General features: G+C 31.2%; 49 protein-coding genes, 1 other RNA gene and 2 pseudogenes (2 of these 52 cut by a window edge). 31 read left to right on the forward strand and 21 right to left on the reverse strand.

What is annotated here, in order from left to right; translation table 11 throughout:
* The 5 genes from KCTC32516_RS01170 to rlmB all read left to right on the forward strand — a co-directional run.
* Positions 1-700: the 3' portion of a SusC/RagA family TonB-linked outer membrane protein gene (locus KCTC32516_RS01170; protein ID WP_301401485.1), read on the forward strand. 2,462 nt of this gene lie to the left of the window's left edge; 700 of the gene's 3,162 nt are visible here — the last part of the coding sequence; its start codon lies off the left edge, out of view; the stop codon is at positions 698-700.
* Positions 701-712: 12 nt separating this feature from the next.
* Positions 713-2,152: a SusD/RagB family nutrient-binding outer membrane lipoprotein gene (locus KCTC32516_RS01175; RefSeq protein WP_301401487.1), complete on the forward strand. Its 1,440-nt coding sequence runs from the start codon at positions 713-715 to the stop codon at positions 2,150-2,152.
* Positions 2,153-2,364: 212 nt separating this feature from the next.
* The gene (locus KCTC32516_RS01180; protein WP_301401489.1) at positions 2,365-5,592 is read left to right on the forward strand and encodes a SusC/RagA family TonB-linked outer membrane protein; all 3,228 of its coding nucleotides are present in this window, start codon (positions 2,365-2,367) and stop codon (positions 5,590-5,592) included.
* Between the two features lie 11 nt (positions 5,593-5,603).
* Positions 5,604-7,118, forward strand: coding sequence for a RagB/SusD family nutrient uptake outer membrane protein (locus KCTC32516_RS01185; RefSeq protein WP_301401491.1), 1,515 nt, complete (start codon positions 5,604-5,606; stop codon positions 7,116-7,118).
* 81 nt (positions 7,119-7,199) lie between these two features.
* Positions 7,200-7,952: a 23S rRNA (guanosine(2251)-2'-O)-methyltransferase RlmB gene (gene rlmB, locus KCTC32516_RS01190; RefSeq protein WP_301401492.1), complete on the forward strand. Its 753-nt coding sequence runs from the start codon at positions 7,200-7,202 to the stop codon at positions 7,950-7,952.
* Positions 7,953-7,994: 42 nt separating this feature from the next.
* Here the strand turns inward: rlmB and KCTC32516_RS01195 are convergent, their stop codons facing one another.
* Positions 7,995-8,675 carry a rhomboid family intramembrane serine protease gene (locus KCTC32516_RS01195; RefSeq protein ID WP_301401494.1) on the reverse strand — a complete coding sequence of 227 codons (681 nt, stop codon included), beginning with the start codon at positions 8,673-8,675 and terminating at the stop codon, positions 7,995-7,997.
* A 76-nt stretch (positions 8,676-8,751) separates the two neighbouring features.
* Between KCTC32516_RS01195 and KCTC32516_RS01200 the strand changes: the two genes are divergently transcribed.
* Positions 8,752-10,026: a replication-associated recombination protein A gene (locus tag KCTC32516_RS01200; protein WP_301401496.1), complete on the forward strand. Its 1,275-nt coding sequence runs from the start codon at positions 8,752-8,754 to the stop codon at positions 10,024-10,026.
* On the opposite strand, the gene KCTC32516_RS01205 is transcribed toward KCTC32516_RS01200, so the two are convergent.
* The 4 genes from KCTC32516_RS01205 to KCTC32516_RS01220 are packed head-to-tail and all read right to left on the reverse strand — an operon-like array spanning position 10,023 to position 13,474.
* Entirely contained in the window at positions 10,023-10,793 is a 771-nt protein-coding gene (locus KCTC32516_RS01205) for a hypothetical protein (RefSeq protein WP_301401498.1), read from the reverse strand. The genes KCTC32516_RS01200 and KCTC32516_RS01205 overlap by 4 nt on opposite strands.
* A 1-nt stretch (position 10,794) precedes the next feature.
* Complete coding sequence (locus KCTC32516_RS01210; protein ID WP_301401499.1) at positions 10,795-12,198, reverse strand: DUF5723 family protein; 1,404 nt, start codon at positions 12,196-12,198, stop codon at positions 10,795-10,797.
* A gap of 2 nt (positions 12,199-12,200) precedes the next feature.
* Positions 12,201-12,755 (reverse strand): hypothetical protein, encoded by a 555-nt coding sequence (locus KCTC32516_RS01215; RefSeq protein ID WP_301401501.1) that lies wholly within the window; start codon positions 12,753-12,755, stop codon positions 12,201-12,203.
* A 35-nt stretch (positions 12,756-12,790) separates the two neighbouring features.
* Positions 12,791-13,474 carry a YjjG family noncanonical pyrimidine nucleotidase gene (locus KCTC32516_RS01220; protein ID WP_301401503.1) on the reverse strand — a complete coding sequence of 228 codons (684 nt, stop codon included), beginning with the start codon at positions 13,472-13,474 and terminating at the stop codon, positions 12,791-12,793.
* Positions 13,475-13,550: 76 nt separating this feature from the next.
* Here KCTC32516_RS01220 and KCTC32516_RS01225 point away from each other — a divergent pair, with 76 nt between their 5' ends.
* Both KCTC32516_RS01225 and KCTC32516_RS01230 read left to right on the forward strand, forming a co-directional pair.
* Positions 13,551-14,687: a glycosyltransferase family 4 protein gene (locus KCTC32516_RS01225; protein ID WP_301401505.1), complete on the forward strand. Its 1,137-nt coding sequence runs from the start codon at positions 13,551-13,553 to the stop codon at positions 14,685-14,687.
* Entirely contained in the window at positions 14,684-15,949 is a 1,266-nt protein-coding gene (locus KCTC32516_RS01230; RefSeq protein ID WP_301401506.1) for an MATE family efflux transporter, read from the forward strand. The genes KCTC32516_RS01225 and KCTC32516_RS01230 overlap by 4 nt, the downstream gene beginning before the upstream one ends.
* Here the strand turns inward: KCTC32516_RS01230 and KCTC32516_RS01235 are convergent.
* From KCTC32516_RS01235 to radC, 3 genes are read right to left on the reverse strand one after another with little or no spacing between them, the layout of a single operon-like run.
* Positions 15,919-16,788 carry a hypothetical protein gene (locus KCTC32516_RS01235; RefSeq protein ID WP_301401508.1) on the reverse strand — a complete coding sequence of 290 codons (870 nt, stop codon included), beginning with the start codon at positions 16,786-16,788 and terminating at the stop codon, positions 15,919-15,921. The genes KCTC32516_RS01230 and KCTC32516_RS01235 overlap by 31 nt on opposite strands.
* A gap of 1 nt (position 16,789) precedes the next feature.
* The gene (locus tag KCTC32516_RS01240) at positions 16,790-18,094 is read right to left on the reverse strand and encodes a polysaccharide deacetylase family protein (protein WP_301401510.1); all 1,305 of its coding nucleotides are present in this window, start codon (positions 18,092-18,094) and stop codon (positions 16,790-16,792) included.
* A 21-nt stretch (positions 18,095-18,115) separates the two neighbouring features.
* Positions 18,116-18,802, reverse strand: coding sequence for a RadC family protein (radC, locus tag KCTC32516_RS01245; protein WP_301401512.1), 687 nt, complete (start codon positions 18,800-18,802; stop codon positions 18,116-18,118).
* Between the two features lie 126 nt (positions 18,803-18,928).
* Here radC and trkA point away from each other — a divergent pair, with 126 nt between their 5' ends.
* From trkA to KCTC32516_RS01275, 6 genes are all read left to right on the forward strand, one after another.
* Positions 18,929-20,278 carry a Trk system potassium transporter TrkA gene (gene trkA / locus KCTC32516_RS01250; protein ID WP_301401514.1) on the forward strand — a complete coding sequence of 450 codons (1,350 nt, stop codon included), beginning with the start codon at positions 18,929-18,931 and terminating at the stop codon, positions 20,276-20,278.
* Positions 20,279-20,281: 3 nt separating this feature from the next.
* Positions 20,282-21,781 (forward strand): TrkH family potassium uptake protein, encoded by a 1,500-nt coding sequence (locus KCTC32516_RS01255; protein ID WP_301401516.1) that lies wholly within the window; start codon positions 20,282-20,284, stop codon positions 21,779-21,781.
* Positions 21,782-21,867: 86 nt separating this feature from the next.
* Complete coding sequence (locus KCTC32516_RS01260; protein WP_301401518.1) at positions 21,868-24,162, forward strand: T9SS type A sorting domain-containing protein; 2,295 nt, start codon at positions 21,868-21,870, stop codon at positions 24,160-24,162.
* Positions 24,163-24,181: 19 nt separating this feature from the next.
* Positions 24,182-24,358: a hypothetical protein gene (locus tag KCTC32516_RS01265; protein WP_301401519.1), complete on the forward strand. Its 177-nt coding sequence runs from the start codon at positions 24,182-24,184 to the stop codon at positions 24,356-24,358.
* A 78-nt stretch (positions 24,359-24,436) separates the two neighbouring features.
* Entirely contained in the window at positions 24,437-25,561 is a 1,125-nt protein-coding gene (locus KCTC32516_RS01270; protein WP_301401521.1) for a phosphoenolpyruvate carboxykinase (ATP), read from the forward strand.
* Positions 25,551-26,615, forward strand: a complete 1,065-nt coding sequence (locus KCTC32516_RS01275; protein ID WP_301401523.1) for a nucleotidyltransferase family protein — start codon at positions 25,551-25,553, stop codon at positions 26,613-26,615. The genes KCTC32516_RS01270 and KCTC32516_RS01275 overlap by 11 nt, the downstream gene beginning before the upstream one ends.
* Here KCTC32516_RS01275 and KCTC32516_RS01280 read toward each other — a convergent pair.
* Positions 26,612-27,964: a UDP-N-acetylmuramate--L-alanine ligase gene (locus KCTC32516_RS01280; RefSeq protein WP_301401524.1), complete on the reverse strand. Its 1,353-nt coding sequence runs from the start codon at positions 27,962-27,964 to the stop codon at positions 26,612-26,614. The genes KCTC32516_RS01275 and KCTC32516_RS01280 overlap by 4 nt on opposite strands.
* A gap of 133 nt (positions 27,965-28,097) precedes the next feature.
* On the opposite strand from KCTC32516_RS01280, the gene KCTC32516_RS01285 reads away from it, so the two are divergent.
* Positions 28,098-28,565 carry a hypothetical protein gene (locus tag KCTC32516_RS01285; protein ID WP_301401525.1) on the forward strand — a complete coding sequence of 156 codons (468 nt, stop codon included), beginning with the start codon at positions 28,098-28,100 and terminating at the stop codon, positions 28,563-28,565.
* A 76-nt stretch (positions 28,566-28,641) separates the two neighbouring features.
* On the opposite strand, the gene KCTC32516_RS01290 is transcribed toward KCTC32516_RS01285, so the two are convergent.
* On the reverse strand, positions 28,642-29,646 hold the full coding sequence (locus tag KCTC32516_RS01290; protein WP_301401526.1) for a M20/M25/M40 family metallo-hydrolase: 1,005 nt from the start codon (positions 29,644-29,646) through the stop codon (positions 28,642-28,644).
* Between the two features lie 76 nt (positions 29,647-29,722).
* Between KCTC32516_RS01290 and kdsA the strand changes: the two genes are divergently transcribed.
* Positions 29,723-30,541 carry a 3-deoxy-8-phosphooctulonate synthase gene (gene kdsA, locus KCTC32516_RS01295; RefSeq protein ID WP_301401528.1) on the forward strand — a complete coding sequence of 273 codons (819 nt, stop codon included), beginning with the start codon at positions 29,723-29,725 and terminating at the stop codon, positions 30,539-30,541.
* 192 nt (positions 30,542-30,733) lie between these two features.
* Entirely contained in the window at positions 30,734-31,318 is a 585-nt protein-coding gene (locus KCTC32516_RS01300; protein WP_301401529.1) for a hypothetical protein, read from the forward strand.
* Between the two features lie 24 nt (positions 31,319-31,342).
* Here KCTC32516_RS01300 and KCTC32516_RS01305 read toward each other — a convergent pair whose 3' ends face one another.
* Together KCTC32516_RS01305 and KCTC32516_RS01310 are read right to left on the reverse strand one after the other, a co-directional pair.
* Positions 31,343-31,564 carry a DUF3820 family protein gene (locus KCTC32516_RS01305; protein WP_301401531.1) on the reverse strand — a complete coding sequence of 74 codons (222 nt, stop codon included), beginning with the start codon at positions 31,562-31,564 and terminating at the stop codon, positions 31,343-31,345.
* A 58-nt stretch (positions 31,565-31,622) separates the two neighbouring features.
* Complete coding sequence (locus KCTC32516_RS01310) at positions 31,623-32,828, reverse strand: NAD(P)-dependent oxidoreductase (RefSeq protein ID WP_301401533.1); 1,206 nt, start codon at positions 32,826-32,828, stop codon at positions 31,623-31,625.
* Between the two features lie 189 nt (positions 32,829-33,017).
* Between KCTC32516_RS01310 and ssrA the strand changes: the two genes are divergently transcribed.
* From ssrA to KCTC32516_RS01340, 6 genes are all read left to right on the forward strand, one after another.
* Positions 33,018-33,412, forward strand: a transfer-messenger RNA (tmRNA) gene (gene ssrA, locus KCTC32516_RS01315).
* A gap of 181 nt (positions 33,413-33,593) precedes the next feature.
* Complete coding sequence (locus KCTC32516_RS01320) at positions 33,594-33,842, forward strand: GIY-YIG nuclease family protein (protein WP_301401535.1); 249 nt, start codon at positions 33,594-33,596, stop codon at positions 33,840-33,842.
* A gap of 47 nt (positions 33,843-33,889) precedes the next feature.
* Positions 33,890-34,336: a peptide-methionine (R)-S-oxide reductase MsrB gene (msrB, locus tag KCTC32516_RS01325; protein ID WP_301401536.1), complete on the forward strand. Its 447-nt coding sequence runs from the start codon at positions 33,890-33,892 to the stop codon at positions 34,334-34,336.
* The gene (gene msrA, locus KCTC32516_RS01330; RefSeq protein WP_301401537.1) at positions 34,326-34,862 is read left to right on the forward strand and encodes a peptide-methionine (S)-S-oxide reductase MsrA; all 537 of its coding nucleotides are present in this window, start codon (positions 34,326-34,328) and stop codon (positions 34,860-34,862) included. Before msrB ends, msrA begins: the two co-directional genes overlap by 11 nt.
* Positions 34,863-35,028: 166 nt before the next feature.
* Positions 35,029-36,117: a glycosyltransferase gene (locus tag KCTC32516_RS01335; RefSeq protein WP_301401539.1), complete on the forward strand. Its 1,089-nt coding sequence runs from the start codon at positions 35,029-35,031 to the stop codon at positions 36,115-36,117.
* Positions 36,104-37,219 (forward strand): hypothetical protein, encoded by a 1,116-nt coding sequence (locus KCTC32516_RS01340; RefSeq protein ID WP_301401541.1) that lies wholly within the window; start codon positions 36,104-36,106, stop codon positions 37,217-37,219. Before KCTC32516_RS01335 ends, KCTC32516_RS01340 begins: the two co-directional genes overlap by 14 nt.
* On the opposite strand, the gene KCTC32516_RS01345 is transcribed toward KCTC32516_RS01340, so the two are convergent.
* Positions 37,212-37,898 carry a cell division ATP-binding protein FtsE gene (locus tag KCTC32516_RS01345; RefSeq protein WP_301401543.1) on the reverse strand — a complete coding sequence of 229 codons (687 nt, stop codon included), beginning with the start codon at positions 37,896-37,898 and terminating at the stop codon, positions 37,212-37,214. The two genes, KCTC32516_RS01340 and KCTC32516_RS01345, sit on opposite strands and share 8 nt — an antisense overlap.
* A 183-nt stretch (positions 37,899-38,081) precedes the next feature.
* On the opposite strand from KCTC32516_RS01345, the gene KCTC32516_RS01350 reads away from it, so the two are divergent.
* The 6 genes and pseudogenes from KCTC32516_RS01350 to KCTC32516_RS01375 all read left to right on the forward strand — a co-directional run.
* Positions 38,082-41,114, forward strand: a complete 3,033-nt coding sequence (locus tag KCTC32516_RS01350; protein ID WP_301401545.1) for a tetratricopeptide repeat protein — start codon at positions 38,082-38,084, stop codon at positions 41,112-41,114.
* A 13-nt stretch (positions 41,115-41,127) separates the two neighbouring features.
* Positions 41,128-42,891, forward strand: a complete 1,764-nt coding sequence (locus KCTC32516_RS01355) for a TonB-dependent receptor (RefSeq protein ID WP_301401547.1) — start codon at positions 41,128-41,130, stop codon at positions 42,889-42,891.
* 108 nt (positions 42,892-42,999) lie between these two features.
* Positions 43,000-44,427 (forward strand): M20/M25/M40 family metallo-hydrolase, encoded by a 1,428-nt coding sequence (locus KCTC32516_RS01360; protein ID WP_301401549.1) that lies wholly within the window; start codon positions 43,000-43,002, stop codon positions 44,425-44,427.
* 11 nt (positions 44,428-44,438) lie between these two features.
* Positions 44,439-46,070: an amidohydrolase gene (locus KCTC32516_RS01365; protein ID WP_301401551.1), complete on the forward strand. Its 1,632-nt coding sequence runs from the start codon at positions 44,439-44,441 to the stop codon at positions 46,068-46,070.
* A 76-nt stretch (positions 46,071-46,146) separates the two neighbouring features.
* Positions 46,147-46,776 (forward strand): TonB-dependent receptor plug domain-containing protein, encoded by a 630-nt coding sequence (locus KCTC32516_RS01370; RefSeq protein ID WP_301401553.1) that lies wholly within the window; start codon positions 46,147-46,149, stop codon positions 46,774-46,776.
* 43 nt (positions 46,777-46,819) lie between these two features.
* A pseudogene (locus KCTC32516_RS01375) lies at positions 46,820-47,149 on the forward strand (amidohydrolase family protein); the annotation flags it as partial.
* 69 nt (positions 47,150-47,218) lie between these two features.
* Here KCTC32516_RS01375 and KCTC32516_RS01380 read toward each other — a convergent pair.
* The 8 genes from KCTC32516_RS01380 to KCTC32516_RS01415 all read right to left on the reverse strand — a co-directional run bounded on the left by KCTC32516_RS01380 (position 47,219) and on the right by KCTC32516_RS01415 (position 54,619).
* Positions 47,219-47,452: a CDGSH iron-sulfur domain-containing protein gene (locus KCTC32516_RS01380; RefSeq protein WP_301401554.1), complete on the reverse strand. Its 234-nt coding sequence runs from the start codon at positions 47,450-47,452 to the stop codon at positions 47,219-47,221.
* 59 nt (positions 47,453-47,511) lie between these two features.
* Positions 47,512-48,276 (reverse strand): tryptophan synthase subunit alpha, encoded by a 765-nt coding sequence (trpA, locus tag KCTC32516_RS01385; RefSeq protein ID WP_301401555.1) that lies wholly within the window; start codon positions 48,274-48,276, stop codon positions 47,512-47,514.
* 134 nt (positions 48,277-48,410) lie between these two features.
* Positions 48,411-49,595: a tryptophan synthase subunit beta gene (trpB, locus tag KCTC32516_RS01390; RefSeq protein WP_301401556.1), complete on the reverse strand. Its 1,185-nt coding sequence runs from the start codon at positions 49,593-49,595 to the stop codon at positions 48,411-48,413.
* The gene (locus KCTC32516_RS01395; protein ID WP_301401557.1) at positions 49,570-50,214 is read right to left on the reverse strand and encodes a phosphoribosylanthranilate isomerase; all 645 of its coding nucleotides are present in this window, start codon (positions 50,212-50,214) and stop codon (positions 49,570-49,572) included. The genes trpB and KCTC32516_RS01395 overlap by 26 nt, the downstream gene beginning before the upstream one ends.
* 94 nt (positions 50,215-50,308) lie before the next feature.
* Positions 50,309-51,097 carry an indole-3-glycerol phosphate synthase TrpC gene (gene trpC / locus KCTC32516_RS01400; RefSeq protein ID WP_301401558.1) on the reverse strand — a complete coding sequence of 263 codons (789 nt, stop codon included), beginning with the start codon at positions 51,095-51,097 and terminating at the stop codon, positions 50,309-50,311.
* Positions 51,098-51,244: 147 nt separating this feature from the next.
* Positions 51,245-52,237: an anthranilate phosphoribosyltransferase gene (gene trpD / locus KCTC32516_RS01405; RefSeq protein ID WP_301401559.1), complete on the reverse strand. Its 993-nt coding sequence runs from the start codon at positions 52,235-52,237 to the stop codon at positions 51,245-51,247.
* A gap of 90 nt (positions 52,238-52,327) precedes the next feature.
* Positions 52,328-52,906, reverse strand: a complete 579-nt coding sequence (locus tag KCTC32516_RS01410; protein WP_301401560.1) for an anthranilate synthase component II — start codon at positions 52,904-52,906, stop codon at positions 52,328-52,330.
* A 321-nt stretch (positions 52,907-53,227) separates the two neighbouring features.
* Entirely contained in the window at positions 53,228-54,619 is a 1,392-nt protein-coding gene (locus KCTC32516_RS01415; RefSeq protein ID WP_301401561.1) for an anthranilate synthase component I family protein, read from the reverse strand.
* A 469-nt stretch (positions 54,620-55,088) separates the two neighbouring features.
* Between KCTC32516_RS01415 and asnB the strand changes: the two are divergent.
* Together asnB and KCTC32516_RS01425 are read left to right on the forward strand one after the other, a co-directional pair.
* A pseudogene (asnB, locus tag KCTC32516_RS01420) lies at positions 55,089-56,752 on the forward strand (asparagine synthase B).
* A gap of 93 nt (positions 56,753-56,845) precedes the next feature.
* Positions 56,846-57,671: the beginning of a pyruvate carboxylase gene (locus tag KCTC32516_RS01425; protein ID WP_301401562.1), read on the forward strand. 2,627 nt of this gene lie beyond the right edge of the window; 826 of the gene's 3,453 nt are visible here — the first part of the coding sequence; its start codon is at positions 56,846-56,848; its stop codon lies off the right edge, out of view.

Genomic DNA, 57,671 nt, shown 5'->3' on the forward strand with positions numbered 1-57,671 from the left:
CTACGGAACCGGATTTGGACGTGGAGCTAACAATGAAATTATGTTTAGAAGTAGAGGAAGTGGAAGGTATTCATATTCTTTACAACCTAACAAATTTTTAGGTTCGTTATTGCCAGATTTCACAGGAGGTATTACAACGAACTTTGAATATAAAAACATGAGCTTAAGCTTAGGATTTGACTTTCAAAAAGGAGGTAAATATTACTCTAGAACAGAAAGATATATGGTTCACTCTGGTTTAGCTGATTATACAGCAGGGTTAAATGATAAAGGAAACCCTAAAAGAGACCCTATAGCTTCTGGTGGTGGTGTACACATTGTTGGTGTACTACAAACTGGTACAGACGCAAGTGGAAATCCTACTACAGACGGAACAGCAGTTGATACCTACGTAGAAGCTCAAGATATTTATGGTCTTGGTAACATTGGTAATGTTTATGAAAACAACTTACATGATGCTACGTATGCAAAATTAAGAACTATTAGATTTAACTATTCTTTAGACAAAGATTTTGTAACTAAATTTAATATTAAATCTGCTTCAATTGGAGCTTTTGCAAATAATGTATGGTTAATATACTCTGACCTTCCTTGGATTGATCCTTCAGAAATTGAAAAAAGATCTGGAATCAACTGGGCGGAAGCAGGTACACTACCAAGTACAAGATCTATAGGATTGAACTTAAAATTAACATTTTAAAAGATAAATAAAATGAAAAAAACAATTAAAAAAATAGCTGTCTTTATGTTTGCCGCTACTGTCATCAGTTCATGTAATACTGTTGATTTTGGAAATGTAAATGATAATCCTAATGGACCTACAGCTGCCATTACATCTCAATTGTTGTCATCAGCTCAAGTTTCTGTGTCAGCAGTTATTACAAATGTTGATGGTATAAATTATGTACAGCAAATTACAGAAGGTCAGTACCCTGGCCCTTCTAGATATACAACTTTAACTTTTAGTTATAATGGATGGTACACAGGACCTGTTCAAAATTTAAACAAAATTATTGAAGTAAATTTAGATGCAAAAACAGCACCCGCTGCTGCTTCTTTTGGTAACAATGATAACCAAATAGCAGTTGCCAAATTATTAAGAGCATATTTCTTACATTATATGACAGATACTTGGGGTGATTTACCCTGGACTGAGGCCTTTAAAGGTATTCAAGGTACACAACCTAAATTTGACAGTCAGAAATCATTATACACATATATGTTTGCAGAAATAAATGATGCTCTAGGTAGAATGAATGCTAATGCTGGACCTGCAGGAGATCTCATTTTTCAAGGAGACATGGCAAAATGGGCTACTTTTGGTAACACATTAAAAATGATCATGGCTTTAAGAATTTCAGATGCTGATGCAGTAATGGCAAAAAAGAATTTTGAAGAAGCTGTTGCCTCTGGAAAATTAATCTCTAGTAATGCTGAAAACATAAGATTTACTTATGGTTCTGATGAAACTAGTGATAATCCTTGGGAAGATAGATTTTTTAGTCGTGAAGATTATGTGATGTCTGAAACAATGATGGGCTTTTTAAATGCTAAAGCTGATCCTAGAAAATTCAAATACACAAAACCAGCGGCTAATGGAGCTGTTCTAGCTAATAATTTTGATGAGTATGCTGGAGCACCAAATGGTAAAGTAAATGGTAATACTAAAGATTTTGCTTTTATCACAAATACTGTAATTGGTGATAAAACATACAAAGTTGCTATTTATACTTATGCTCAAGTTGAATTTTCATTAGCTGAGGTTGCTGTTAGATTCCCAACTTGGAATATTGGTGGAGGAACAGCTGCATCTCACTTTAAATCTGGTATAGAAGCTTCTATGATGGATTGGGGTGTTTCTGCTCTTGATATGAATGCATATACGAGTGTAAACACAAGTGCTACTATGGCTGATATTGCTTATGAAAAGTATATGGCTTTATACTTAAACGGCCCTGAAGCTTGGGCTGAATGGAGAAGATTAGATGCACCAGCATTAACTCCTTCTATTTATGCAAATGACCAAAGAATTCCTGTAAGACATGCTTACAGTTCTTCAGTTGCCGATAACAACCCAACTAATTATGCTGCTGTTGTTGCATCTCAAGGACCTGATAATTTACACACTAAATTATGGTGGGATAAAAACTAAATTATAGAAATATAATTTAACTCATAAAAGTTAAAAGCTGTAAAGAGAAATCTCTTTACAGCTTTTTTTATATTAATAATCTAATTCATAAAATTACTAATTATATATATTTTCTCATTAATACTTAGAAAATCATAAAATAAATGTTAAAAAATTCGGTTTATTAAGAAAAAATTAAGATTTTTGTGACAATTAATTCAAATAATTATACAATGAAAACAAAGTTTAATGGAATTTTAACGCTGTTATTAGCGTTGGTGGTGCAAGTTTCTTTTGCACAGGAAAAAACTATTTCTGGGACAGTTTCTGACAAATCAGGAATATTACCAGGGGTTAGCGTTCTTATCAAAGGAACAAAAACCGGTACTGAAACTGATTTTGATGGTAAGTACTCTATTAAAGCTAAGACAGGAGATGTTCTTCGTTTTAGCTACTTAGGATACAAAACTGTTGAAAAAACTATTGGTTCTTCTAGTACTATTAATGTTACTATAAAAGAAGATGCAAATGTGCTAGATGAAGTCGTAGTCGTAGGTTATGGTACAACTACAAAAAAATCATTTACTGGTACTGCGAGTGTAGTTTCTACGGAAAACATCGATGCAAAATCTGTTTCCAACATAGCACAAGCCTTATCTGGTGAAGCTGCAGGAGTTTCTGTTAATAGAACTAATGGTAGACCAGGATCAGGTGCTACTATACGAATTAGAGGGTTTAGCTCGATTCAAGGTAACAGTTCACCATTATATGTAGTTGATGGAGTTCCTTTTACTGGAGATATAAACTCCATTAATCCAAATGATATAGCATCAACAACTATCTTAAAAGATGCCTCTGCTACAGCTATTTATGGTGCAAGAGGAGCTAATGGTGTAGTTGTGTTAACTACAAAAAAAGGTAAAGTTGGTAGAAATATTATTGAATTTGATTTTCAAACATCAATTAACAAACGAACATTACCTCGTTATAACCTTATAGATAACGAAGAAGAATACATGAGTTTAGTATACGATGGACTTAAGAATGCTGCTGAATTAAATGGGCAAGCAAATCCTTCTCAATACGCTTTAGATAACCTTTTCTCTGGTAGAGGTGTTGCTCCTTTATACAATATGTGGAATGTAGCTGACGGTAATGGACTTATTGATCCAAACACTGGTCTTGTAAAAAGTAATGTAACAAGAAAGTATACTCCAACAAATTGGGCGGATGCAGGATATGTAACTGGTATTAGAAAAGAGATGAATTTTAAAACATCTGGTGGTGATGACAAAACGAGACACTATTTCTCTTTGGGATACTTAACGGATGAGGGGTATATTCAAAAATCACAATATGATAGATATTCTACAAGGTTAAATGTAACAACAAAACCTACAGATAGAGTTAAAATTAATACAAATTTAGATTATTCTTACAGTGAGAATAATGATGCTACTGGTTATGGTGGTGGTAATGTAACATATATGTTAGACTACACTCCAACTATTTACCCTCTATATCTTAGAGATACTAATGGTAGTATAGTACTTAACCCAAATACAAATAAGCCATTTTATGATTTTGGTGATAACTCAGCTGGTAATGCAAGAGATTTTTCTGCTACCTATAATGGTGTTGGTGAATCTATATACAACGTAAATCGTAGTAAAAGACATTCTGTTAATGCAAATGTTAATTTTGTAGTTGACATTCTTGAAGGGTTAACTTTTGAAACTACATATGGGGTTAATCTTTACAGTAGCAATTTAGATCGGGTTAGAAACTCGATTCAAGGAAGCGCAGGTGTTGCATTAGGGGGTACTCTTTATAAGTCTAACTCAACTTATTTATCACAAAATTTTAACCAAATTTTTAGATATAAAACTAAGTTTGGTGAGGATCACAACTTTGATGTGCTATTAGCTCACGAATCTTTTGAAGATACAAATGAATATTTTGATCTTAATAAAAAGGGTATTGTTAACTTAAACCCAAATGCAGTAGGAGTTCCAGATAATTATTTGGACCAAAATGGGGTTTCATCTGGTTCAAAAACAGATACTTCATTAGAAAGTTATTTTACACAAGCTAACTATAGTTACGCAAGTAAATACTACCTAACAGGTACGTTACGTAGAGATGGTTCTTCAAGATTTTTTAAAAATAAATGGGGAACATTTTGGTCAGTAGGTGCTGGTTGGGTTCTTAGTGAAGAAGATTTCTTAGATTCATTAGATTTTATTGATTTCTTAAAGCTTAAAGCTAGTTATGGTGTTCTTGGTGATCAAGGAAATGCTGCTTTTGCTGGTCAACTTGGATTTGATATCCAAAACCTTCTTGGAAAACCTTCTTTAGTTCCAAGAGCAGTTGTTGATCCTAATATTACGTGGGAGTCAAGTAATCAATTTCAAACAGGTGTAGAGCTTGAGTTATTTAATGGTGCAATTGAAGCAAATTTAGATTTCTATATGAAAACCACTTCTAATCTATATGTAAACAAGAGATTGCCTCCTTCTACTGGTGATGCTATTATTTTGACCAACGATGGTGAATTAGTAAACAAAGGTTTTGAATTTGATGTGACTGGTAATATTGTAAGAAATGATGACTTTAAATTATCCCTAACAGTAAATGGTGAAATGTTTAATAACGAAATAACTCAAATGCCAATTGAAAACTCAACTGGTAAACCAAAGGTTATAAATATTGACGGTGACTATGCTCAATCAAAGGGTCATAGTATTTATGATTTTTATCTTAGACAATGGGCTGGAGTTAACCCAGCTAATGGTGACGGACAATGGATAGAAAACTGGGCTGATGCTAATAATGATGGTATATATAATGCTGGAGAAGGTATTTTAGATTTATTGCTTTATACAGCAGCAAATCCAAATTCAGTTATTAAAGAACGTATTACATCTACTTATGCTGACGCAACTAGAAAATATAATGGTAAATCTCTTATTCCTACTGTTAGAGGTGCTTTCAGACTTAGTACTACCTACAAAAGTTTTACTTTGAATACTCAATTTGGGTATAGTTTAGGAGGTTATGGTTATGACAATAACTATGCAGTACTTATGTCAAATGGTAAAGTTGGGTCTTCAAGCTATAATGTAGATATGAGAAATAGATGGATGAAACCTGGAGATATAACGAATGTACCTAGACTTTACTCAAACGAAAATGTTAGAGTTAATGCAGGTTCTACAAGATTTATAACAAGTACCGACTACTTATCTTTAAACAATATTAGATTAGGGTATGATATACCTTCAAAAGCATTAGCAAAAACTGGACTTTCTTCTGTTAATATATGGTTGTCTGGAGATAACTTATTTTTATTGAGTGCTAGAGATGGGTATAATCCTACTACTTCAGTAACAGGTCAGTCTGGCAGATATACATATAATCCAATATCTAATTACACATTAGGTGTTCGAGTTAAATTTTAAAACTTTTAATTATGAAAAAAATAAATTATATATTAAGTATTGTTATTGCAAGTATTATTCTTATTTCTTGTAGTAAAGAATATTTAGAAAAAAGACCTACAGGTTTCATCTCTAATGAAGATTTAGGGGCAACTGCTTTGATTAATCCTAGCATTGTTGAAGGAAATTTAAGAGGAATATACAACCAAATGGTGACAGCATATATTGGTGGTACAGGTAGTCAAGAGGATTTTGGTCATAAGTCTTTTGACTTGATGAGTGATTTACTTTCTAGTGATTTAGCTCAGATTGGTGCGAGATACAATAGATTTGTAGGCTTAGCAAATCTTGTATGGACAGATGATCAATCCATTAACATTCCAAATTATACTGCATGGAGATTTTACTACAGAATAATAAATAGTGCTAACTTAATTATACAAAGTAATGGTGGTAATGATGCAGTGCCTGCTTCTGATGCAGTAAAGGGTGTATTAGGTCAAGCAAAAACGATAAGAGCATTTGCCTATTTTTATTTAAGTCAGTATTATGCGATTAAATATGATCCAACAAAAGAAGTTTTACCACTATATATCCTCCCTGGTGAAGGAGGTAAGGCAAAATCAAAAATGAGTGTAATATATGATCAAATAATAAAAGATCTTACATCTGCAATCAGTTTTATGGATAACTATAATAGACCTAATAAAGCATCAATAAACAAAAATGTTGCTAAAGGATTTCTTGCATATGTATATGCATCAATGGGTCAAAGCGATAAAAATCTATTAGCAATGAATTTAGCTGAGGAAGTTATCACATCTGGTGAATTTACAATGATGAATAAGAATGAAGTTACTGGTGGTTTTAATCAACTAAGTACTCCAGGATGGATGTGGGGATTTGATCTTACAACAGCTAATGATTTAGGTTTAGTTTCATGGTGGGGATTTATGGATTACTACAGCTATTCTTACCAAGCTGTTGGTAATTACAGAGGAATTGATCAAGGTCTTTATGACAATATTAATGCTAACGATATAAGAAAAGATCAATTTGGTCAACCAACTTCTACTGGTTTTATTCCAGGAGCTTTTCCTTTAATCCCAGCGAGAAAATTTTATAATGGAAATTTACAACGATTTGGACAAAACCCAATGACAGATGATTATGTTTACATGAGAGTTACAGAAATGTACTTATTGTCTGCAGAAATGAATGCTGTTGAAGGTAACGATGCTGCCGCTAAGACTAGACTAAAACAAGTGTTGGCTAATCGATTTGATAATGCTTTAGATTATGCTTATGTAGATTTATTATCTGGTCAAGCTTTAATAGACGAAATTGTTTTTCAAACTAAAATTGAGTTTATTGGTGAAGGGAAAAGTTATTTATTGATGAAAAGAAGAAAACTAAGTAATACCAGAGGTGCTAATCACCTAAACAAAGCTGGTCAAACTTTTTCTTATGATGATCCAAGATTAACTTTCGCGATACCTCAAAGAGAACTTACAGATAATCCTATGATAACTGCAGGTAATAAATAACATTTTGAAATTATATTTATTATATAATATTAAAACCACCTCAATAGAGGTGGTTTTTTTATTTATAATTACATTTGCAGTATGGAAATAAAAACAGAAATAATTTTTGGAACTAGAGCTATTATAGAAGCTATTAATAGTGGCAACACCATTAGTAAAGTCTATTTACAAAAAGAATTAAAAGGAAGTTTATTTTCTGAATTAAATGGCTTGATAAAAGCAAATGGTATCTCTACAAGCAATGTTCCTGTAGAAAAACTAGATCGTTTATCAAAATATAACAATCATCAAGGAGCTGTTGCACAAATATCTCCCATTGATTTTTATGACTTAGAACAATTGATTGAAACGACATTAGAAAAGAATAAAACGCCTTTATTTTTATTATTAGATCAACTCTCTGATGTCCGGAATTTCGGAGCGATTATTAGAACTGCAGAATGTACAGGTGTTAACGGAATTATCATCCAAAAAGATGGAAGTGCTCCAGTAAATGCTGAAACCATAAAAACTTCTGCCGGCGCAGCGTTTAAAGTGCCAATTTGTAAAGTAGATCATATTAAAGATGCGTTGTTTATTTTACAGGCATCAGATATTAAAACAATTGCGGCTACCGAGAAAACAGATGCTTCTATTTTTGACATTAATTTTAATCAACCCATTGCAATTATTATGGGTTCTGAACACAGGGGTGTAAACCCTTCTATTTTAAAAATGGTAGATTATAAAGCTAAACTTCCTCTTTTAGGAGACATAGCATCTTTAAATGTTTCTGTTGCTTGTGGTGCTTTTTTATATGAAACGGTGAGACAGCGAATGGTGACTAGTAGTTAAGGATTAGTAGTTAGCGGCTAATTTAAAATTAAAAATCACTTTCTAAATACCTTCTTGATTCGGCTCCTCTTCTATTTCTTGTTTTGGTGGATTAAAATTACCATCATCATCAAAAAGCAAATCGAATTCTGTTACTTTAAACTTGTATTGTTCTTTAACAATTCCTTTTTGTTTAAACACAAAAGCAAAAACAAACCCTACTAAAAACCCTGATAAATGCCCTTCCCAAGAAACGCCATCTTTAATTGGAAAAACGTACCAAACCATACTTCCATACAAAAAGATGACAATTAAAGAAACTGCCACTAATTGAAATTGCTTTTTTATAATTCCTGAGAAAAAAATAAAACTAAAAAGTAAATATACAATTCCACTTGCACCAATATGATATGCTTCTCTAGCAATAACCCAAGTTAGTAAACCTGATAAAAACCCACCAAACAATACTACTTTTACATAAACAGATTTATAAAAGTAGATTAAAAACGATAATAAGACGAATAAAGGAATTGAATTGTTAAAAAGATGGTTTGTGTCGCTATGGATAAAAGGAGAAAGAAAAACCCCCTTTAAGCCGCCTAAACTTCTTGGTAAAATACCTGCTTTTGTAAAATTGAATGAAAACTGTATTTCGATCCAATAAACAAACCAGATTACAAAAATAAAAAGAGAAGGAACCACAAGTACTTCTTTTGTAAATTTAAATTGATTGCTTGTTTTCATCCCTATAAAATTAGCAAAAATTCAGCCATTTAAAATTTACTGAAAATCTGTCATAAAACTTTCTTATTTTTACCTTATGAATGAGCCATTAGCAGAACGTATAAGACCAAAAAATTTAGACGATTATATTAGTCAACAACATTTGGTCGGCAAAAACGGTATTCTTACAAATCACATCAAACAAGGAATTATTCCTTCTTTAATTTTATGGGGACCTCCAGGAATTGGAAAAACTACGCTTGCAAATATTATTGCTCAAGAATCTGACAGACCTTTTTACACATTAAGCGCCATTAGTTCTGGTGTTAAAGATGTTAGAGAAATTATTGAAAAAGCAAAAAATAGTGGCGGTTTATTTACCAGTAAAAATCCTATTTTATTTATTGATGAAATCCATCGTTTTAGCAAATCTCAACAAGATTCGTTGTTGGGGGCTGTAGAAAAAGGTTGGGTAACCTTAATTGGTGCAACTACAGAGAACCCAAGTTTTGAAGTGATTCCTGCCCTACTTTCTCGTTGTCAGGTGTATATTTTAAATTCGTTTGATAAAGAAGATTTAATTGCTTTACTAGATCGGGCGATGAAAAAAGATGAATTTATTTCTAAGCGAAAAATAGAACTACTAGAAACGGACGCTTTAATTCGTGTTTCGGGCGGCGATGCTCGGAAACTTTTAAATGTCTTCGAATTACTCGTCAATTCATCTGAAGATCCTGTGAAAATTACAGATACATTTGTTTTAGAAAAAGTTCAAAAAAATACTGTTCATTACGATAAAACGGGCGAACAACATTACGACATCATTTCTGCATTTATAAAATCGATTCGAGGAAGTGATCCAAATGCAGCGATCTACTGGTTAGCAAGAATGATTGAAGGTGGCGAAGATGTGAAGTTTATTGCTAGAAGATTACTTATTTTAGCTTCAGAAGATATTGGCAATGCCAATCCGACAGCTTTAATTTTAGCGAATAATACGTTTCAGGCTGTTTCTGTAATTGGACATCCAGAATCGAGAATCACTTTAAGTCAATGTGCCATTTATTTAGCAAATTCTGCAAAAAGTAATGCTTCTTATGAGGCCATTGGAAACGCACAAGAATTGGTTCGAAAAACGGGTGATTTATCTGTGCCTTTACCTTTAAGAAATGCGCCAACAAAATTGATGAAAGATTTAGATTATGGCAAAAATTATAAATATGCTCATAATTTTGAGAACAACTTTGCTAATCAAGAGTTTTTACCTAAAGAAATCAGTAGTACAAAACTGTACGAACCAGGAAATAATCCAAGAGAAAATGCTTTTAGGGAAGTTTTAAAAAATAGATGGAAAGACAAGTATAAATATTAAAACTTGATTTGATATTCTTTCTGAATTCGCTTTCCGTTTTCATAAAATTCTGCAATCCATATAGAATTCTTTTTGTATAAAATTCCGTTTTTATTTTCAATAATAAAAACAGTTTCTTGCTGCGTTTTTAAAACTTTAAAAATCACTTTAGGGACTGTATCTACTAGTTGAAATCCGTTAATAATAGCTTGCGCATACAAAACATTTTCTATTGTATTTTTGGAGTTTGTAACTTTATCAGCACTTGTTGTATTAGCAACAACCGTTTTAACAATAGCTGCTTTTTCTACTTTAGGAGTTTCTATAACTTTAACAACATTATTAGTAATTACAACCTCTGGTTTATAGGAATAATTTCTAATTATTGGATCTTTAAACGCATTACGTATTGCTTTATGAAACCCTTTTTTAAAATCTTTTTCTTTTGTTTTTCCTAAAGAACTTGTGTAAATTATTTTACCTATACAGTCTTTTAAAACCAAATTGACTTTAATTGTAAACATGCTAGAAGCATCATTAATAGAAGCAAATAACGATGAACATTTATTGACTTTTAAATCTTCTGGAAACGTCTCTGTACTTAAAAAAGCAGTATATCCATATTTATTAAACAAAAATTTGGTTAAAGAGCTTGTCTCGTATTGATCTGCTTTTTTAAAAAAATCAAATTTGTTTGCAACCACAACATATTTATAATTGTTTAACTTTTGTTGTCCAAAAAAGGAAAAACTGGTTATAAAAAATCCTAAAAAAAATATTTTCTTCATCTTAATCAAAAATTAAATTAAACCCAAACTGTAAAGAGGCGCTTTTAGCATTAGCTAAATCTGATAATTTTAATACATTATTTAACAAGCCATACATATGAAATTTACCTATTTGTGTAGAAACTCCTACTCCAACATTTGTAAACGAATAATCATCCGCAGTATATGTAAATTTAGCATTAATTTTTTCACCAATACTTTTTTCAAAAAATAGTGTTGCTGCAATTTGTGTACTTAATGGTCTTGTAATTGCATACAATTGTAAACCAACTGAATTGTTATAATATTCTTTATACGTTTCATCGTAACATTCTTTGTTAGATCTTGCTCTTCCATAACTATATCTAACCGCTCCATTAAATTTTATTGGTCTCCAAGAAATAAAAGAATTCGAATTGGATGTTCCTGGTATATTCTTTCTAAACTCGCTATCTATTTCCGCCAAATAATCTTTGTTAATTACCGACCAATAATCTTTATTAGCTTCATCAAAAAGCACTTTAACACCATTAAACTGGTGACTACCAACAAGTGATAAATTTTTTACATTTTTTGAATAACTAATAAAACCAATATCCAAAATACTTCCAGTAAATTCTATTTGTGGTGTATAATGATATGTAAAACCAACATCGATACCAACACCAATATTTTTACTTAAAAAAGTATTTCCAATTGCATCTTTTAAACCAATACTAATTTTATTATTTTCATCTAACATTCCAGATGAATTAAAATTAATATTTATGTTACTAAAATAATGTCTATAAATATTGTCAACACCTTCTACAGTAGTAAATGTTCCGGTATTATTTTGTGATGAAACATGTACACTTCCAGAATAAATTTTAAATCTTCCTCCAATATTTAATCTTTTATTTACTTTATAGGATAAACCTGCATGAATAACACCTAAAATATCACCTCTAAATCTTAATTGAGATAAATGAACCGTTTTATTTATATTTAATCCATTTCCATAGTATGCAAGATTTGCTAAATCGTTTGGGAAATACCCAATAAAATCCATTTCTTGATACAAACCAAAACTTAAATACATTTTCTCATTTAATCGATAACCGCCGTTTAAGATTTCTACAGTTGAGTTAAAATCAATAAAATCTCTTTCTGTTAGTTTTCCAATTAAGTCCCTAAATTTAGATGTAAAGCCTATGTTATCAGTTAAAAACAAATCTGAAATTTTTGCTTTTGAAGAACCTACACTAAATAACAATCCAGATAAAAATGGAATACCTGCATGAAATCTAAAATTAGTTTCTGCTCCAGGATTTACCATTAACGTGTTTGGCATTTCTGCAAAACCATACAACAATTGTTTGTTTTGGCTGTAACCTAAGCAACTAATTAAAACCCCTAAAACAATAAATAATTTTCTGAAATTCATATTTATATTTTAAGGAAAAAAGTTCCTGCGGTTTTAAATACTAATTTTTTTTCTATAGCAGGATTAATAGCTGCTCCATTATTATTTTGTGATAACTGTACAAAAACTCTAATTTTTGTTGAAGAAAGAAATTGTTGATTGCCAGAAACAACAATTGTTTCTTTATGTAAATATTTTAAATTATTAGCAGTAATATTAAACGTTTGTAAGGTATGTGTTACAACATTATTATCATCTAAAAACTGAAAATCTACTGTAAAATCTCGATCAAATTCATTAGTAATTTCGAACTCAATCTCTGCCTTTATTAGATTTTTTCTAACAAAAGAGCTATTTAAAGATAAAAAATCTGAAGTTTTATTTATTGGCGTAACTATTTCTAAAGAATTAATTCTATCAAAAAAAACAACTTGATTTAATGTAAAATATACCAACGAAGTTTTAAAAATAGGTTCGGCAGTTAAATCTCCTATTTGTTCAAAATCTACATGTTTGATACATGAAGAAAATAAAAAAATAAAGATTAAAAATACAGGAGTTTTTATAATATTCTTCATTTACTTAAGTGTTCAGTAGCAACAACGAATGAGGTTTAAAGATATTGTTTTATTTGTAAAAGATGAGAAACAGATGTGTATTTTTTTTCATCGAACTTAAGGTTTTCTGAATTAAAGTGAATGCTTGTAATCCCGCAATTTAATGCGCCCATAATATCTGCTTCTAAATTATCTCCAATCATTACACTATTATCTGCATTTGCATTTGCTTTAGCCAACGCAAATTCAAATACTTTCGGATTTGGTTTCTTTACTCCAACCGATTCTGATGTAATTATTTGATTAAAATATTTTTTAATTCCAGATTTTTCAAGTTTCAAATCCTGAACTTCATCAAATCCGTTTGTAATAATATGTAGCTTGTATTTTGGTTGCAAATAGTCTAACAATTCTATTGTGCCATCAAACAAATAATTGTTAGATGGCAATACATTTATGTATTCTTCAGATAATAAATGAATTAAATCATCGCTTACAACATAGTTTAATTGATCAAAAGTGTCTTTCAATCTACCATATCTTAACACTTCTTTACTCACTTTTTCTTCTCTATATTGTTTCCAATATTCAAAATTTATCGGTGAATACACCGCTAAAAACTCTTGCAATTCTAAATGAATATCATGCGCTTTAAAAAGCTGCTCGAATGTTAGATTAGAGTTTTTCTCAAAGTCCCATAATGTATGGTCTAAATCAAAAAAAATGTGTTTTATTTTCATTTGGCTAAAATATAAATATAAACCAAACCTTAAAACTCTTTTAAGTCTTTATATTTGTAATTAAAGTTTTTGTTTTTTGACTAAAAAATTACATATTCTATTTTTATGTAGTTGGTTTCCTTCAAAGGAATTTCCAACAAATGGAGATTTTATTGAAAAACATGCAAAAGCTGTTAGTTTAAAACACAGCGTTTCTGTTTTACATATTGTTACTAGTAAAAAAATTACAAAAACGATTATTGACAAGAATGTTGATGACAATTTAACTACGTATGTTGGCTATGTTAAACAAACCAAAAACCCAATTTTAAAAGCAATTCGATTTTACAAAACATACATTCAACTTTTAAAATTAATTGGTGATTTCGATCTTATTCACTTAAACATACTGTATCCGTTTGGATTGTTTGCTTTACATCAACAATTTACAAAGAGAAAACCTTTTCTCATTTCTGAACATTGGACCGGTTATTTGAATTCAAGAAAAAACAACATTTCTTTTTCTCAAAAAAAGCTTTCTAAATTGATAACAAAAAAAGCTTCTTTTGTGTGTCCAGTTAGTAATGAACTACAAAACGGAATGCAACATTTAGGATTAAAAGGAACTTATTTCCCTGTCGGAAATGTTGTTGACACAAACCTTTTCTTTCCATCTGATAAAAAAAATAAAACATTTACAATTATCCATGTTTCAGGATTGAATGATGCTCAAAAAAATAGTACCGACATGCTAAAAGTTGCCAAACTTTTAGAAAATGAGATAGCTAATTTCTGCTGGAAATTTATTGGCGGAACATCAGAAAATTACAAAAACTTAATTACTGATTTAAACTTTAAAACTGCTAAAATTGAATTTATCAATCATGTTTCACAAAAAGAGTTGGCCACACATTTACAAGAAGCAAACCTTTGTGTTTCGTTTAGCAATTACGAAACTTTTGGCATTGTAATGCCTGAAGCAATTGCGTGCGGAACGTTTCTAATTTCTACAAATACAGGAATTTTAAACGAATTAAAACCACAAGATTTCTTTTCGATAATTCCCGTAAAAGATAAAAATGCATTGACAACAGAAATTGTAAAACAGTATAAAAATCCAACAAAATTAAACACAGAAAAAATGCATTTGTTTGTACAAAACAGATTTAGCCAAGAAATTATTGCTGATGCATTTTCTAAATTATATTTTAAAACGCTAAATAAAAACTCTTGAGTTTATTAAAAAGTTACATACAAAATTTTGTTTCTAGAGCTGGTACTTACATTTTATCAGCCTCCATAATTTCTCGACTTTTATCTTTTATTGCATCTTGGATTGCGCTACAATTAATTCCGAATAAAGAACTAGGAATTGTGCTTTTTGCCTATAATATTATTCTATTTATCATTCCGATTGGCGGTTTTGGATTGCATCAAAGTTTATTAAGATACGGCGCATTATTAAAAACTGATGAAGAAAAAAATAGTTTGTTTCGTTATACTTTTTTTAAAGGAATTTGGGTAACGTTTATCTTAATTTTTATACTTCTTTTGGCTAGTTTTTTGATTGAGTTTAAATTTGAAAACACCAATTATTATCTCGCTTTTTTATCAATAACAATTATCCCAACGTATTTATTTGAATTGATAAAAATTCAGTTTAGATTACAACACAAAAACAAATTATTTGCATTTACAGAAATTATTTTCACAACTTTTTTAACGCTTTCTGTATTGATTTTAAGTTATTACTTTAAAGAAAAAGGCTATGCAATTGCCTTAGTTTTAACGCCTACTCTTTCGGGGTTGTTTTTTATAAATAAATTTAAATCAAGTCTGCTTTCCAAGAAAAAACTAACCATCATAAATCGTACATTTTGGAAGTATGGAATTTTTGCTAGTTTGTCTAATGTGGTAACTCAATTGTTGTTTGTCATCGATATTTTGCTAATTGGCTTTTTATTAAATGACGCAGAAATGGTAACCAATTACAAATATATTTCTTTAATTCCGTTGAGCTTATTATTTTTGCCAAGAGCGTTTATCAATGCAGATTTTGTTGCGTTTACAGAAAACATTTACGACAAAAAATACATTGTAAAATATAGCAAAAGCTACATGTTATTGTTCACTCTTTTAAGTAGTGGTTTTTGTCTTTTCTTCTGGTTGTTTGCTGATGTAATTTTAACGCTGTTTGATGCAAGTTTTACACAATTCAAAACATCCTTTTTAATTTTAATTGTTGGTGTTTCTGGAATCTTAATTTTTAGAGGATTGTTTGGTAATCTGCTCTCATCAATCGGCAAAGCACATATAAACTTTTACATTACATCTGCTGCGTTAATCATCAATGTTTTTAGCAATTATTATTTGATTCCTACATACGGAATTAAAGGTGCAGCAATCACTTCTGCTTCCTTAATGTGGGGTACAGGAATTGTTTCTGCAATTTTATTCTGGAAACTTTACAACAACCATTTTTTAAGTAAAAAATAAGTTTCTGATTTTGCTCCAAAACTTTTAAAGAATTTTGCAATTCCAGGAATTTGAGAGCCTTCAAAATCTAAAAACAATTCTGAATTTGAATGCTTTTTAATCACATCATTCAACAACAAACTAGCCACCTGTTTTTCTTTTCCTACTCTAGAAACAGCAGAAAACAAATAAATTATTCTTTTAGAATCCGAGGCAAAAACAGATCCGCCTATTAGTTTTTTATCGAGTTTTATTCCAAGTATTTTCACCTTGCTTTTACTTTTTAAAACCGCTACTAATTTCGTTAATTTTTCATATTCTTTTGCTGTAACTTCTTTAAAAGAATAATGTTGATTAGATAATTTTAATACTTCAGAAAAAGAAATTTCTTCGATTGCAAATTGCTCTTTTAAACCTTGCTGAATTGCATGTTTTCTTCCTTTAGAAAAACCTTTGTAAAGCGTTTTATACTCTTTATCTAAAGATAATATATAGTTCTTTTTTGTGCTGCTCTTTTCTTCAGAAAATTTATTTTCTGAATTCAGTTGTACTGTGATTTTCAAAAACTTTCTAGGAATCTTTTTTAAAAATTCTTCGATCGTGTTTTTAGAAGTTTCTTCCGCAGAAAAAACACCTAATTGCTGCGTAAAAAAGGGTTGTGAAATATATGAAATCAGATGTTTTTTCTGAAAAGGCAAAGGCATCACCGCATCATAATTATCTAAAACTAAAACACTCCAATTATCAGCAACTACATCTAAATACCAAGAATAGGCGTACACTCTACTTTGCAAAGAAGTAGCAATACAATTATTGTATTTTTCTTCATCAATTTGATTTCTTTTTACAAAATAAATCATCTTAATCGGTTGCAATTTTCAACATCGATTCGTACACTTTACTCCAGCCCTTCCATCTCAAATAATTACTTAAACTTTCGTTATGAAACAATGTTACAAACGTTCCGTTTACTGCTTTTACTTCGTTTTTTAGTTCTCTAATTTTTCCCAAAGATTGTCTTGGAGTTAACTCCATATAATCGTTTAAAGTTGTATCCATCAATGCAAAAGGGACAATCTTTAATGGCGTTTGAATTTCGAAATCTAAATCGTAAAAATAAAAAGGCGTACACGTACTTGCTCTAAAACCTACATGACCTGCATATCCCATAGAATAATCTTCTTTTATTTCTAAATCGATTAAATTCTGATATGTTTCTGGCAAACTAAAGCGCAAATAATGTTGCCTAGATTTTTCCATTGGCATATTTGTAATCGCCTCTAATCGTTCTTTTTCTTTCTTTAAAATAGTTTCATCTTTCATCGAAAAATAAGAAGGATGCAAACCAACTTTGGCATAATCTACCATTGTTTTTATCAGCAATTTAAATTTATTTTTTGAAGGAGAAACATTGGTGTCAAAAGTGGTGTAATCTGCAACTAAAAAAAAGAATATTGTAGGTGCTTTGTATTTCTTTTTTAAGGATAAAATTGCTTTAAAAGTATTGTAAGGGTCTTGTTTAATGTTTGTAATTACGGCAAATCTATCCCAAAAATTCCGGAGTTTGAAAGTGAAGAAATCTTTGATAAAAGCGCCTAAAGTTCTTACCAAACTTTTATTTTTATAAGCGTACGCATTATCAATATCTATGGTAGAAATGTATTGATATGTTCGCGTTTTATATTCATAATCAGGGAACTTTTCTTTTAGCTTTTCCAACAATTTATACGCCCAAACATCAACCAAAGGTTTTTCTAAAAAACGGTATTTAAATGCCAAACTTTGCTCTGCGGTAAAGCGTTCATGCACATCTCTAACATGTGGCAAATACTCTTCGTATCTACTTAGTAAATAGAAACTTGCAGAAAAAATATCAAACGGAATTACAGATTTTGATCCAGCGTTAAAAAAACACGGCGTGTCTTCCCAATGAAAAATAGTAATGTCTAAATCGTTTACGCCTTGCTCAAATAACAAATCATTACTCCTAATAAAAAACTCGTTTCCAAGCGGCGTTTTAGAATAGGTCATTTTTAAACCGTTAAAAGCGATAAACTCTTCAATTTTTGTTGTAAAATCAACTGGAATTTGCAATACACGCGTAAAAATATGTTTAAAAATATAGCGTAATCTTGGTGTTATTTTATGAGTATAAACGAGTATCAAATTTTGTGAATTAATTAAAAATTAAAGCTTTTGGTTGTCTGCAAAGCTAAAATAATCTTTTTGTGTGATAATTAAATGATCTAGTAACTTTATATCTAAAGTTTGTCCGGCTTCTTTAATTTTCTGAGTCAACAATTCGTCCGATTTACTGGGTGTTAATTTTCCTGAAGGATGATTGTGACACACAATAATACCAACCGTTGTTAATGCAACTGCTTTTTTAAACAACAATCTTACATCAACCATTGTTGCTGTAATTCCGCCTTTGCTTAATTGCTTTTTAGCAATTACTTTGTTTGAATTATTTAAATACAATACCCAAAATTCTTCGTGGTGTAATTCTCCAATAATTGGTTGCATTATTTGAAAAGCATCTGTACTACTTTTTATAATTGTTTTTTGTTCAACAGGTTCAAAATGTCTTCTTTTTCCTAACTCTAAAGCCGTAATTATACTTACTGCTTTTGCTTCTCCAATTCCTTTAAACGCTTTTAATTGTTCAAAAGTTAGAGCCGCCAACTCGTTGAGATTATTATTTACAGAGTTCAAAATTCTTTTACTCAGCTCAACAGCACTTTCTTTTTTTGTTCCAGAGCCAATTAAAATCGCAATCAATTCTGCATCGGTTAAAACAGTTTTTCCTTGTAGGATTAGCTTTTCTCTTGGTCGATCTTCTACCGCCCAAGATTTAATAGTTAATTTTTTCATTTTTAGCAATTTTAAGAATAAATATAAGGTTTATTTAGAAGATTAAAATTGATTAATAAATTCTTTTTTTTGTGGATGCGCTTAAAGAACAATACATTTGCAGACTATCATTCATTTTAAACTTTTATGAAAATTATAATAGCTGGCGCTGGGGATGTTGGTTTCCATTTAGCTAAATTATTGTCTTACGAAGCTCAAGACACTTATGTCGTTGACTTTGATGGAGATAAATTAGAATACATCAATAATCATTTAGATGTATTTACTAAAAAAGGAGATGCTACTTCTATCAATCTTTTAAAAGAAATAGGAATAGAATCTGCTGATTTATTATTAGCTGTAACCGAGTCTCAGAATACAAATTTCACAGTTTCAGTTATTGGAAAAGCTCTTGGTGTTAAAAAAACCATTGCTAGAATAGACAATCCAGAGTTTTTAAACAACACTGTTATCGACTTTAAAAAATTTGGTATCGACGTGATGATTTCACCGCAAGAATTAGCAGCAAATGAAATAAAAATGCTGTTAAATCAATCTTCATTTAACGATACGGTTGAGTTTGAAAAAGGATTGTTTAACATCATGGGAACTACTTTAGAATACAAATCTCCTATTTTAGATTTAACGGTTAAAGAAGCAAAAGAAAAATTTCCTTTGGTAGATTTTATTACCATTGCTATTAAACGAGAAGGAGCTTCTCAAACTATGATTCCTCGCGGAGATACTGTTTATAATATTAAAGATCAAGTCTATTTTTCTGTTCCCAAAAAAAGTATCGAAAAATTATACCAAATAATTGGCCAAAAACAAATAACTATTAAAAATGTTATGATTTTAGGCGGAAGTAGTATTGGTTTTAAAACAGCAAGAAATCTTTGTAAAGAAAGTTATAAAGTAAAAATAATTGAAAAAAATAAAGACAGAGCTTTAGACCTAGCAGATAAATTATCTAATGCATTGGTAATTAATGGAGATGGAAGAGATCTTGAGTTGCTAGAAGAAGAAAATATTAGAGAAATGGATGCTTTTATCGCTGTAACTGGCAATTCTGAAACCAATATAATGTCTTGTTTGGTTGCAAAATCTAAAGGTGTTAAAAAAACAATTGCTTTGGTTGAAAACATGGATTATATGAACATTTCTCAAACAATTGGGATTGATACATTAATCAACAAAAAATTATTAGCTGCAAGTAGTATTTTTAAACATATTAGAAAAGGTGAAGTACTTGCGCTTGCCAACTTACATAATATTGATGCAGAAATATTTGAGTTTGAAGTGCATGAAAACTCTAAAGTAACTCGCAAACCTATTAGCGAACTAAAATTTCCTAGAGAAGCAGTTTTTGGTGGAATTATTAGAGACGGAGAAGCATTGATGTCTTTTGGCGGATTTCAAATAAAAGCTGGCGATAAAGCAATTATTTTTTGTTTACCCGAAGCCGTTTCTATTGTAGAAGAATTATTTAAATCTTAATAAATGAATTCTTTAAACCTAAAAATTATTTACCGCTTTCTTGGCTTAACGGCTATTTTAAACGGAATTTTTATGTTTATTGCTGTGCCTTTTAGCATGTATCATCAAGAAGATGCAAAATACGGCATTTTAAATGCTGGAATTGTTACTGTTTTTTTAGGGTTGATATTGTACTTTTTCAACAAACCAACATCTACAAACATTCAAAAAAAAGAAGGGTATCTAATTGTAACTTTAGGTTGGCTTATCTTATCAATAACAGGAATGTTGCCTTATCTTTTTACGGGTGAAATCCCTAAAATTGCCGACGCTTTTTTTGAAACCTTATCTGGTTACTCTACTACAGGGTCCTCCATTCTATCAGACATAGAAAGTATGCCAAAAGGCATTTTATTTTGGCGAAGCGCAACACATTGGATTGGAGGAATGGGAATTATTGTGCTAACAATTGCCATTTTACCTTTACTAGGAATTGGCGGAATGCAATTGTTTATGGCAGAAGCTCCAGGACCATCAACAGACAAATTACATCCAAGAATTTCTGATACTGCAAAACGATTATGGCTCATTTATGTGTTGCTTACTTTTAGTGAGTTTTTCTTGTTAAAATTTGCGGGCATGACTTGGTTTGACGCCATTAATCATGCAATGGCAACAATGAGTACTGGTGGTTTTTCTACAAAAAACGCAAGTATCGCATATTATAATTCAATGCCATTAGTACAGTACATTATAATTCTTTTTATGTTTATTGCAGGAACAAATTTTGTACTTACTTATTTTGCTTTAAAAGGGAAAATTTATAAAATATTTCAAAGTGAAGAATTTAAATATTACTTTTTTGGAACAATAATTATTTCTACCATTATTGCGATCGTTGTCCTTTTTTATCAAGATCCAACACTTAAAACCACTATTGATCATCCAATGATTTACGGAAAAGTAGAAAGTGCAATAAGGCATTCTCTTTTTCAAGTAACTTCTGTAATTACCACAACCGGTTTTGTGAGTGCAGACTTTACCATGTGGAGTTTCTTTGCTACTGCAATTTTCTTTGCGCTTTTCTTTGTGGGCGGTTCTGCAGGATCTACAAGTGGTGGTGTAAAAGTTGTACGCCATATTATCATGCTAAAAAGTAGCTTTTTAGAATTTAAAAAAGCATTGCATCCAAATGCAATTATTCCTGTTAGATATGATGATAAACCTGTAAACCATACTATTGTATTTAATATTATTTCTTTCTTTATTATTTACATGCTTATTTTTATAGTTTCAACTGTAATCTTAACTTTTTTAGGATTAGATTTTACTTCTGCTCTTGGTGCTACTGGTTCTTCTTTAGGAAATATTGGACCAGCCTTTGGCTCTGTAAGTCCGGTAGATAATTATGCACATTTGTCTGATGCAGCAAAATGGTTTTGTGCTTTTTTAATGCTAATTGGACGTTTAGAACTGTTTACAGTTCTAATTTTATTTTCTCCTTTTTTCTGGAGAAAAAACTAACCTAAAAACACTTATAAATAAATTTCATTTGGAATATTAGAAAATAATTTCTTAACTTTAGCTTGTAATAATTCAAAATCAACGCTATGAAAAAGAATTACTTACACCAGCATTGCTGGTGTCTAATTTTTACCTTATTTTTATTTTTTAAAGTCAACGCGCAGTCAACTGGTGATATTGCTTTTGTTGGATTTAATACAGATGGTGATAAAGACTTTGCAATTGTTGCTTTAGCTGATATAGCCGCAAATACTACTATTTATTTTACAGATGATGAAACTACAGGAGTTGGTTCCCCTAGCGCTTTAGCAGGAAGCGAAGGCACAATAACATGGGATTCAGGCTATAACATTATAAAGGCAGGGACTTTTATTGTTTTTACAGATTTAAATAGTGATGCAAATCTAGCTTTTGGAGCTTCAATTGGAACAATAACCAGAAGTGGTGCGTTTAACCTATCAGGAAGTAAAGACGGAATAATTGCTTTTATAGGTACTGATTCTAGTACACCAACTACTTATATTGCCGCTTTACAAATTGGAAATGACAACACCCACCTTGGTCCTTTCGATGGTGATGGAATTACTCTTACAAACACAAATTTAGTTATTGGAACTTCTATAATTGTAGTTGATAATAGTGCTTCTCCTAGTGGTGGATTTTATAACGGCTCAAGATCTAATCAAACTTCATACGTTGCTTATTATACTCTATTAAGCGATACTACTAATTGGACTACGACTACTGTAGATGGCGAAACACTACTTCCTTTTTCACATGAAGCATTTACAATAAACTCCACTACTTGGACAGGTGCAACTAGTTCTGTATGGAGTTTACCTGGAAACTGGAACAATGGTATCCCAACAAGCTCCTCACTAATTTCAATTCCTAATGTTGCAACATCACCAATTATTAGTTCTGGAACGACAGCTCTTGCAGGCAACTTAACAATTGATGCTAGTGAAACCTTAACCATCAATTCAGCAAACTCACTAAGTGTTAAAGGTTTATTAACTATAACTGGAGATTTAACAATAAACAGCGGAGGTTCTTTAATTGTAAATGGAACCTCTGCAGGTAATTTAACTTATAATGTAAACGTTACTGACACAAATTGGCACTTGGCTTCTTCTCCTGTTGCAGGAGAACAATATGATGATGCTTGGAATACTGCAAATTCTATTAATGTTTCTGGAGCTGGGCTTAATGATGCTGTAAGCACTTATGACAATACTACTTCTGCAAGTGGAAGCTGGAACTATTTTCAAACTGGTGGAACAGCAACAACTTTTAATCAAGGGCAAGGCTATTCTTTAAAAAGAACTGCAGCGGGTAATTATGGTTTTATTGGAACATTTCCAACTTCAAATATTCTACTTACAATTTCACAAGGTTTTGGAGCAATAAACAAATGGAATTTTGTTGGAAATCCATTTCCATCTTATATAAAAGTAAGTGAATTAATTGCTGTCAATACTGCAAATCTAACTGATACTCATGAGTTTGTCTATGTTTGGAATGGCGCCAATTATATTGCTTTGGCTGGAACAGATTATATTCACCCTGGTCAAGGGTTTTTTGTGAATGCAGCCAATTCAAATGCAAATAATTTTTCAATTCCAGAGTCTTTGCAAAGTCATCAAACAGGAAGTACTTTTTATAAAGAAGCAAGCAATCCAACCATAAACGTTTTTGTAAATGATCAAGATAACAATCAGAAATTTACAGAAATTAAATATGAAGATATTTCTACCAAAGCATTAGATCCTGGATTTGATGCTGGTACTTTTACTGGACAAGCTACCTATTTTAGTCTTTATTCTCATTTAGTCTCTAATAGTGATGGAGTTGATTTTATGTTGCAATCTTTACCAAAAGACGATTATGAAAACACCATCATCCCTTTAGGGTTAAATGCTGATGCCAGAAAAGAAATTACTTTTTCGATCAAGCATCAAAATTTACCAAATGGGTTGATGGTTTTTATTGAAGATACAGAAAAGAAAACGATTACTCGTTTAGATGAAAGCAGCAGCAATTATACAATTACATTAGATACTAAAAGTAATGGAATTGGACGATTTTTCTTAAGGACATCAACAACAGATGTAAGAAAAACTTTAGTTGTTGATGATTTCAACTTAGATCAGATAAGTATGTATTTAAGTTCAGAACGTACGTTAAGAATCGCTGGGCTAAAAAGCGGTAGCGCTGCACTAACTATTTTTAATATTTTAGGTGAAAAAGTAGTTCATAAAAATTTAAAATCTCGTTCAACCTTAGATGTTATTTTATCAAATTCTATAAAACAAGGAATTTATATAGTAAAACTTGAAACAGAGAAAGGGAGTATCAACAAGAAAATATTCTTAAACTAATTTAAAGCACATTTTTGAGATGAAAAAACAAACAAAAAATACAGAAGAGAGTATTACTCGAAAAGAAGCTATTAAAAAAATTGGTAGCTATGGAAAATATGCTGCGTTAACAGCAATAGGAACCTACATCCTTTTAAACCCCAAAACAGCACAAGCTAGAAGTCCTGCTGCTCCTGGAACTGACGGTGGATTCTAATCGTAGAACAACAATAAAACTTTTGAAATTTAGAAGTTTTTTATTGATTGATTTTTTTAAAATGTATTTCGTTTTTTAATGAACAAAGTAGTCGTAAAAAAAATTGAAGACAAAGAGATCGTTTGGTTTAAAAACTCAAATTCGTATTTAGTTTTAGAACCGATTGCTGCAGCTATTTTATTGAAAATAAATAAAAATAATTCTCTTGAAGAGATAAAAACTTGGGCTTTTAAAAAAATTACTGCTCCAAAAAAGGTCGTCAAAAAATTTATTGAAGATATTTTCTTGTTATATACAGTTAATAACACTTTAAAAAAGGAAGTTCAAAATAATTCTGGAACTTATAAAATTCCAACAAAATATTATTCAGAAAAATACTATTCAATACATAATTGCATTTTTAAAATTCAATTTCAAACTGGGTTTCACCTCTTGAAAATTCACCCAATATTTGCACATTTAGAAACAGAAAGTCAAAATAAATTTCATTTCAATTACACAATTTTTGATGACAAAGATTTCATTGTGTTTTTTAAGAATGATGCTTTTATTGGTAAGTGGAATAAAAATGAAACTCATCTTTTTGAAGGAAAACTTTCCATGCATTTGATTATTGATATTTATAAAAAACCTGAAACAGATTGGATGGGCGTTTTTCATGCATCCGCAATTAGTAATAAAAAAGAATCTTTACTTTTTTTAGGTGATTCTGGAAATGGAAAAAGCACTTCATTAGCATTATTAAATGCAAACGGGTTTGATTGTATCGCAGATGATTTTGTTCCAATTGATAACAAAAAAAATATGTATACCTATCCGGCTGCAATGTCCATAAAAAAGAAAAGCCTAAAAACCTTGCTTCCTGTTTATCCTGAATTAAAAAATGCTGTGGAATATCATTTTAAAAAAATGAATAAAACAGTTCGTTATTTACCACCAAAAAATATCAATTATCATTTAAAACTAAAATGCAAAGCATTGGTATTTATCAAATACAATATTGAGGTTGAATTAGAAATAAACTCCATTTCAAAAATTGATGCTTTTCAGCAATTAATTCCAGACTCTTGGATTTCTCCGCTAGAAAAAAATGTGTCTGTTTTTTTAGAGTGGTTTTTAGAATTGCCTTGTTACCAATTAACGTACTCTAACAATTTAAAAATGATTGAAACTGTTACTAAAATTTTTAATAATGACTTATAAAGAAACCCTTCTTTTTGTCGGAAAATGCTTGACGATTACTCATGAAGAACACAATAGAAAAATTGTTGAATTAGAAATAAAATCAGGCAATGTTAATTGGGATACTATTGTTAAATTAAGCACAACACATTATGTTTTTACAGCGTTGTATTGCAATCTTAAAAGAGCAAACTTCCTTCGTTATTTACCTGAAGAATTGGTGAATTACATGAAGCGTATTACCGATTTAAACAGAGAACGAAATTTACAAATAATTGAACAAGCAAAAGAGGTTAACGAATTATTATTAGCAAACAACATCACTCCTATTTTCTTAAAAGGAACAGGAAACTTACTAGAAGGTTTGTATGAAGACATTGCCGAAAGAATGGTTGGTGATATTGATTTTATAGTGTCAGAATTAGAGTTTAAAAATGCTATAAAAATAGCAAGTGATTTTGGTTTTGATAAAGTTCATAATACTACTTTCACTTTTCCGTCTTTCATACATTATCCCAGGTTAAAAAAACAAGGTAAAATCGCAGGAGTTGAAATTCACAAAGAATTATTAAAAGAAAAATACTCCAAAGAATTTAATTATTTATTTGTAAAAAAAGACACTCTCTTAAAGAACAACATCACTTTTTTAAGTTTCGAAAACCAACTTTCATTATCAATTATTGCTTATCAAATTAATGATGATGGGCAATACATTAACACTATTGCTTTAAGAAATTCTTATGATGTATTTTTACTTTCAAAGAAAGTGAATAGTTTTAAAGCAATAGAACAGTTCAATACACTATTTCATCCCTTAAACAATTATATTGCTTTGTCAAATAAGATACTAGGGCAAGTTTCTTCGCTAAAATACAAACTAACAAAAAAATCTAGCAAGGCATTAATACTTAATAATAAACTGCTCGAAAGTGCATCTTTTAGAAAAAAGAATCAAAAAAAATGGTCTCGCTATTTGTTTATAAAAGCTCGATTAAAAATAATCTTTAAATCTATTTATGATAAACAGACTAGAGCTTGGCTTCTAAATAGGTTAATAAATGGCAGACAGAACTAAACCAAACTCTTAACCTCCTCAAAATCCAATCCTCCATAATTACCAGAACTCATCAATAATAAAGCGGTATTTTCTAAATTTTGATTCAATAAAAACGTTTTAAATTCAGCTGGATTTGTATAAATAATCAAATCTTCTCGTTCAAAAGCGGCGGCTATTTGTTCTTTAGAAACGGTGTTTAACTTTTTAATTGCTATTGCATCTGGCGAATAAAATACCACTGCTTTATCAGCAGTATCTAAAGCGCCTTTATATTCTGATAAAAATTTTGCGTTTAAACTAGAATAGGTATGCAATTCTAAACAAACCAACACTGTTCTTTCAGTGTATTGTTCTTTCACCGCTTTTGTTGTTGCAGCAACTTTACTCGGACTATGCGCAAAGTCTTTAAAAATAACGGTTGATGAGTTTTCTGCGATCTTTTCTAAACGTTTACTTGCTCCTTTAAAAGATGCAATTGCTTCATAAAAATCATCTTCATCAATTCCCATGTGTTGACAAATCCATTTTGCACCTGCTAAGTTTTGCAAATTATGCTCTCCGAAAACCTCTAAAGGCAAATCTCCTTCTGGAGTATTTAAATAGGTAATTCCGTTTTTTATAAAATAATCTGGAGTTTTATACGGATATTTTTTAATCGCTGATGTAGATGCCTCAACTAATTCTTTTACAATTTCATCTTCTTCATTGTAAACTAATATTCCGCCATTTGTAATAGAATTTATAAAAATTTCAAACTGTTCTACATAGTTTTCAAACGTTGGAAACACATTAATATGATCCCACGCAATTCCGCTTAACAAAGCAATATTTGGTTTGTATAAATGAAATTTTGGCCTCAAATCTATTGGTGAACTTAAATATTCATCGCCTTCTAATACCGTAAAATCATTTTCTTCCGTTAAATGAACCATGGTTTCAAATCCTTCTAACTGTGCGCCAACCATAAAATCAACTTCTTTTTCATGATAATGCATTACATGTAATATCATTGAGGTTATCGTAGTTTTTCCATGTGAACCTCCAATAACTACTCTGGTTTTATCTTTAGATTGCTCAAACAAAAACTCTGGATAAGAATATATTTTTAGCCCTAATTCTTGGGCTTTTAACAATTCTGGATTGTCTTTTTTAGCATGCATTCCAAGAATTACCACATCTAAATTTAAATTGATTTTCTCTGGAAACCAACCAAATTCTTTTGGCAACAAACTATATTTTTCCAATCTAGATTTTGATGGTTCGTGAATGACATCATCACTCCCAGTAATTGCAAAGCCTTTTTTTGACAAAGCAATTGCAAGATTATGCATGGCGCTTCCACCAATTGAAATAAAATGTATGTTCATTACGTTTTCCTTTAAAAGCAAAAATACAAAACAATAAAAAGAATAATTATAAAATCAATTAATTGTTTAAGGTAGTTTAGTTAAGGTATCTTTGCTATAAATAAATTTTAACATTAAAATTATTTAAGAAATTATGAAAAAAACATTTTTTAGTATCGGCTTGGTATTTGCAGCATTTTTCACCATGAATGCACAAGAAGTTTCGGACAACGCAATCGGACTTCGATTTGGAGACAATAGTGGTTTAGGCGGGGAAATTTCTTATCAACATAAGTTGAGTGAAAACAACAGGTTAGAAATTGATTTGGGAATTCGTAATGGAAAAGACTCAGATTCTTTTAAAGCAACAGGAATTTATCAATGGGTTTGGTCTTTAGAAAACAGATTTAACTGGTTCGCTGGAGTTGGTGGTGGAGTTGGAAGCATTAAATCTAGTGGAATTTCTGAAACTTTCTTTTTTGGAACTGGAGATATTGGAATTGAGTACAATTTTGAAGCACCTATTTTAATTTCTTTGGATTACAGACCAGAATTTGGTTTCACTACTGTTTATAAAGGATTAAATTCTGACATAGCTTTAAGTATTCGTTATCAATTCTAATCTTTCTTACAACACATAAAAAAATCCTCTAAATTAATTTTTAGAGGATTTTTTATTTATAGAAATATCGTTTTACTTATTTCTTTTTTCTTCCCATTTCTGCATCAGTAAGTTGCACTCTTGTTGGTGTATCAGTTCCATCAATGATACTTTCTGTTCCTTTTGCAACTGCTTTAATCGTTTCTGTAATCACAGAAACATCTAGCGTTTCTGCTTCATCACTTGCTTGATGATAATCTTTATCTACATCAATTGGTGTGGTAGAGAATGTATGCGACGGAATTCCTAAACGCGCCAAAGAAGCGTTGTCTGATCTAAAGAATAAATTTTGTTTTACATACGGATCTGGATACAAATGATACCCTGTTCCTTCTAAGTTTTTTTGAATAATTTTTCCAAAATCTGAACGATCAAATCCTGTTAACCAAGCTGTTTTTGGTCCAGTTGTAGGTGTTTTTCCCATCATTTCTAGATTGATTCCTGCTACAAATTTACTTGCATCAACATCTTTACCAAAATGTCTAGAACCTAACAACCCCATTTCTTCTCCAGTAAAAGCTATAAAAATAATTGTTCTTTCATTACTTCCTTTTTTCTTAAAATATTCGGCTAAAGTTAAAACTCCTGTTACGCCAGAAGCATCATCATTTGCTCCGTTGTAAATACTATCTAACTGACCTTCTTTTTTTCTAATTCCAAGATGATCGTAATGTCCAGAAATAACTACATATTCGTCTTTTCTACTTTTTCCTTCTAAAACCCCAATTATATTAAAAGCCGTAATTTCTTTTTTAGTTCTTCTGTTCGTAAATACAAACGTTTGTCTGTAATCTTTTAACGTATCGTAGGTTGTTAAGCCAATTCTTTTAAACTCTCCTTCAATATATTGAGCCGCTTTTTCAATACCTGGTGTTCCAGTGCCTCTTCCTTCCATTTCATCGGAAGCCAACGTGTATAAATGTTCTCTAACTGTTGTAGTATCAATACTATCTAAAGTAACTTCTTGATTGGCATTTTTCTTTTCTGTTTTGCAAGAATACATCAATACAAAAACGAAAAGTAGCATTATAATTTTTTTCATGGTTCTAAATTTAAAGGCTAAAGATATGAATTCAAAAGCAATATTTATTTTGTATTTTTGCTAAAATTATTTTTCGATGGATATCACACTAATTCCCAATATTAAACACACCAATTCTAACAACTTTTTTTTACTTGCCGGACCTTGTTCTATTGAAGGTGAAGATATGGCAATGCGAATTGCAGAAAAAGTGTTGCAAGTAACTGACAAACTAGAAATTCCGTTTATTTTTAAAGGAAGTTTTAAAAAAGCAAACAGAAGCAGAGTGGATAGTTTTACTGGAATTGGAGATGAAAAAGCATTGAAAATTTTACGCAAAGTTTCAGAAACATTTAACGTGCCAACCATTACAGATATTCATGAAGCATCAGACGCAGAAAGAGCTGCGCAATATGTTGATGTATTGCAAATTCCTGCTTTTTTAGTTCGTCAAACCGATTTGGTGGTTGCTGCGGCAAAAACAGGAAAAGTGGTCAACTTAAAAAAAGGACAATTTATGAGTCCGTCTGCAATGAAACACGCCGTTCAAAAAGTAATTGATTCTGGAAATTCGCAAGTAATGATTACCGATAGAGGAACAATGTTTGGCTATCAAGACATGATTGTTGACTTTAGAGGAATTCCTGAAATGCGTAAATTTGCGCCAACAGTTTTAGATATAACTCATTCACTACAACAACCAAATCAAGATTCTGGAGTTACTGGTGGAAGACCAGATATGATAGAAACGATTGCAAGAGCTGGCGTTGTGAATAATGTTGATGGACTATTTTTAGAAACACATTTTGATCCTACAAATGCAAAAAGTGATGGTGCAAATATGTTGCATTTAGATCATTTAGAGAGTTTACTCAGCAATTTAGTTGCCATCAGAAAAACGGTAAATAAATTATAATAAAAGATAACATTGTAACTAAAATCTTTAAAACACAAAAAATCTGTTTATAAGGATGTCCAATTAATAACTAATAGAAAAAGAACTTTCTATGAATAACTTCAAATGCAATAAAATAGAACGAAAAGGTTCTGCCTGATTTAATAGATATACTTCTACTAGTTTCATTTTTGTATATTAGCTTTACAGGTTATGGCTAAAAACAGGGATTTAATAAAGAACACAAATTTCAACTTTTCATTAAAAGGAAGACCTAGTATTTTTATTGGAATTTATATTCTAATGGGTGCTTTATTAATAAAAACAACTATTGAAGGTTTTAGCACAGATGGGTCTCCGTTTGGATTCTTAACCGTCAATTTTTTAGAAGGATTTATCGTCATTATTACGGTATTGGTTGTGTTATTTTCTATGCTCGCATTATTTTTTGGAAACAGAAAATTTCAACGAAAAATAGGCAATAAAATTTGGAATCGGAATTCAAAAAAATCAATGATTCTTTTAATTGGACTTCTTACATTGCTCTACTTTATTGAGTTTTACTTCTTAAGAATTGGAGAAGAGCAATTTTTAATTCCTGCTTTTTTAATTGGATTTGGAGGTGTTTTAATGATTTTAAATTTTAGCAAATCAACAACTTTGTATTACTTATCAATGATTTCTGTTTCGCTAGGAATTATTGCTTTGTACACAAACGGAATGAATTTTTACCTTTTAATGAGTCTTGGAGTTGCCCAGATTTTTTATGGATTCTTTACAAGAAAAGCAGTTCAATAATTAAAAAAATCTACATCAAGATTTTTAATATTGATGTCTTATTTTTCTGACAATATCTTCCAAGCCATTTAGCTTTAATTCATACACCAAACCCAACATCAATCCAAGTTTCCCTTTCGGAAAGCCTTTGTTATTATACCAAACCACATAATGTTCTGGTAAATCAATTAGAAAAGTGCCTTTGTATTTTCCGTACGGCATTTTCATTTTTGATACATCAATAAGAAATTGTTGATTTTGTTCCATTTAATTTTAAGAGTAAATAAACCTTTCGACTGCGCTCAAGGAGACAGTTCTAATAAAACTATTCTTTTCCGTCAACGTAATCTTGCAAATACGAAAAACGCGCTGTCAAATTTCCGTTTTCTGTCATTTTTGCTCTAGCTAAAACTCCGTTTTCATCATCGTTATAAAAAGCCGGAATTACATTTTCTAAAAACAATTCTCCAAAACCTACACTTGCGTCTTTTGGTAATTCGCAGGGTAAATTATCAACAGCCATTACAACAATTGCATTTTCATCTTTATAATTAACTTCTGATGCTGTTTGTGGATTGTAACCATAAATTGGATCTGCAATCGTTGATGCTCTTACGGTTGATGCCACTGGTCCATCAATATCACAAGAAATATCTGCCACTAATTGGATATTAAAATCGTTAGATTTTGCATCTTCTCTGGTAAATAAATACGGAGCACCATCTCCAAAAAAATGTCCAGCAATAAAATAATCTGTCACTTTTGCAAAACGCATAAAATTAGATTCGTAGTTTTCTGGATACTTATAAAAATCTATTCTACCTAAAACTTGATTGTCTTTACGTTTGTTGTAATCTAGTACATCAATTATACAATATACAGGTTCGTTAAAAACATCATTTAAATACGATTTAACAGAAACCTTTTTAATGTGCATGGCATCTAACATTTCTTTTGCTCCGTGAGCAACTTTTCCACTCCCAGTTAATAAGATTTTAAGATTTGGTAACTTAATTTTATTCAGTTCATCAATCAAGTTTTTCTGATCAGCCAATGTTTCTGCTTTTGGTAAATGAAAGCTTTCATGTTTTAATCCGAAAGCTCTAAAACCATTATACGCACCAACAATTCCGGCATAACGCCCAAAACCAATTAAACGAGTTCCGTTTTCTTTAACAATGGTTTCGTGATCGTACAATTCGATATTTTTTTCTAAAATTGCGACTAATAAATTTCTATTATATGGTTGCTTTTTTATCGTATGAGAAAAGAAAAAATATTTTTTATTCGGAATTAAAAATTCAATTGGAACTTCTTTTACGCCTAACAATACATTACAGTCAGAAATATCTTTTACAACTTCAAATCCTGCTTTTACATAATCTTCATCAGAAAACACTCTAATATCAGAACTTTCTACTTTTATGATTGCTTTTGGATATTTTTTTTGAAACTCTTGTAATTTTTCTGGTGAAAAAACCACTCTTCTATCTGGCGGATTTTTACGTTCTTTAATAATTCCAAACTTCATAATTCTAAGTGTACTAAATTTTGCTCGAAGATATCGATTTTATAAAGATGTACAAACGCTATTTTTAGCAATTTTATTATTAAATTTGCAGACTGTTCTTTGGAATAGAATTTGAAATAGATTGATGCGCTCCCAAATCAAGTTTGGGATTAATTCAATTACGTGAAATTAATTTTACTATTTCATTAAGGGGACGACTGGTTTTGACAGCGAGACGCGTTAGAATGTAAGCATACCGAGGAATGAAATCACCACTCGTTAAACTTATTTCAACCTTTTTAAACGGCGAAGATAACTACGCTTTAGCTGCTTAATCCGAATTACAGTAGGATTGGCCTCGGCACACTAGGTGTGTAAGCTTTATGTCCACGAAAAGCCTTGGTTTACGGCGTTTCACTTTTGGGCATCGTAAATGTAAACATAGAAATTTTGGCACTTCGACAAAATTTTGAAACTAAAGAAGATAAGCTTTTAGTGGATTGTTTTTAATCAGCTAAGAGACGAAAATTAATTAAAAACTAAGTATGTAGAAAGCCTTTTGGCCGCTTGTTTGGACCCGAGTTCGATTCTCGGCGTCTCCACCTCCGCCCTACGAAGTTCCAAGTTTACGAGGAACGAAGTAGGGCTTATTATTTAAAAAAAATCCTTTTCAATATAATTATAGGCTTCGGCGGACACGTCCTTATTCTAATTACCTTCTTTATTTATGAACATGCACAATAAGAATTATTAATAATTCATTATTTTTATTATAAAATAAATGTTATGATGATTTTACCTTACGCTGTTTACATTCTAAAATGTAATGATAACACTTATTATACTGGATTTTCTAGTGATATCATGAATCGATTAAAATCTCACCATTCTGGTGAAGTAAAATACACAAAGAGTAGATTACCTGTAGAATTGATTCATATAACCTATTATAAAGAAAAACAAAAAGCGTATGATTTTGAACGTTATTTAAAAACAGGGTCGGGAATTGCTTTCCGAAATAAACGTTTTTTGTAATTTAAACCCCTATTTCACGACCAACTATCGAATTTAAAAATTAAAGAATGACTTGGAAAGATGTAATCAATTACGCTACAAAAGGCAACCCAACACCAGACAGCATTGTTGTTAAAACAGATGCTGAATGGAAAGCGCAATTAACACCAGAACAATATCAAATTACACGTTTAAAAGGAACTGAACGCGCTTTTACAGGAGAACATTGTACTACGTACGAAACAGGAAAATACGTTTGTACTTGTTGTAATACCGAATTGTTTGATTCGAGTATTAAATTTGACTCTAGCAGCGGTTGGCCAAGTTTTACAGAACCGATTAAAGAAAACGCTGTAAAATATCATAAAGACACCACACACGGAATGATTCGTGTTGAGATTTTATGCAATACTTGCGATGCACATTTAGGGCATATTTTTCCTGATGGACCAGCACCAAGCGGATTGCGTTTTTGTGTAAATTCGATTTCAATACAATTAAAAAATGAAAAGTAATTTACAAACTGCCATTCTTGGCGGCGGATGTTTTTGGTGTACAGAAGCCGTTTTTCAAGAAGTTAAAGGCGTAGAAAAAGTAGTTTCTGGTTATTCTGGCGGAACAGTTCCTGGGAAACCAACGTATAGAGAAATTTGCTCTGGATTAACGGGTCATGCAGAAGTGATTCAAATTACTTTTGATGCAGCCATTATTTCTTTTGAGGATATTCTCATCATTTTTATGACAACTCACAATCCGACAACTTTAAATCAACAAGGAGCAGACAGAGGAACACAATATCGCTCTGTCATTTTTTTTCAAAATAAGACTCAAAAAGAAATTTCAGAAAAAGTACTTCATCAATTAGCTGAAATTTACGAAGATAAAATAGTAACTGAAATTAGTCCGCTTACTATTTTTTATGAAGCAGAAATGGAACATCAAAATTATTATAGAGAAAATACAGAACAAGGATATTGTAGTTATGTAATTACACCAAAACTGAATACACTCAGAAAATTACATGCTGATAAATTGAAGTAAAATCATAAATTTTTGTTAAAGTAAATATCTGACAGTAAGTTTTTTACAAAAACAGGGTCTAAGTATGTGATAAGAGTTTCTTATCATTCTTTTTCATAGCAATTTTCCCGCTTCGTTTTTATTAATGAGGCGGGTTTTTTTATATCTTGCGTTAAAAGTATTCTTCTTGAAAAATATTATAATTTCTGTTACCAACGACTTAACAACTGATCAAAGGGTTGAAAAAATATGTGATACTCTTTTTTTAAATAATTACAATATTATTCTTGTTGGCAGAAAGTTAAAAAATAACATTCCTCTTTCAAGAAAATATAAAACTAAAAGAATGCGTTTATTTTTTAATAACGGATTTTTGTTTTATGCAGAATATAACATTCGCCTTTTCTTTAAGTTGCTATTTCTCAAAAAAGACATCTTAGTTTCAAATGATTTAGATACTCTTTTACCAAATTATTTGGTGAGTAAATTGCAATCAAAAATAATTATTTACGATAGTCATGAACTATTTACAGAAATTCCTGAATTGGTTCATAGACCAAGAGTAAAAAAAATATGGGAAAGCATTGAGCAAAAGATCATTCCTAATTTAAAAAATTGTTACACTGTTAGTGATTCTATTGCAGATTATTATCAAAATAAATACAATACTCATTTTGAAACCATACGAAATGTACCAAAAACGAAAAAGAGCACTACCGGTATTTTTCCTTTTGATACAAGAGGAAAAACAATAATTTTATATCAAGGAGCTGTTAATATTGGTAGAGGTTTAGAACTTATGCTTGATACAATGAAACATCTCGAAAAACATATTTTTGTAGTGATTGGTTCTGGTGATATTTTTGAAAAAGTAAAAACAAAAGCTTCACAACTTATTACAAATAACAAAGTTTATTTTTTAGGAAAACTGACTCCGCCAGAAATAAACGCATTAACTCCACTCGCAAATATTGGCATTTCTTTAGAAGAAGATTTAGGTTTGAATTATAGATATGCTTTACCCAATAAGTTGTTTGACTATTTACACGCAGAAGTTCCTGTTTTGGTTTCTAATTTACCCGAAATGAAAAAAATAATTGACGAATATAAATTTGGAGAAATTGTAGAAAACAGGAACTCAAAATTGTTAGCAAAACAAATTGAGAAATTTTCTTTAAAAAAACATTCAGCAGAAATTAAGAGTGCAAAAAAAGTCCTTAACTGGGAAAATGAGGAGAAAAAATTAATTTCAATCTATCAAAATGTCAAACAGTAAAAGGTTACATATTGTTTCTTTTAATATTCCATATCCACCAAGTTATGGAGGAGTAATTGATGTTTTTTATAAAATAAAAGAACTGCATCAATTAAATATTGAAATTTATTTGCATTGTTTTGAATACGATAGACCTCAACAAAAAGAATTAGAAAAATACTGTACAAAAGTTTTTTATTACAACAGAGCTTCAAAAATAAAAAGCTTGTTTTCTTCGATTCCTTTTATTATTAAAAACAGAGAAAATAATTTGTTAATTAATACATTAAAAAAGATTAAAGCTCCTATTTTATTTGAAGGATTACACACAACTTTTCCGCTTACCAAAACAATTTTCGATTCAAAAACTTTTGTTAGAACGCACAATATTGAGCACAATTATTTTAAAGAATTAGCAAAAAGCGAGGCTAATGTTTTTAAAAAATTATTCTACCAATTAGAAGCTATTAAACTTAAAAAATACGAATCCGTTTTAAAAAATGTAACTGGTGTTTTCTCAATTTCTCCATTTGAACAAGAATACTTTTCATCAAAATATGGAGAAAAATGTGATTATATTCCTGCTTTTCATGAAGCAAAACTTATAAAAAATCATTCTACAAAAGGAAGTTTTATTTTATATCATGGTGATTTAAGAATATCAGATAATATTAAAGCTGCATTGTTTTTAATAGATGTTTATAAAGAAAGTTCTTTTAAATTGGTAATTGCAAGTAGCGATAAATCTTCTGTTATTAAAGAAATAGATACACATCAAAATATTGATTTTAAATCCATTAACAATCAAAACGAATTAAAAATCTTATTTAAAAAAGCCCATATAAATACATTAATAACTTTTCAAAAAACAGGAATAAAATTAAAGTTATTAAATTCTCTTTATCAAGGTAAGTTTATAATAGGAAACTCTAAAATGATTGCTGATACAGGCTTAGAAGACTTGTGCGAGTTAGCAAACACAAAAGAAGAAATTTTACAAAAAACAGGATTATTATTTTCTAAAGAATTTTCTGAATCTGAAATAGAAAAACGCAAAGAAAAACTAAAATCTTTCAGCCCAAATAATTCAGCAAAAAAAATGATGGAAATTATTTTTAAATAACCGCTTGTTGCACCACTTCAAATACCTCGCCGCCTTCACACTTAATTGTTTTTTGTTTAAACTTTACAATCAACGCATAATCATGCGTTGCCATTAAAATCGATTTTCCGCTTTGATGAATTCCGTTTAGCAATTCCATTACTTCTAACGACGTTTTTGGATCTAAATTTCCTGTTGGTTCATCGGCTAAAATTAAATCTGGATCGTTTAGCAAAGCTCTTGCAATGGCAACACGTTGTTGTTCTCCGCCAGAAAGCTCAAAAGGTTTTTTGTAGTATTTGGTTTTCATGTCCACTTTTTCTAAAACTTCATGAATTTTAGCGGTCATTTTTTCTTTGTCTTTCCAGCCAGTTGCTTTTAACACAAACAATAAATTATCAAACACAGTTCTGTCATTTAACAATTTAAAATCTTGAAATACAATTCCGATTTTTCTTCTTAAAAACGGAATGTCTTTTTCTTTTAATTGCTTTAAATCAAAATCTACTACAGCACCTTTTCCGCGTTTTAAATTTAAATCGCCGTACAAGGTTTTCATCAAGCTACTTTTACCGCTTCCTGTTTTACCGATCAAGTAAAAAAACTCGCCTTTTTCAATTTTTAAATTGACTTTAGAAAGCACTAAATTATCTCTTTGGTAAATATCTGCGTCTTCTAAATGTAAAATTGCATCAGCCATAAAAAAGTAGTTTCTACAAACTTATAATTTTCTTATCAGTTTAAAGAAATATTAAGAGAATTAATCTTTAACTATTTTTATCTTTGATTTTTAAACCAACGTTTGTTTTTTTGGATGTGAATCAAACAAAATAAAAAAATCTGCGTTATAGTTTTCAAATAGCCAAAAAACCCTTTAAGAAAAATGAATATTCGCTTTTTTAAAAAATTCGCTTTTTTAGTTTTAATCACCGTAAGTTCTAGCGTTGTTTCTGCACAGCAAACAGAAATGGATACAAATAGTTTAGCTGCTTATAACGATGCCATTACATTGTACAACAACAAGGCCTATGCTGCTGCTCAAAAAACATTTAAAGAAGTTGCTTTAAAGAATAAAAGTACATCTGCGTTAAAGTCAGACTCTGAATATTATACCGCCATGTGTGCTATCAAATTGAATCAGACAGAAGCCGACAAAATGGTATTGAATTTTGTAGAGAACAATCCAAATAGCAACAAAAAAGAAAAAGCATTTTTAAATGTTGGTAATTACTATTTTGCAAATAAAAAAGCTGCCTATGCTTTAAAGTGGTATTCTAAAGTAAATAGAGAAGTGCTATCAACCGAGAATAAAAAAGAGCTCGATTTTAAAATGGGTTACGCATTACTATCGACCGGAAATTTAAAATTAGCTAGAAAAAAATTCTTTCCATTAATTAATGATGCTCGTTACGGAAACGATTCTAGATATTACTACGGATTTATCGCTTACAAACAAGCAGATTACGAAACGGCAGAAATCCATTTACAAGAAATCGCAAAACAAGCTTCGTATAAAAGTGAAGTAACGTATTATTTATTAGACATCAGTTTTAAAGATGGACGATTTGAAAAATGTATCGAAATTGGAAAAAACCTATTAAAGGATCCGAAGCAAAAAGAAATTTCTGACATTTCTAAAATTGTTGGTGAAAGTTATTTTAATTTAAAAAAATACAAAGAAGCCTTGCCATATTTAAGTGCTTATAAAGGCAAACGTGGTAAATGGAACAATACCGATTATTATCAATTAGGATATGCATATTACAAACAAAACGATTTTGAAAATGCTGTAAAAAATTTTAATAAAATTATTGGCGATAAAAACAGTGTTTCTCAAAATGCCTATTATCATTTAGCAGAATGTTATTTGTATTTAGAAAGAAAACCTGAAGCGTTAAATGCTTTTAAAAGCGCTAGCGAAATGGATTTCGACGCAAAAATTAAAGAAGATGCTTTTTTAAATTATGCCAAATTAAGTTACGAACAAGGAAATCCATATAAAAGTGTTGCAGATGTGTTGCAAGATTTTTTAACTGCATATCCAAAATCGCCTTTTTACCAAGAAATAAATCAATTGGTGGTAACTTCTTATTTACATCAGCAAGATTACCAAGGAGCTTTAGATTATTTAGCAAAAAAGAAAAGCAACGAAAACAGAGCATTGACCAAAGAGGTGTCTTATTACCGTGGCGTTCAATTATTCAATTTGAAAAAATTACAAGAAGCCTATCCTTATTTTTCTGCAGCAACAACTTCTACTGATAACAAAATAAGAGTTTCGGCTTTGTATTGGAAAGCAGAAACAGATTTTCAATTGTCTAATTTTCAAAAATCTTTAGACGGATTTACAACCTTTAAGAAAACTTCTGGAGCATCACAGATTGATGCTTTTAACACCGTCGATTACAATATTGCTTACAGTCATTTTAAATTGAAAGAGTATACAAAAGCAGTGAGTTCATTCAATAGTTTTATCAGAAAAACAAAAGAAGACAATCCGTTATTAGACGATGCAAATATCCGTTTAGCAGATTGTTATTTTGTAACTAAAAAATATGCAAATGCAATTTCTGCTTACGATAAAGTAATTAATAATTTAGGTGTTGGATCTGATTATGCTATGTATCAAAAAGCAATTAGTTTTGGATTTTTAGGAGATAATGCTAAAAAAATTAGCACGCTTAACGATTTAGTGACCAATTACGAATTCACCAATTTACAAGATGATGCTTTGTTTCAATTAGCAAATACCTACGTTGCTGTAAAAAACAATGCAAAAGCGCACAAAACCTTTAACACACTTTTATCTCAGCACACCAAAAGTTCTTATATTCCAAATGCATTATTGCGTCAAGGTTTGCTCTTTTATAATGAAAACTACAATGCAAAAGCTTTAGAACGATTTAAAAGAATTGTAAGTGAATATCCAAATTCTAACGAAGCAAGAGGTGCAGTTACAAATGCCAGAAATGTGTATGTTGATTTAGGGCAAGTTGATCTATATGCTGCTTGGGTAAAAAACATTTCGTTTGTAAACGTTACTGATGCAGATTTAGATAATACAACATATGAAGCTGCCGAAAATAAATTTCTAGAAAACAATGCTGAAAAAGCAATCGAAGGATTTAAAAAATACATTGCTGCTTTTCCGAACGGATTAAATGCTTTAAAAGCTAATTTTTATTTGGCGCAATCTTTATCAAAAACAAATCAAAACGAAAAAGCTGCTCCATATTATGAATATGTCGTCGATCAAAATTTTAGTGAGTTTAGCGAAGAATCTTTAAATAAATTAGCGCAAATTTATTTAGAAAAAGCAGATTGGAAAAATGCAACTCCGCTTTTAATTCGTTTAGAACAAGAAGCAAATTATCCGCAGAATATTTTATTTGCACAAAGTAATTTAATGAAAAGTTACTACGAATCAAATGAATTTAAAGAAGCAGTTGCCTATGCAGAAAAAGTATTGCAGAAAGACAAATTAGAAGAAAATGTTGAGTTTGATGCCAAAACAATTATTGCGCGTTCTGCTTTTAAAACAGACGATTTAAAAACCGCAGAAGAATTTTACAACGAAGTTGAACGCAATGCGAGTGGCGAATTAAAAGCAGAAGCACTATATTTTAATGCGTACTTTAAAAATCAGAATAAAAAATATGCCGAATCTAATAAAATAGTACAAACATTAATTGCAGATTATTCTACTTACAAATATTGGGGCGTAAAAAGTTATATCATAATGGCGAAAAACTATTATGGTTTAAAAGATGCATATCAAGCAACCTATATTTTAGAAAACATTATTAAAAATTTTACACAATTTGATGATGTTATTTTAGAAGCTAAGAAAGAGCTTTCTACCATAAAAACGACCGAAGCAAAAACAAATGAATCTGTAACTCCTAACAACAAATAAAGAGATTAAAACAATGCGAAAAATTGTATTAACACTTTGCTTATGTACTTTAAGTACACTTGTAATTGCTCAAACTAAAAAGGCAAAAGACACGATAAAAACTGAGGTAATCAATGTTGTTACTTCTTATACTCCAACGATTTCTGATGCTTTTAAAATCAAGAAAAATCCTAAAATTCAGTTGGGCGCAAAAAACCAAAAGAAGCAATTAAAATATCAGATTTTTTCTGCGCCAGTTGCCTCCACTTTTATTCCTAAAAGCGGTGTTGCAAAAGGAATTAATATGGGCGTTAAAGAGCGTTTGTACAAAAATTATTTAGCTGCTGGTTTTGGAAATAATTCAACGCCTTTTGTAGAAGCATTTTTGCATCATGCAACGCGATTTAAAAACGATTTTGGTTTGTATGCAAAATACATTTCATCAGAAAATAGTATTGATACAACTCCGCTAAACAGCAATTTATCTAACATGAAATTTGGCGCATATTACAAACAAGAAGAACGTTATTTTTCTTGGAAAGTTGCAACAAATTACGAACAAAACAAGTACAACTGGTATGGTTTACCAAGTACAATCACCTTTTCTCCTACTACAACTTCTGCCATAAACGAAGAACAAACCTATACTAATTTTGAAACAGAAGGAGAAATTAATTTTGAAGATTTCTTGATCAATTCTAGCAAAGTACATCTTTCGTTTTTCTCTGACGGATTATCGAGTAAAGAATTGCGTTTTGTACTTGAACCACAATTTAAAATAGCATTAAAAAACTTCGGAAGAAAATTTAACGATTTAATTGTAGATACTTCTTTTGATTATGTAAATGGAGAATTTGCACAGTCGTATAGCGCAGCTACAAAATTAGAACACAGCTTTTTTACCGTTGGTGTTGCTCCAAAATACAATTTTGAATACAAAGATTTTACATTTAGAATTGGAACAAAACTCTATTTTACATCAGATTTAGAACATAAAGTAAGTCAAGTTTTTGTGTATCCAGACATCAATATTCATTATCCTTTAGTTGCCAATTATGTAAATGTGTTTATTGGTGCTGGCGGAGATTTAAATACAAATACATATAAAAGTTTTAGTGATGAAAATCCGTACATTTCTCCAACACAATTTATTACACAAACCAATAAAAAATATGAATTCTTTGGTGGATTAAACGGGAAATTATCTCCAAATGTAATCTACGATCTAAAAGCAAGTTATCGAGATGAAGAAGACAAGGCCTTGTATCTAAGAAACAATTCTAAATCAGACGGAACAACAAGTATCTCAAATTCTGTTCCTTTAAAAGGCTATGAATACGGAAATTCTTTTTCGGTAATCTATGATGATGTTAAAACACTTTCTTTCTTCGGGGAATTTACCGTTGATGTAAACAAAAATTTAGTGTTTGGTGCCAACGGGGAGTTTAATTCGTACACATTAACAAACCAAGCTGAAGCATGGAATTTGCCAACAATGAATGCCGAGATATTTGGAAATTACAAAACCACAAAGTGGTATACAGACATCAATATTTTCTTTGTTTCTGACAGAAAAGATGTTACGTATAGCGGAACATATCCATCTACAATAAACGGAACAAAAACCTTAAAATCTTTTGTGGATGTAAACATCAATGGAGGCTATCATTTTAATGATAAGTTTACTGCTTTCTTAAAAATGAATAATGTCTTAAATTCAGAATATCAACAGTTCAGTAATTTTGATGTGCAAGGTTTTCAAGTTTTAGCAGGAATTAGCTATAAGTTTGATTTTTGACGATAGCATGGTCAGAAATCAAACTAATTTAGTTACAAGGAACACAAACATCTTCTTTATCTCATTGATTTTATGTAGATTTATACACTTTATATAAAACTATAACCAATGAAAAAATTATCGATCCTTTTTCTTTTTGCAATATTAGCAATCGCGTGTACCAAAAAGAAAGAAACAAAAACTACTTCAAACGAACTAACAGCAGCAGAAAAAGTAGATGCTACAATCATTAAAGAAATATTTGATACCGCGTTGTTAAACGGTAAATCGCACGAATGGCTTCGTGATTTAACAACAAATGTTGGCGGAAGATTATCTGGTTCTCCAGAAGCAGCAATGGCTGTAAAATGGGGAGAACACGTAATGAAAGAAGCCGGTTTAGATTCGGTTTGGCTACAACCTGCAATGGTTCCACATTGGATTAGAGGAGAAAAAGAAGTTGCGTATTATATTTCTGACGGAAAGAAATTTGACATGGCGGTTTGCGCTTTAGGTGGTTCAATTTCAACTCCAAGAGACGGAGTTATGGCAGAGGTTATCGAAGTAAAAAGCATCAAAGAAGCAGAAGCTTTGGGAGCAATAGCAAAAGGAAAAATCATCTTTTTTAACAGACCGTTTGACAACACATTAATCAACACTTTTAGTGCTTATGGCGGTTCTGTAGATCAAAGAGGAAGCGGAGCAAAAACTGTGGGAAAATTTGGAGCATTGGCAGTAATTGTTCGTTCTATGACAAATAACATTGACAATTATCCTCATACAGGAACCATGCGTTATGGAGATATTCCTGAGAGCGAATACATTCCTGCTGCTGCAATTAGCACATTGGCTGCCGAGAATTTAAGTAAGAGTTTAAAAGAAAATCCGAATTTAAAAGTGTATTTAAAACAAAGTAGTAAAAACTTACCAAAAGAAAAATCATTTAATGTAATTGGCGAAATTAGAGGTTCAGAAAACCCTGAAAAAGTAATTGTTGTTGGCGGACATTTAGATTCTTGGGATCTAGGTGATGGTGCACATGATGACGGAACTGGAATTGTACAATCTTTAGAAGTGTTGCATCTTTTTAAAACAAACAAAATCAAACCAAAAAATACCATTCGTGTGGTTTTCTTTATGGATGAAGAACAAGGTGGTAGTGGTTCAAAAGCGTATGCGAAAAATGTTAAAACAACAAAAGAAATACATATTGGCGGTGTAGAATCTGATTCAGGTGGATTTACTCCTAGAGGTTTTACAATCGATGCGAATTCAGCAAACACAGATTTATTAAAAAGCTGGAAAAAATTATTAGCTCCATACGGATTACACGATATTAATAAAGGTGGAAGCGGCGCAGATGTTGGTAAATTAAAATCGGAAGGGGTAACATTAGTTGGTTATCGTCCAGATTCTCAACGTTATTTTGATTATCATCATGCGGCAACAGATACGTTTGATAAAGTAAACAAACGTGAACTCGAATTAGGAAGTGCTTCAATGGCAAGTATGATTTATTTAATGGACAAATATCTATACAACAACGCGCCAAACTAAAGAATAATACAATGAAAAAAATTATTTTATCACTCGTAATTTTAAGTTCTTTTTTTGCTTGTCAACAACAAGAAAAAGCTGATTTAATTGTTATCAATGCAAATGCATATACCGTAAATACTAATTTTGACAAAGCGCAAAGTTTTGCAATTAAAGACGGAAAATTTATTGCAGTTGGCACCAACGACGAAATCCAAAAAAAATACGCAACATTAAAAACTATCGATGCAAAAGATCAAACAATCGTGCCTGGATTGATTGATGCACATTGTCATTTCTTTGGATTAGGTTTGGCTTTACAAAAAGTAGATTTAAGAGGTACAAAAAGCTACGACGAAGTCTTAGAAAAACTAGCGGCATTTAAAAAAGAAAAAAATGCAGATTATATTACAGGTCGTGGTTGGGATCAGAACGATTGGAAAGTAAAAGAATTCCCAACAAAAGAAAAATTAGACAAGTTATTTCCGAATACACCTGTTGCAATCAGAAGAGTTGATGGGCATGCATTATTAGTAAATGAAGCTGCTTTAAAATATTCTAGTTTGTCTAGCAGAAAATTTCCTAAGAAAATATCTGGAGGAGAATTTATTCAGAAAAACGGAAAATTAACTGGTGTTTTAATTGATGCTGCGATGAGTTACATCAAAACTCCAAACACAACAAAAAAAGAAGAAATTCAAGGTTTACTTGACGCACAAAAAGTAGCTTTTAGTTATGGTTTAACAACTGTTGATGATGCTGGAGTTGGAAAATCTACCATCGATTTAATGGATAGTTTACAAAAAACTGGAGATTTAAAAATGCGTATTTACGCAATGGTTTCTGTGAGTCAGAAAAATTTAGATTACTTTATTCCGAAAGGAATTATTAAAACAGACCGATTAAATGTGCGTTCTTTTAAAGTGTATGGCGATGGAGCTTTAGGCTCACGTGGAGCTGCAATGCGCAAACCGTATAGCGACAGAGATCATCATTTTGGAGCATTAATTTTTGAACCAAAAAAATATACAGAAATTGCTGCACAAATTGCAAAATCAGACTACCAAATGAATACACACGCCATTGGTGATTCTGCTAATTATTGGATGTTAAAAACGTACAAAACAGCTTTAAAAGGACAAAAAGATAGACGCTGGAGAATAGAACATGCGCAAATTATTTCTCCAGAAGATTTTAATTTGTTTGACAATATTGTTCCTTCGGTACAACCAACACATGCAACTTCTGATATGTATTGGGCAGAAACTAGAATTGGAAAAAAACGCATGAAAGGAGCATATGCATTCAAAGATTTGCTAAACAAATACGGAAGCGTAGCCTTGGGAACTGATTTCCCTGTAGAAAGAGTAAGTCCGTTTTTAACATTTTCTTCAGCAGTAACTCGTCAAGACACAGATGGTTATCCAAAAGGCGGATTTCAAATGGAAAATGCATTAACCAGAAAAGAAACGTTACGCGGAATGACCATTTGGGCAGCACATGCCAATTTTGAAGAAAATGAAAAAGGAAGTATTGAAGTTGGTAAATTTGCTGATTTTGTAATTCTGAACCAAAACATTATGGCAGTTGAAGGAAGAAAAATACATGAAACTAAAGTTGTTGCTACCTATGTAAATGGGGAAAATGTTTACAATTTGAAATAACAATAATTTTACACACAAAAATTATCAATTTAAAATCCATATATCAGCATAATTTTTGAAATCTTAAAATATAAACATGAAAACTCAAAAACTATTTACATTTCTTTTATTAATAACCTTCTCTTTTTCAAATTTTGCGCAAAAATCAGAGAAAATAGAATTTTCAATAAAAGTTAGAGATGATAAAAACAAAGCAGTTCCTGGGGCTTTAATCCTAATTGATAATATCAAGCAAAGTAGAAAAACCAATAGTAAAGGAATTTTTAAAATTCGATTAAATAAAACTCCAAAAGAAATTACAGTATTTTCTCCTCTTTTAGGTATTAAAAAAGTAAAATACACTGGGCAAAAAAATATTTTTGCGAGATTAGGAAAAAACAATGGAATAGATTCAGTTGTTGATATTAATCCCAATAATAAAAACACTGGCACCATTCAATTTCAAGACATTTATGACTATTTAAGAGGTAAAGTAGCAGGTGTAAATATTGGAAGCGACAACACTATAAGAATTAGAGGATTTGCGAATTTTTCTGGCGGTGACGGACCGTTACTAGTATTAAATGGAACACAAGTAGATCTTACAACTTTTGGAGACATAGAGCCAAGCACTATTAAGAAAGTAAAAGTATTAAAAGGACCAGATGCTGCAATATATGGTTTAAGAGGCGCAAATGGTGTAATTGAAGTAACTACAGCTTTTTAAACCACAATCTAAAAACTATTTTTTTACAATGAAAATAAAAAAATATGGAAGTGTAGCATTGTGAACTGATTTTCCAGTAGAACAAGTTAATCCGTTTTTAACTTTTTCTTCAGTAGTAACTCGTCATGACACTGAAGGTTATCCAAAAGATGGATTTCAAATGGAAAACGCATTAACTAGAAAAGAAACGTTACGAGGAATGACCATTTGGGCAGCACATGCCAATTTTGAAGAAAACGAAAAAGGAAATATTGAAGTGGGTAAATTTGCTGATTTTGTAATTCTGAACCAAAATATTATGGAAGTTGAAGGAAGTAAAATTCATGAAACGAAAGTTGTTGCTACCTATGTAAATGGGGAGAAGGTTTATTAAATTTCTTAATCATAGAATTAAAAAAAGCGAACCAAATCGTTCGCTTTTTTTATTAAAATTTTATTTCATCTACTTGTGTGAACCATCACAAAATGGTTGATTTCCTGTTGCTTTACAAGCACATAAATATTTTGTTTCTGTATTTTCTGCTGTAAATACATCTGGACTCATTCCTGTTCCTCTGTGTTTTCCATCACATAACGGTTGGGATTGAGACAATCCACAAGCACACCAAGCGTAATTTTTTCCTGCTTCTAACGCTACTGCTACTGGTCCATTTCCAGCTCTTTTTGGTAATTCCATTATTCTTGTTTTTAGAATTTCAATATAATTGTTTTTTAAACACTTATCATATTAAATAATTAATATTTTATGTTTTTTATAAAGCTCGTGATTGATTCTACGCTATTACTCTTTAAATGCTTAATAAAAGCCGAACCAATAATTGCTCCATTTGCATATTGACAAGCTGTATCAAAAGTTTCTTTGTCAGAAATACCAAAACCAATAATCAACTTACTTTTTAAATTCATGAATTTGATACGCTCAAAATAATCAATCTGTTGATTTGATATTTCTCCTTTTGCTCCAGTAATTGAAGCCGAAGCAACTACATAAATAAAAGCATCTGTTAACGCATCTATTTTTCTGATTCGTTCTTCGGATGTGTGTGGCGTAATTAAAAACACATTCGTCAATCGATATTTTTTAAACAATTGCTGATAATGATTTTCATATTCAATCATTGGTAAATCTGGAAGAATTACTGTTTCAATTCCGCATTCTACACAAGCTCTACAAAATTTATCTTCTCCGTATTTAATAAGTTGATTCAAATACCCCATTAAAACTAATGGAGTTGAATTTGTATCTTTTATTGCTTTTAATTGTTCAAAAACGATGTCTAAATTCATTCCGTTTTGCAACGCAACTTGACTACTTTCTTGAATCGTTGGGCCGTCTGCTAAAGGATCAGAATAAGGCAAACCAACTTCAATAAAATCAACTTGATTTTTACTTAATTCTGAAATGATTTGTGCTGTGTCATTTAAATTTGGATAACCAGCAGTAAAAAAAATTGATAATAAATTTTTCTTTTCTTGAAATATGTTTTTTAATGATTTCATGTTCTTTTTGTATTTGTCTGTTCGAGTGATTTTCTGTCATATCGAGCGGAGTCGAGATAAAAGAAAATTGTATCGAGAACTAATTGCATCTCGATACATCACGCTTTGGCGTGACACTCGATGTGACATTCGTTTTACTTTTCTAAATGATTGATATAGGTTTCTAAATCTTTATCACCTCTTCCTGATAAATTAATTACCACAACTTGCTCTTTTTTCAACTTCATTTTAAGTAAAACCGCCAACGCATGCGCGCTTTCTAAAGCTGGAATGATTCCTTCTAGCTGAGTCAATTCAAAAGCAGCATCCAATGCTTCTTTATCTGTTGCGTTCATAAATTTTGCGCGTTTTGTTTCGTGTAAATAAGCATGTAAAGGTCCAACGCCAGGATAATCCAATCCAGCAGAAATAGAATACGGCTCTGTAATTTGCCCGTATTCATCTTGCATTAAAATGGTTTTACTTCCGTGAATAACACCCACTTCACCTAATTGAGAAGTCGCTGCACTTTCTCCTGAATCAACTCCTAAACCAGCTGCTTCAACAGCAATTAACTCTACATTTTTATCATCTAAATAATGATAAAATGCTCCAGCAGCATTTGATCCGCCACCAACACAAGCAATAATTGTATCAGGATTTTCATTTCCAGTTTGTTTTTTCAATTGCACTTTCATTTCCTCAGAAATCACCGCTTGCAATCGCGCAACCATATCTGGATACGGATGCGGTCCAACAACAGATCCGATTAAATAATAGGTTTCTGGATGTTGAATCCAATAACGAATCGCTTCATTTGTAGCATCTTTTAAGGTTTTACTTCCGCTTGTTGCTGGAATCACCTTTGCTCCTAACATTTTCATACGAGCTACATTTGGCGCTTGACGTTTGATATCGGTTTCTCCCATAAAAACAACACATTCAAGATTCATTAGTGCGCAAACGGTTGCGGTTGCAACGCCATGTTGCCCTGCTCCTGTTTCAGCAATAATTTTTGTTTTTCCTAAATGTTTGGCAACTAGAATTTGACCAATGGTATTGTTTATTTTATGCGCTCCAGTATGATTTAAATCTTCGCGTTTTAAATAAATGGTTGCGCCATATTTTTCTGACAATCGTTTTGCTAAATACAACGGACTTGGGCGACCAACATAATGCTGTAACAAATCCTTGTATTCTTTTTGAAATGCATCAGAAGATAAAATATCTAAATAATTATCTTCCAATTCTTTTACATTTGGATATAACAATTCCGGAATAAACGCTCCTCCAAACTGCCCGTAATATCCTTCTTTAGTGGGTTGAAATTTTGATTTCATTTTTAAATTTTTCTATATTATCTACTGATTTTAAACCAGCTTTTATTTCAAATTGACTATTAATGTCTAATGCGTAACAATATTTAGATTCCTGCTTTCGCAGGAATGACTGTAAAACTTTAACTTCACCCAATCCAATGCCACCACTTAAAAAAAACGGTTTTGTAAAAGGATATTTTTCTAAAACCTTCCAATCAAACGTAATTCCATTTCCGCCTCGTTCTTTTCCTTTGGTGTCGAATAAAAAATAATCGACAACTTCTAGATATGGTTTTAAAACATCAAAATCGAATTTGTCTTTTATTCCGAACACTTTGATAATTTCTAGTTCTCGACTGCGCTCGAACAGACATTTTAGTTCATTAATATAATTCACACTTTCATCACCATGCAACTGAACTGCTTGTAAATTGTATTGTTTTATTTTTGAAACCACTTCATCAATTTTTGCATTGACAAAAACGCCCGTTTTTTTAATTGATTTTGGAAGTTCTGGAATCATTCCATCAAAATTTCTTTTTGATTTATCATAGAAAATAAAACCCAAATAATCAGGTTGCAAAGCTGCAACTTGTTGGATATTTTCTACATATTTCATTCCGCAAACTTTTAATTTCATTTTATTCTTGTCATTCCTACGAAGGCAGGAATCTATTTTTAATTATGTATTCTCTTTATGAGATTCCTGCCTGCGCAGGAATGACATTTATTTATTATCTAATTTGACTAATAAACTCTTGACATGCCAAACCTGGATCTTCTTCTTTCATGAAATTTTCTCCAATTAAAAATCCTTGAAAACCGTATTCTTTTAATCCTGTAATAATTCTTGGATCTGAAATTCCGCTTTCAGAAACTTTTACAGAAGTGTCAGAAATTTGATTTGCCAACTTAATAGAATGTTCTAAATCAACTTCAAAAGTCTTTAAATTTCTGTTATTTATTCCGATGATTTTATTGTCCAGATCATTGATTTTATCCAAATCTTCTTGCGTATGCACTTCATACAACACTTCCAATCCAAGTTCGGATGCAAGTTTTCCATAATTTTTTAGCTCAACAGAAGTCAAACAAGAAGCAATTAATAAAATTACATCTGCACCAATTGCTTTGGCTTCTACAATTTGAAATCCATCAACAATAAAATCTTTTCTTAAGATTGGTTTTTGCTGGTTGATAACTCTTGCCTCCATTAAATCTGCCATCGTCCCACCAAAAAATGAAGTATCTGTCAAAATAGATTGCGCTGCTACATTTGCGTCTAAATATCCATTAGTTACCTCAGCAATTGTTGCTTTGTCGTTGATAATTCCTTTGGATGGGGATTGACGTTTAAACTCTGCAATAATTCCGGTTGAACCAACTTCTAACAATGATTTTTTTAGTGAAAATACTTTTCTGTCAAAATTTGGGCTTTCTACTAATTTCTTCAAAGGAACTTCTGCTTTAATCTTGGCTATTTCCTTCTTTTTAAATGCGATTATTTTATCCAGTATAGTCATATTTTATTCTTTTTGTCACTTCGAGTGATTTTCTGTCATATCGAACGGGGTCGAGATAAAAGAAATTTGTATCGAGAAGTCTCATTGTTCTCGATACAAATTTGTTCGTTCCTCGCAAATTCACTCGAACTGACATTCTATTTAATTTTAATAATTCGTAATTATTCTATTTAAACTTTGTTTTGCTTTTCCTGAAAGCAAAGATTCTTTTGCTTCTTCAAACGCTTCTTTAAATGATTTTTGATCATCAACTATTTTCAGAGCAAAAGCGGCATTTGTCAACACCACATTGTTTTGTGCTTCGCTCCCATTCCCTTCAATAATATTCTTGAAAATTTTTGCTGCATCAGCAACCGAATTTCCTCCAAATATTTCTGACTGCGCTATATTTTTAAAACCTAAATCTTCTGGAGTAATTAATTGCTCTCCTTGTTTTGTAAACAATTTAAACGCACCAGTTAACGATATTTCATCATAACCATCCAATGCATGCACAATTCCGTAATTGCCTCCTTCTTCTTGTAAAATATAATTGTACAAACGCGCTACTTCTAAGTTAAAAGTCCCTAACAATTGATTTTGTGGCGAACTCGGATTTACCAACGGACCTAACATATTAAAAAATGTTTTTAATGCCAAGGCTTTTCGTGTTGGCCCAACGGCTTTCATCGCTGGATGAAATTTTGGTGCATGTAAAAAACAAATATTTGCTTCTTCCAATTGTTGTTTTAAAATGCTTTCATCATTCGTAAATTCATATCCAAAACTCTCCAACATGTCTGAAGAACCCGATTGTGAAGACACCGAATAGTTTCCGTGTTTCGCCACTTTTTGTCCAGTTCCGGCAACAATAAATGAAGTTAAAGTTGATATATTAAACGTGTCTTTTCCATCGCCACCAGTTCCAACAATATCGATGGTGTTAAAATCAGATAAATCAACTTTTATCGCCAATTCTTTTAAAGCATCTCTAAAACCAGAAAGCTCATCAACTGTAATTGGACGCATCATAAAAACGGTCATAAACGATGCTAAATGTGCATCGTTGTATTGTTCGTTTGCAATGTTGATTAAAACCTCTTTTGCTTGCGATTTTGACAAGGTTTTTTGTTGATATAAATCGTTTAAAATTGCTTTCATTTTATGCTGAATTTATTTCAGTTTCTTTTTGTCAGGTCGAGCGCAGTCGAGACCTAATTAAAACCTCTCGACTGCGCTCGAGGAGACAATTTACTTTTTAATGTTTTCTAAAAAATTCCGAACAATTTGCTCTCCAACTTCTGTCAATATTGATTCTGGGTGAAATTGTACTGCCGACACATTAAATTCCTTATGTTCAATTGCCTGAATGGCTCTGTCTTCATCAACAGCAGTTATTGCAATTGTTCTAGGGAAATTCTCGTTGGATGCAATCCAAGAATGATACCTGGCTGCTTCAAATTTTTGCGGAATTCCTTTAAAAATAACAGCCTCTTTTTTAATGATTTCCATTTCTGTAGCAACTCCGTGAAAAACTTCTCCCATATTTTCAATGTGTCCGCCAAAAACTTCTGTAATTGCTTGCAGCCCTAAACAAACTCCAAAAATTGGAATTCTTCCAGCATATGTTGCAATGACTTCTTTTAAAATTCCTGCTTCATCCGGAATTCCTGGACCTGGAGATAAAATTATCACATCATATCTCTGAATTTCTTCAACAGTAATTTCATCATTTCTAAAAACATCTGGTAAATTTCCAGTAATATCTTCTACCATGTGAACTAGGTTGTAGGTAAAAGAATCGTAGTTGTCTAGTATTAATATGTTCATCTTATTGTTTAATCGTTTATGTGTGTAATTGTTTATTCGTTTTAAAACACTTTATACATTATAAAAATCACGATAGTAATATTAATAATGTTCCAAACATCTAAGCTTATGAAAACTGATTTCTGAAAATAATTCATACTTTCCAAACTCATGTATTCTCCTTTACTTTCTTCATAGAAATCATCGTAGTCCATCATTGCAGTTCCCAAAAAAATATAAACAGCCAAATCAATAAGAATGAAAAATATTCCTAAAATTATTCTTTTAACTGTAAAATATCTTTTCATCTTTAATTGTTTACTGATAACTGTTCACTGATTACTAAATATTTTCCGCTAGCAACAACGCCTTTTTTAACGCTGCTAATTTATTATTTACTTCTTGTAATTCTTTTTCTTCATCTGAATGGATGACAATTCCTGCGCCAGCTTGATAATACAACACATTGCTTTTACTCACAAAAGAACGAATTGCGATGGCTAAATTTACCGAACCATCCAATCCTATAATTCCGACTGCTCCGCCATAAAATCCGCGAGATTGATTTTCATATTGATCAATTAATTGCATCGCTTTGTATTTTGGTGCGCCGCTCAACGTTCCGGCAGGAAAAGTATCTCCAACAATATTTATCGGATTTCCTTTTATGTTGCCTTGCACTGTAGAAACCAAATGAATTACATGACTAAAATATTGCACTTCTTTAAACACTTCAACTTTTACATTTTCGGCATGTTTGCTTAAATCATTTCTAGCCAAATCTACCAACATTACGTGTTCTGCAGTTTCTTTTTTATCTTCGGATAATTTCTTCCCCAATTTGATGTCTTCAGCCATATCACCAGTTCTTCGAAACGTCCCTGCTATTGGATTGATGATTGCTTTACCTGCGGATATTTTAATTTGTGCTTCTGGCGAAGAGCCCATCAATTTAAAAGATCCATAATCAAAATAAAACAAATAAGGAGACGGATTTATAGAACGCAAAGCTCTATACACATTAAATTCATCGCCTTTAAATGCTTGTTGAAACTGACGTGATAATACCAACTGAAAAACATCGCCACGTTTACAATGTGCTTTTGCTTTGACTACATATTCTTTAAAATCTTCGTCGGTACAATTGGAAGTTTCATCACCTTTAATTTCAAATTTTTGGGTATTAAAAGTTTGCGCTTTTATGATGGTTTCAATTTCTGAAATTCTTGATTCCGTTCCTTGTTCAATATTTTCAATCAAAGTCATTTCATCATTAAAATGATTGATGGCAATAATAAATCGATAAAAACTGTATTGCATTAACGGAATTTTAGACGGCGCATCTTTTACATTCAGTTGAATATTTTCAAAATACTGAACGCTATCATAGGTTGTATATCCGTACAATCCGTTGAATGATTTTAGTTTTGCATCACAATCTAAATCAATAGACTTTGAAAAATTATCAAACAATTCATAAAAATTTTTATCAATAGAATGCTTATCAATTGTTTTTCCTTTTTGCGAAACCACAAAATTGTGATTTTCAACTTTCATGGTTACGATTGGTTCAATACATATAAAAGAAAAACTTTCTTCTTTACTGTGATAATCTGAACTTTCTAATAACAGCGAATTGGCGTATGCATCTCTAAATCTTAAGTACAAACCAACCGGAGTTACCGTATCTGAAATTCGAGTTGTGCTAGTCGTTTTAAATTGTAATTTTTTCATGTATGCTGAATTTATTTCAGTATCCTTTTGTCAGGTCGAGCGCAGTCGAGACCTTTTTAATTTTATCCTCCTTAATAACCTCTCGACTGCGCTCGAGGTGACATTTGAACATTAAAAACAAAAAAGGCTTATCGTGAGATAAGCCTTTTTAATTATGTTATATATACATATAGGTTTTTCCTCACTTAACGTTTAAGAGAGTTCCACCACCATATGTTTTGTGTATTTATCATTGAGCTACAAATGTATGATAGATTTTTAAATGACCAAACAAATCTTTTAAAAAATTTATCTTGATAACAAATTTCTATTTTTTAGCTCTTTTTTTCCACCACAAGTTACATATTGTCTTAAATTATACGTTTAAAGTATATTTTTTAAATCAATAATGATATTTACATTTAATAACAACAATAGTAATTGTTTATTTGCATCATAATTATAATAAAAATTACAAAATAGATAGATTATGTGTGGAATTGTTTGTGCGTTCGATTTAAAAGAAAAAGCTGATATATTAAGACCTCAACTATTAGAAATGTCTAAAAAATTAGACATCGTGGTCCAGATTGGAGCGGAATTTACAGTGATGAAAAAGCCATTTTAGCACACGAGCGCTTGGCAATTGTAGATCCAGCATCAGGAAAACAACCTTTATTTAGTGAAGATAAAAAATTGATTTTAGCCGCAAACGGAGAAATTTATAATCACAGAGAATTGCGCAAACAATTTGATGGCTCTTACAGTTTTCAAACAGCTTCAGATTGCGAAATTATTTTAGCGCTGTACAAAGAAAAAGGGACCTCTTTTTTAGACGAATTAAACGGAATCTTCGGTTTTGCAATTTACGACGTCGAAAAAGATGAATATTTTGTAGCAAGAGATCACATGGGAATTATTCCGTTATATGTTGGTTGGGATGAAAACGGAACATTTTATGTCGCTTCAGAATTAAAAGCCTTGGAAGGAGTTTGTACAAAAATCGAGTTATTTCCTCCAGGGCATTATTTATCTAGCAAAGATGGAGTTTACAAAAAATGGTATGCTCGCGATTGGACGGAATTTGATGCTGTAAAGGAAAATGAAACGTCGATTGATGAAATTCACGATGCATTAGAAGCTGCTGTTCACAGACAATTAATGTCTGATGTTCCTTACGGAGTTTTACTTTCTGGCGGATTGGATTCTTCAATTATTTCTGCAATCGCTAAAAAACATTCCGAAAAAAGAATAGAATCGGATGATACACAAGCTGCTTGGTGGCCGCAATTACATTCATTTTCTGTTGGATTAGAAGGTTCGCCAGATTTGGCTGCTGCACAAAAAGTTGCAAAACATATTGATACTGTTCATCATGAAATTAAATTTACCATTCAAGAAGGTTTAGATGCTATAAAAGATGTTATTTACAATTTAGAAACCTACGATATTACTACAATTAGAGCTTCTACTCCAATGTATTTAATGGCAAGAGTTATCAAATCCATGGGTGTAAAAATGGTGTTATCTGGCGAAGGCGCAGACGAATTGTTCGGTGGATATTTATATTTTCACAAAGCACCAAATGCTGAAGAATTTCATAAAGAAACCGTTCGTAAATTGGACAAATTACACATGTATGATTGTTTGCGAGCTAACAAATCTTTAGCAGCTTGGGGAATTGAAGGTCGTGTTCCGTTTTTAGACAAAGAGTTTATGGATGTTGCCATGCGCATCAACCCAAAAGATAAAATGATCAACGGAGAACGCATGGAAAAATGGGTCATCAGAAAAGCGTTTGAAAAATATTTACCAGAAAGTGTAGCGTGGCGACAAAAAGAGCAATTTTCTGACGGCGTTGGTTACGATTGGATTGATACCTTAAAAGAAGTTGTAAATTCTAAAATTTCTGACGAACAATTAGCAAATGCTAAATTCAGATTCCCAATTCAAACGCCAACTACCAAAGAAGAATTTTATTATCGCTCAATTTTTGCAGGACATTTTCCGAGTGATACTGCTGCAGTATGTGTTCCTCAAGAACCATCAATCGCATGTAGTTCTAGAATAGCATTAGAATGGGATGAAAGTTTTAAAAACCAAAACGAACCTTCTGGAAGAGCTATTAAAATGGTTCATGAAGATGCGTATTAAAAAGAATAACGAAGAAGCTTGTTAACAATTATTAAAATCTTTATTCTGTAATAGCTTCTCAAATTAGTAACTTTATCTCATAAAAAAAATTATATGAAAATTAAAAAAGTCCTTGTTGCTAATAGAGGCGAAATTGCCATCAGAATTTTTAGAGCCTGTACAGAAATAAATGTAAAAACTGTAGGTGTTTTTACCTTTGAAGATCGCTATTCCCTTCACAGATATAAGGCCGATGAATCTTACCAAATTGGAGAAGACAACGAGCCGTTAAAGCCCTATTTAAACATCAATGAACTTATAAAAGTAGCTTTAGAATGTGGCGCTGATGCCATTCATCCTGGTTACGGATTTTTATCAGAAAATGCACAATTTGCTCAGAAATGTGAAGAAAACGGCATTATTTTCGTCGGGCCAAAGGTATCTGTTCTTACATCTCTTGGCGATAAAATTACTGCGAAAGAAGTAGCCGCTGCGAATCACATTCCAATTATCAGAAGCAACAAAAAATCGTTAAAAGATATTGAAACTGCTTTAAGTGAAGCAGAAATCATCGGATATCCAATTATGCTAAAAGCCGCTTCTGGTGGTGGTGGAAGAGGAATGCGTGTGATTAGAGAATCTTCAGAGTTAAAAGGCGCTTTTAACGAAAGTAAACGTGAAGCTTTAAATGCGTTTGGAGACGATACCGTTTTTTTAGAAAAATTTGTTGAAAACCCGAAGCACATAGAAATTCAGATTGTAGCCGATAATTACGGAAATATCGTTCATTTATTTGAACGTGATTGTTCGGTACAACGTCGTTATCAAAAAGTGATTGAGTTCGCGCCTTCTTACGATTTAAAACAAGAAACAAAAGAGGCTCTTTACAACTATGCAATTAAGATTTGTAAAGCTGTCGATTATAACAATATTGGTACGG

It is taken from the genome of Polaribacter huanghezhanensis (genome assembly GCF_030444335.1).
In the GTDB taxonomy this organism is placed as follows: domain Bacteria; phylum Bacteroidota; class Bacteroidia; order Flavobacteriales; family Flavobacteriaceae; genus Polaribacter; species Polaribacter huanghezhanensis.

What these genes read in the sequence shown, in the direction of transcription:
- KCTC32516_RS01215 (WP_301401501.1), bottom strand. Translation starts at nt 12,755, where the DNA reads ATGAAGAATATTATAAAAACTCCTGTATTTTTAATCTTTATTTTTTTA.
- KCTC32516_RS01380 (WP_301401554.1), bottom strand. Translation starts at nt 47,452, where the DNA reads ATGGAATTACCAAAAAGAGCTGGAAATGGACCAGTAGCAGTAGCGTTA.
- KCTC32516_RS01370 (WP_301401553.1), top strand. Translation starts at nt 46,147, where the DNA reads ATGAAAACTCAAAAACTATTTACATTTCTTTTATTAATAACCTTCTCT.
- radC (WP_301401512.1), bottom strand. Translation starts at nt 18,802, where the DNA reads ATGAAAAAATTAACTATTAAATCTTGGGCGGTAGAAGATCGACCAAGA.
- KCTC32516_RS01360 (WP_301401549.1), top strand. Translation starts at nt 43,000, where the DNA reads ATGAAAAAATTATCGATCCTTTTTCTTTTTGCAATATTAGCAATCGCG.
- trpB (WP_301401556.1), bottom strand. Translation starts at nt 49,595, where the DNA reads ATGAAATCAAAATTTCAACCCACTAAAGAAGGATATTACGGGCAGTTT.
- kdsA (WP_301401528.1), top strand. Translation starts at nt 29,723, where the DNA reads ATGGATATCACACTAATTCCCAATATTAAACACACCAATTCTAACAAC.
- rlmB (WP_301401492.1), top strand. Translation starts at nt 7,200, where the DNA reads ATGGAAATAAAAACAGAAATAATTTTTGGAACTAGAGCTATTATAGAA.
- KCTC32516_RS01205 (WP_301401498.1), bottom strand. Translation starts at nt 10,793, where the DNA reads ATGAAGAAAATATTTTTTTTAGGATTTTTTATAACCAGTTTTTCCTTT.
- KCTC32516_RS01265 (WP_301401519.1), top strand. Translation starts at nt 24,182, where the DNA reads ATGAAAAAACAAACAAAAAATACAGAAGAGAGTATTACTCGAAAAGAA.
- KCTC32516_RS01220 (WP_301401503.1), bottom strand. Translation starts at nt 13,474, where the DNA reads ATGAAAATAAAACACATTTTTTTTGATTTAGACCATACATTATGGGAC.
- KCTC32516_RS01185 (WP_301401491.1), top strand. Translation starts at nt 5,604, where the DNA reads ATGAAAAAAATAAATTATATATTAAGTATTGTTATTGCAAGTATTATT.
- trpA (WP_301401555.1), bottom strand. Translation starts at nt 48,276, where the DNA reads ATGAAATCATTAAAAAACATATTTCAAGAAAAGAAAAATTTATTATCA.
- KCTC32516_RS01345 (WP_301401543.1), bottom strand. Translation starts at nt 37,898, where the DNA reads ATGGCTGATGCAATTTTACATTTAGAAGACGCAGATATTTACCAAAGA.
- msrA (WP_301401537.1), top strand. Translation starts at nt 34,326, where the DNA reads ATGAAAAGTAATTTACAAACTGCCATTCTTGGCGGCGGATGTTTTTGG.
- trpD (WP_301401559.1), bottom strand. Translation starts at nt 52,237, where the DNA reads ATGAAAGCAATTTTAAACGATTTATATCAACAAAAAACCTTGTCAAAA.
- KCTC32516_RS01200 (WP_301401496.1), top strand. Translation starts at nt 8,752, where the DNA reads ATGAATGAGCCATTAGCAGAACGTATAAGACCAAAAAATTTAGACGAT.
- trkA (WP_301401514.1), top strand. Translation starts at nt 18,929, where the DNA reads ATGAAAATTATAATAGCTGGCGCTGGGGATGTTGGTTTCCATTTAGCT.
- KCTC32516_RS01260 (WP_301401518.1), top strand. Translation starts at nt 21,868, where the DNA reads ATGAAAAAGAATTACTTACACCAGCATTGCTGGTGTCTAATTTTTACC.
- KCTC32516_RS01355 (WP_301401547.1), top strand. Translation starts at nt 41,128, where the DNA reads ATGCGAAAAATTGTATTAACACTTTGCTTATGTACTTTAAGTACACTT.
- KCTC32516_RS01395 (WP_301401557.1), bottom strand. Translation starts at nt 50,214, where the DNA reads ATGAAATTAAAAGTTTGCGGAATGAAATATGTAGAAAATATCCAACAA.
- KCTC32516_RS01275 (WP_301401523.1), top strand. Translation starts at nt 25,551, where the DNA reads ATGACTTATAAAGAAACCCTTCTTTTTGTCGGAAAATGCTTGACGATT.
- KCTC32516_RS01305 (WP_301401531.1), bottom strand. Translation starts at nt 31,564, where the DNA reads ATGGAACAAAATCAACAATTTCTTATTGATGTATCAAAAATGAAAATG.
- KCTC32516_RS01270 (WP_301401521.1), top strand. Translation starts at nt 24,437, where the DNA reads ATGAACAAAGTAGTCGTAAAAAAAATTGAAGACAAAGAGATCGTTTGG.
- KCTC32516_RS01300 (WP_301401529.1), top strand. Translation starts at nt 30,734, where the DNA reads ATGGCTAAAAACAGGGATTTAATAAAGAACACAAATTTCAACTTTTCA.
- KCTC32516_RS01235 (WP_301401508.1), bottom strand. Translation starts at nt 16,788, where the DNA reads ATGATTTATTTTGTAAAAAGAAATCAAATTGATGAAGAAAAATACAAT.
- trpC (WP_301401558.1), bottom strand. Translation starts at nt 51,097, where the DNA reads ATGACTATACTGGATAAAATAATCGCATTTAAAAAGAAGGAAATAGCC.
- KCTC32516_RS01410 (WP_301401560.1), bottom strand. Translation starts at nt 52,906, where the DNA reads ATGAACATATTAATACTAGACAACTACGATTCTTTTACCTACAACCTA.
- KCTC32516_RS01180 (WP_301401489.1), top strand. Translation starts at nt 2,365, where the DNA reads ATGAAAACAAAGTTTAATGGAATTTTAACGCTGTTATTAGCGTTGGTG.
- msrB (WP_301401536.1), top strand. Translation starts at nt 33,890, where the DNA reads ATGACTTGGAAAGATGTAATCAATTACGCTACAAAAGGCAACCCAACA.
- KCTC32516_RS01290 (WP_301401526.1), bottom strand. Translation starts at nt 29,646, where the DNA reads ATGAAAAAAATTATAATGCTACTTTTCGTTTTTGTATTGATGTATTCT.
- KCTC32516_RS01340 (WP_301401541.1), top strand. Translation starts at nt 36,104, where the DNA reads ATGTCAAACAGTAAAAGGTTACATATTGTTTCTTTTAATATTCCATAT.
- KCTC32516_RS01175 (WP_301401487.1), top strand. Translation starts at nt 713, where the DNA reads ATGAAAAAAACAATTAAAAAAATAGCTGTCTTTATGTTTGCCGCTACT.
- KCTC32516_RS01350 (WP_301401545.1), top strand. Translation starts at nt 38,082, where the DNA reads ATGAATATTCGCTTTTTTAAAAAATTCGCTTTTTTAGTTTTAATCACC.
- KCTC32516_RS01255 (WP_301401516.1), top strand. Translation starts at nt 20,282, where the DNA reads ATGAATTCTTTAAACCTAAAAATTATTTACCGCTTTCTTGGCTTAACG.
- KCTC32516_RS01365 (WP_301401551.1), top strand. Translation starts at nt 44,439, where the DNA reads ATGAAAAAAATTATTTTATCACTCGTAATTTTAAGTTCTTTTTTTGCT.
- KCTC32516_RS01415 (WP_301401561.1), bottom strand. Translation starts at nt 54,619, where the DNA reads ATGAAAAAATTACAATTTAAAACGACTAGCACAACTCGAATTTCAGAT.
- KCTC32516_RS01285 (WP_301401525.1), top strand. Translation starts at nt 28,098, where the DNA reads ATGAAAAAAACATTTTTTAGTATCGGCTTGGTATTTGCAGCATTTTTC.
- KCTC32516_RS01280 (WP_301401524.1), bottom strand. Translation starts at nt 27,964, where the DNA reads ATGAACATACATTTTATTTCAATTGGTGGAAGCGCCATGCATAATCTT.
- KCTC32516_RS01320 (WP_301401535.1), top strand. Translation starts at nt 33,594, where the DNA reads ATGATGATTTTACCTTACGCTGTTTACATTCTAAAATGTAATGATAAC.
- KCTC32516_RS01210 (WP_301401499.1), bottom strand. Translation starts at nt 12,198, where the DNA reads ATGAATTTCAGAAAATTATTTATTGTTTTAGGGGTTTTAATTAGTTGC.
- KCTC32516_RS01195 (WP_301401494.1), bottom strand. Translation starts at nt 8,675, where the DNA reads ATGAAAACAAGCAATCAATTTAAATTTACAAAAGAAGTACTTGTGGTT.
- KCTC32516_RS01310 (WP_301401533.1), bottom strand. Translation starts at nt 32,828, where the DNA reads ATGAAGTTTGGAATTATTAAAGAACGTAAAAATCCGCCAGATAGAAGA.